The sequence below is a fragment of the Bradyrhizobium sp. SZCCHNRI3043 genome (assembly GCF_032377735.1).
Lineage (GTDB): Bacteria > Pseudomonadota > Alphaproteobacteria > Rhizobiales > Xanthobacteraceae > Bradyrhizobium.
On sequence record NZ_JAUHID010000007.1, the window covers coordinates 168,509 to 225,639 of the forward strand.

Here is a 57,131-nt window from a genome sequence, read left to right on the forward strand (position 1 = left end):
CTCCCCTCCCCCTTGCGGGGAGGGGTCGGGGGTGGGGGTCCACACGATGACTCCCGCTGAGTCCACCGACCTGCGTGCTCCATCGCGACCGCGAGAACGCAGGACGGACGCTATCCCCTCTGCAGACTACGCTCGTGATAAAAAGGCCGGCGCGGCGAGGGATGTCTCCAGGACTGTGAGACCTTTTCCTGAGACCCCCACCCCCGACCCCTCCCCGCAAGGGGGAGGGGAGCGCACCGTCGATGCGGTGCTATCGAGACTCATCAGGCAGCCCGCAATCGTCAAGCCGCCGCCTTCTTCGGCGGGAAGCGGCCGTAGAAGGTTTCGCCCTTGGCGGCCATCTCTTCCAGCAGCTTCGGCGGGGCGAAGCGCGAGCCGTACTTCTCTGTGAACTTGTGGCACAGCTCGACGAACTTCTTCGTGCCCATGAAGTCGATGTAGGACAGCGTGCCGCCGGTGAACGGCGCGAAGCCGAAACCGAGGATGGAGCCGACATCGGCCTCGCGCACGTCGGTGATGACGTGGTCCTCGACGGTGCGCGCAGCCTCCACCGCCTGCACCACCAGGAAGCGCTGCTTCAGCTCCTCGACGTCTAGCGTGTCGGGATCGAGATGCTTGGGCTGCAGCTTGGCGAGATCCGGCCACAGGCTCTTCTGACCCTTGCCCTTCTCGGGATAGTCGTAAAAGCCTTTGGCGTTCTTGCGGCCGAAGCGACCCTGCTTCTCGACCAGCTCGACCATCAGCTTCTTGTGGTCCTGGTTGATCGCGTTGGGTCCGAGATCGTGCTCGGTCGCCTTCATGATCTTGAGGCCGAGATCGAGCGCGACCTCGTCCGACAGCGACAGCGGGCCAACCGGCATGCCGGCCATCTTGGCCGCGTTCTCGATCATCGCCGGCGGCACGCCTTCGAGGAACATCTCGTTGCCCTCGGCGATGTAGCGCATCACGCAGCGGTTGGCGAAGAAGCCGCGGGAGTCGTTGACCACGATGGGCGTCTTGCCGATGGTGCGGACATAGTCGAGCGCGGTCGCCAGCGCGACGTCGCCGGTGGCCTTGCCCATGATGATCTCGACCAGCATCATCTTCTCGACCGGCGAGAAGAAGTGGATGCCGATGAAGCGGCCCTGGTCCTTGAACTCCTCGGCCAGCGAGGTGATCGGCAAGGTCGAGGTGTTGGAGGCGAAGATCGCGCCGTCCTTCAGATGCTGCTGCGCCTTGGCGTAGGTCTCGGCCTTGACCTTGCGGTCCTCGAACACGGCCTCGATGACCAGGTCGCAATCCTTCAGCGCGGCGTAGTCGGCGGTCGCGGTGATGCGGCCCATGATCGCCTCCGCCTCGCCCGGCTTGGCGCGGCCCTTCTTGACCAGACCATCGACCACGCTCTGGGCATGCGCCTTGCCCTTGTCGGCGCTCTCCTGGTCGCGGTCGATCAGCACGACCTCGAGGCCACCGCGCGCCGAGACGTAGCCGACGGATGCGCCCATGAAGCCGGCGCCGATCACGGCGATCTTCTTCAGCTTGCTTGGCGGCACGTCGGCCGGACGACGCGCGCCCTTGTTCAACTCCTGCATCGACAGGAACAGGCTGCGGATCATCGCTGCGGCTTCCTTGGAGCGCAGGATGTGGGCGAAGTAGCGCGACTCGACGCGCAGCGCGGCGTCGATCGGCAACTGCAGGCCCTCATAGACGCAGCTCATGATCGCGCGCGCGGCCGGATAGTTGTCGTAGGTCTCGCGGCGGTAGATGGCGTTGCCGGCCGGGAACATCATCATGCCGTTCTTCGAGAACACCGGGCCGCCCGGCAGCTTGAAGCCCTTCTCGTCCCACGGCTGAACGGCCTTGCCGCCGCCCTTGATCCAGTCCTTGGCGGCCTTGATGAGGTCAGCCGCCGGAACGATGGCGTCGACCAGCTTCAAGGCCTTGGCCTTGTCGAGCGTCAGCGCCTCGCCCTTCAACAGCAGGTTCATCGCGTCCTGCGGCTGCACGATGCGCGGCACGCGCTGGGTGCCGCCGGCGCCGGGGAACAGGCCGACCTTGATCTCGGGCAGGCCGAGACGGGTCTTCGGGTTCTCGGCCGCGACGCGGTGATGGCAGGCCAAGGTCAGCTCGAAGCCGCCGCCGAGCGCGAGGCCGTTGATCGCGGCGACCCACGGTTTGCCCGACGTTTCCATAGCCCGGTAGATCTGCGAGAAGCGCCGGCTGTTGTCGAACAGCATCTGGTTGGCGGCTTCCTCGCCCTTGCCCTTCAGCACCTCGGCATAGGAGCGGTTCATGCCCTCGAGCATGGACAGGTCGGCGCCGGCGCAGAACGCCTCCTTGGCCGAGGTGATGACGACGCCCTTGATGGCGGCGTCAGCAGTGGTCTCCTTGACGATGGTCTCGAGTTCGATCGCCGAGGTCTCGTCCAGCACGTTCATCGAACGTCCCGGGATGTCCCAGGTGATCAGCGCAATGCCGTCGGCATCGGTTTCGAGCTTGAAGTTCTTGAAGGCCATGTGGTGCTCCCTCGTGCCTGCAGCCGGTCGGCGCGGCGTTGTCCTGAAATCGTAGGGTGGGCAAAGGCGCCCTTGCGCCGTGCCCACCGACGGTGTCGATGACGAAAGACGGTGGGCACGCTTCGCTTTGCCCACCCTACGTCTTGAGATCGATCACACCCGCTCGATGATGGTCGCGGTGCCCATGCCGCCACCGATGCACAGCGTGACCAGGGCGGTGGCCTTGCCGGTACGCTCGAGCTCGTCGAGCACGGTGCCCAGGATCATCGCGCCAGTGGCGCCGAGCGGATGGCCGAGCGCGATGGCGCCGCCATTGACGTTGATCCTGTCCTTGTCGATCTCGAACGCCTGCATGTAGCGCAGCACGACCGAGGCGAACGCCTCGTTGAGCTCGAACAGGTCGATGTCCGAGGTCTTCATGCCGGAGCGCTCGAACAGCTTCTCGGTGACGTCGACCGGGCCGGTCAGCATCATCGCCGGCTCCGAGCCGATATTGGCGAAGGCGCGGATTTTCGCGCGCGGCTTCATGCCATACTTCGCCCCGGCCTCCTTGCTGCCGAGCAGCACCGCACCGGCGCCGTCGACGATGCCCGAGGAGTTGCCGGCGTGATGCACGTAGTTGACGCGCTCGATCTCCGGATGCGACTGGATCGCCACCGCATCGAAGCCGCCCATCTGCGCCATCGCCGCGAATGACGGCTGCAGCTGCGCCAGCGACTGCATCGTCGTCGACGGGCGCATGTGCTCGTCCTTGGCGAGGATGGTCAGGCCGTTGATGTCCTTGACCGGAACGACCGATTTGCTGAAACGGCCCTCCTCCCAGGACTTGGCGGCGCGCTGCTGGCTCTGCACGGCGTAGGCGTCGACATCGTCGCGCGAGAAGCCGTACTTCGTCGCGATCAGATCGGCGGAGACACCCTGCGGCATGAAGTAGGCCGGCACCGCCATCGACGGGTCCATCGGCCAGGCGCCGCCGGAGGCGCCGATGCCGACGCGGCTCATCGACTCCGCGCCGCCGCCGATGACCAGCTCATGCTGGCCGCTCATGATCTGCGCGGCGGCGAAATTCACGGCGTCGAGGCCGGAGGCGCAGAAGCGGCTGATCTGAATGCCCGGGACGGCGTCGCCGAGACCCGCATTCAGCGCGGCGAAACGTGCGATGTCCGAGCCGGCCTCGCCGACCGGATCGACCACGCCGAGCACGACGTCATCGACCGCGTCCTCGGGAATGTTGTTGCGGTCCTTGAGCGCCTTCAAAGGCACCGTGGCGAGCGCGAGCGCGGTCACCTCATGCAGGCTGCCATCGGATTTGCCGCGGCCGCGGGGGGTACGCACGTGGTCGTAGATAAAGGCCTCAGGCATCACGCCCTCCTCATCTGATCGGATTCGTTGTTGTTGGTGTTCGACGGTAGCCGGCGCGCGAGCGGCGCACTGGCTCCCGCCACAGCATCAGAAGGCTTCCGCCGGCAGCTCCATCACGGTCGCACAGCCGGCCTGCAGGCGGGCGAGATGCGCGGCCGTCTCAGGGATCACGCGCTCCATGAAGAAGCGGCCCGTGATCAGCTTCGTGGTCAGATAGGTCGAGCTGTCGCCGGCCGCAATCTTGTCCTGCGCGACCTTGGCCATCTTCGCCCACATGTAGCCGAAGGTGACCAGCGCGAAGAGATGCATGTAGTCGGTCGCGGCGGCGCCGGCATTGTCCGGCTTGGTCATCGCGTTCTGCATCAGCCAGGTCGTGGCCTGCTGCAGATGGCCGAGCGCGGTCGACAACGGAGCGACGAACGGCTTCATCGCATCATTGCCGCCCTGCTCCTTGGCGAAGGAGCCGACCTCGGCGAAGAACGCCATCACGGCGCGGCCGCCGTCGCGCGGCAGCTTGCGGCCGACGAGATCCAGCGCCTGGATGCCGTTGGCGCCTTCGTAGATCATCGCGATGCGGGCATCGCGCACGAACTGCTCCATGCCGTGCTCGGCGATGTAGCCGTGACCGCCATACATCTGCTGCGCCTGAACGGCGTTGGCGAAGCCCATGTCGGTCATGTAGCCCTTCATGACCGGGGTCATCAGGCCCATGTGATCGTCGGCCGCCTGACGGTCCTTCGGGTCAGCTGAGCGGTGCGCGACGTCGCTCTTCAGCGAGGTCCAGACGACCATGGCGCGGGCGGCCTCGTTGAAGGCGCGGATCGACAGCAAGGTGCGGCGCACGTCGGGATGCACGATGATCGGATCGGCGGCCTTGTCGGGCGCCTTGGGCCCAGTCAGCGAGCGGCCCTGGATGCGCTCGCGCGCATAGGCGACCGCGTTCTGATAGGCGACCTCGGACTGCGCGAGCCCCTGCACGGCGACGCCGAGCCGGGCCTCGTTCATCATCACGAACATGCCCTGCATGCCCTTGTTCTCTTCGCCGATCAGCCAGCCGCTGGCGTTGTCGTAGTTCATCACACAGGTCGAGTTGCCGTGGATGCCCATCTTGTGCTCGATCGATCCGCAGGTCACTCCGTTGCGCGCGCCGACGGTGCCGTCCGGATTGACCATGAATTTCGGCACCACGAACAGCGACACGCCCTTGATGCCGGCGGGCGCGCCCTCGATGCGGGCGAGCACGAGATGGATGATGTTGGAGGCCAAGTCGTGCTCGCCGGCCGAGATGAAGATCTTGGTGCCGGAGATCTTGAAGCTACCGTCGGGCTGGCGCACCGCCTTGGTGCGCAAGAGACCGAGATCGGTGCCGCAATGCGGCTCGGTGAGGTTCATGGTGCCGGTCCACTCGCCCGCCACCATCTTCGGCACGTAGGTCTTCTTCTGCTCCTCATTGCCATGCACGATCAGCGCGGCGGTGGCGCCCATGGTGAGGCCGCCATACATCGAGAACGCCATGTTGGCAGAGCACTGGAATTCGTTGACGGTCTGGCTCAATGTCACCGGCAGGCCCTGCCCGCCATATTCGGTCGGCGCCGACAGGCCAAGCCAGCCGCCCTCGACGATCTGCTTGTAGGCCTCCTTGAAGCCCTTCGGCGTGGTCACGCTGCCGTCGTCATGGCGCTTGCAGCCTTCGAGATCGCCCACGCGATTCAGGGGGTGCAGCACCTCTTCGGCGAGCTTGGCGGCCTCGCCGAGGATCGCCTCGCGGACATCGGCCGAGGCATCGGAGAAGCCCGGCAGATTGTCGTAGCGGTCGATCTGGAACACGTCGTTGAGCAGGAAGGTGACATCTTCCACGGGGGCTTTGTAGATCGGCATCGGCGTCTCCGGCAGGAAGGCTGAAGTTTCAGACTGAAATTGTGCGGACGCGGCAGGCAATGCTGGCCGCGGACTGTAGCGACTTCTAAGAGCTTGCGGCAGCCATTCGTTTGCGGCTGTCGGTCACATCACGACGGCTTGCTCATCGCGGCCAGCTGTTCGCCCATCAGGCGGTGCAGCAGGTTGATGGCCTTGAGCGGCCGCACCATGACCTTGAAATGGGTAATGCGGCCGGCGTCATCGAAGGTGATGATGTCGACGCCGTTGAGCTTGATGCCCTCGATCTCATTCTCGAATTCGAGCACGGCGCCCGTGGCGTTACGCCACTCCCCGACATACTTGAATCCGGGACCGCCTAAGACTTTCTCAGCACTCGCGAGATATTTGAAGGTGATGTCGCGGCCGCGCTGCGGCGTATGCACGACGGGACTCTCGAACACGGCGTCCGGGTGCAGCAGCTCCCGCAGCGCGCCGAGATCGTGAGACCTCATATAGCCGTACCATCCATCGAGGCCGGTCATTGTCATTGGGCGTCTCCTCAGGGCGGAACAGGCCAGCACCACAACCACCCCATATGCACATTGACGCATATGCGCCAATGTGCATAATGTCAAGCGTGGAGCGGGGCAGAACACGATCAGAAAAACGGGAGCAGTTTCCGGCCATGGCCCTCGGCGACGCCATCCTCGCCTGCCTCACCGAACATCCGATGACGGGCTACGAGCTCGCCAAGACGTTCGATTCCTCGATCGGCTTCTTCTGGAAGACGGACCACCAGCAGATCTACCGCGAGCTGTCGCGGCTGCGCGACCGCGGCTACATCCAGGGTCGCGAGGTGGTGCAGACCGGCAAGCCCAACAAGCTGGTCTACACATTGACCGCGGAGGGCCGCGCGGCGTTTCGCAGCTGGGCGGCGCGGCCGAGCACGCCGGCCTCGACGAAGGACGATCTTCTCGTCCGGCTCTATGCACTGGGCGCCGCCGACATCGGGCCGATCCGGGCCGACCTGATGGCGCGGCTCGAGCATCATCGCGACCGCGCCGAGCGCTACGATCGCATCCTCAAGAAGCATTATGCGGACGGCAACGTGGCCCCGGCCGATATGGGCAAGCTCCTCAACCTGCGTCTCGGCCTGCGCCACGAACGCATGGTGGCCGAATGGTGCGAGGAAGCGATCACCGCGCTCTCGACGATATCCGGCGCCAGCAGCGCACGATCGCTCGATCCATCATCGCGTGAAAATGCCGGCTGATACCCGCCGTTCGATAGGGCAAAACTTCTGACCGCGCCGGCGGTAAACTTAACGCGTTATTTACCGTAAAAGTCAAAAGTCGGGACCTGGAGCAGACGATCTGCGCGGACCCGTTCATGTTCATGTCCGGGACGCGTGGAGAGGCTGGAGGCGCTTGGTGGAGCGCTGGAAGCGGAACCGGACGAGACATGAATTCGCGCGTACCGTGGAGTAATGAAGGCATCGACCCGTCCGTCCGTGAAAGGGCCGAGGCCGCGGCGCAACGCGCCGGCATGACGCTGAACGACTGGATCAACTCCACGCTCGGCGCATCTACCCCGCCCGACTTCCGTGGCAGCCACGCGCCGCGCAGCACGCCGACCGCCAGCCGCGATGCCCGCGAGGTGACCGACATCCACCAGCGGCTCGACTCCATCGCACGGCAGATCGAGCAGATGTCGCGCCCCGTCGCGCGCAAGGATGCGCCACGCGACGAGCAGGGCGTCGCGCGTCAGCTGAACGATGCGATCTCGCGGCTCGACGCCCGCCTGTCACAGATCTCGACGCCGCTGCGCAAGCCGGACACCGAAGACCGCTATCGTGGTCCTGACGGCGTCGAGCGCGCCGCTGCGCAGCTCTACCGGCCCGCCCAGCCGCTCAGCGCGGGTTCGTTCGACGTGGCCGTCGCTGAAATCAGCGCCCGCCAGAGCGAGCTCGACAATGCGCGCCCGCTGCCGCCGCACCAGGCGCCGCCGACCGCGCCTGCCATGGCATCCGCAGCAGCGCCGTTGATGACCCCGATCAGCGCGCCGCTGACGCCGCCGCAACCGGCCGCCCCCACGCCCGATTTCTCGCTGCTCGAACGCCATCTGCTGAAGATCACGAGCCAGATCGAGGCGCTGCATCGCCCCGAGGACGGCATCGAGCAGTCGATCGCCGGATTCCGCAACGAGCTCTCCGAGATCCGTCACGCCATCACCGAGGCGATGCCGCGCCGGGCGATCGAGTCGATCGAGAACGAGATTCGCTCGCTGTCGCGCCGCATCGACGAGAACCGCAACACCGGCGTCGACGGCCAGGCACTGGCCGGGATCGAGCGCGCGCTGACCGACATCCGCGAGGTCGTCGGCTCGCTGAAGCCTGCCGAGCAGCTCGCCGTCTATGACGAGGCGATCCGCAATCTCGGCGCCAAGCTCGACCTGATCCTGCGCGCCAATGACGACCCCGGCACCGTGCAGCAGCTCGAAAGCGCCATCGCGGCGCTGCGTGCGATCGTCGCCAATGTCGCCTCCAACGACGCCCTGGAACGGCTGTCGGACGATCTTCGGCAGCTGTCGTCGAAGGTCGACCAGGTCACGCAGGCGCGCGACAATCACGAGTCGTTCCATGATTCCTTTGCGGCGCTCGAACAGCGCATCGCCGCGCTGACCTCGACGCTGGAGAGCCGCGAGCCGCCGCCGGCAGCGCGCGACAACACCGCCCAGATCGAGGACGCGCTGCGCGGCCTGTCCGACCGCATCGACCGCCTGCAGGTCGGCAACGACGGCTCATCGGCGATCACCCATCTCGAACAGCGGATCAGCTATCTGCTGGAGCGGCTCGAGGCCGCCAACGACCCGCGCGGCGGCAACATGACCCGCGTCGAGGACGGCCTGCAGGACATCCTGCGCTATCTCGAACGGCAGCAGGCGACATTCGCAGCGCTGGCGGAGAGCCGGTCGCAGCGCGAAACGTCGCAGGACGGCGGCCTGATCGACATGGTCAAGCGCGAGCTGTCCGACATCCGCTTCAGCCAGACCGAGACCGACCGCAACACCCAGGACTCGCTCGAGGCCGTCCACAACACGCTGGGGCACGTCGTCGACCGCCTCGCCATGATCGAAGGCGACCTGCGCAATGTGCGCGCCACCGCGGGCCCGCCGGCCGCGCTGCCGCCGCTGGCACCGCCAATCGAGTCGCCGATGCCGGCTGCACGCGCGCCGGCGCCCCAGGCCCATGCCGAGCCGGCCAGGCCAGAGCCTGCCTACCGGCCGGAGCTGCCCAATCCGGCGGCCGAGCAGCCAGCGGGACAGATTGTCGCTCCGGCCGCGGGTCAACAGGCGTTCGCGGCCGCCTCGCGCGACTTCCACGCCGCTCAGGCGCCGGCGGCTGCCATGCCGCCGCCGATTCCGCCGAAGGCAATCGCCGACATCCTGGAGCCGCACGCGGCACAGGCGCCCCGCGCGACCATCATCGTCCCCGAGCTGCCACCGGATCATCCGCTTGAACCGGGCACCCGTCCGCCTGGCCGGACCGCATCGCCCGCCGAGCGGATCGCCGCGTCCGAGGATGCGCTGAGCGAGCTTCCCGCCGGCAAGCGGGAGCCGGTGTCGACGTCGAGCTTCATCGCGGCTGCGCGCCGCGCGGCGCAGGCCGCGGCGGCTGCACAGCCCGTTGACGCCAAGAAGGCGAAGAAGGACAAGCCGAAGGAGAAGGCCAAGGAGCCGCCCAAGGACGTCGTCAAGGAAGTCGCCAGCGACGTCGCCAAGCCCAAGGCCAAACCCAAGGACAAGCCGACGTTCGCTCTCACCGCTGAGGGTGACGAGGAGGTCTCGACCATCGGGTCGAAGATCCGTTCGCTGCTGGTCGGTGCCAGCGTCGTGGTGATCGTGCTCGGCACCTTCAAATTTGCGATGTCGCTGCTCGACAGCGGCAGCACGCCGCCGCCGATCTCGCCGATGGAAACCCAGGGCGAGGCGCCCCGGGCGCAGATGCCGTCGGCCTCGCCGGGCCTGTCGCCGCGGCCGACGACGCCCGACCAGAGCGTGCCGTCGTTGACGTCGCCGACGCCGATCGACCGTCAGTCCTACAACCGGGCCATGCCGAGCGAAGCGGAGACGATCGCGATGCTCGCGATCCCGCAGGACGTCGAAAAGCCGGCCACGGTACCCGCTGCCGTCCCCACTGATGTCACCGGCACGATCCCAACCGCCGCCAACGGCCAGAAGCTCGGTCTGGTGCAGGTGCCCGCCTCCGAGAAGCTGCCCGATGCCATCGGCGGACTGGCGCTGCGCAACGCCGCTCTGAAGGGTGATCCGACCGCCGCCTACGAGGTCGGCGTGCGCTTTGCCGAGGGCAAGGGTGTCGCGGCGAACTATGAGGAAGCCGCGAAGTGGTATGACCGCGCGGCACAGGCGGGGCTGATCCCGGCGGTCTTCCGTCTCGGCACCTTCTACGAGAAGGGTCTCGGCGTGAAGAAGGACGCCGACATCGCCCGCCGCTACTACGTCGTCGCCGCCGAGCGCGGCAGCGCCAAGGCGATGCACAATCTCGCCGTGCTGGATGCCGACGGCGGCGGCAAGGGCGCGAACTACAAGAGCGCCTCGCAATGGTTCCGCAAGGCCGCCGAGCGCGGCGTCGCCGACAGCCAGTTCAACCTCGGCATTCTCTATGCCCGTGGCATCGGCGTCGAACAGAACCTCGCCGAGTCCTACAAATGGTTCACCCTGGCCGCAGCGCAGGGTGACGTCGATGCCGGGCGCAAGCGCGACGATGTCGCCAAGCGGCTCGATGTCCAGTCGCTCGCCGCGGCCAAGCTCGCGATCCAGACCTTCACGGTCGAACCGCAGCCCGACGACGCCGTGAATGTGCCGGCACCCGCCGGCGGCTGGGATGGCACGCAGGCGATCGCCAAGGCAGCCGCGGCCAAGGCGGCGCTGGCGAAGCGCGCGGCTGCGACGGCGCTGCGCTGACGAGGGGCATTTCTCTGGGCAGGCTGACGAGCGCTCGCGCGCGGCCTGCAAAATCCTCCCGGCTTGCGACCGCGCCGCCATAGTGTCGCGCGGTCGATCGATATAGGTTGTCGCGGCGGATCATCACGAGCGCCGCGAGGGAGCATCGACGCGTGTCAGCGGGGAACGAACAACACGACGGCGCGCGCTTCCTGCAGTCGCCGACGGGCCCCCGCGTGCCGCCGCGGACCACGGCGAACGTCGCCCCCGCTCCGCCTCCTCGCCAACCAATCCGGCAAGTGACCGACGGCTATCCTGCGGCGTTCCGATGGCGTCGGCTGGCTTCCGTCATTTTCTTCGTTGCAATCCTACTCGGCGGGGGCATTCGCGCCTACCGCGACCTGTCGCGACCCGACGCCTGGTCGTTCTGGAAGGATCAATACATCTCGCCGAGTCTGTCGGCGGCGCTGGTCGCCGACCCCGCGCTTGCCGGGCTGGGCGACAGGCGCACCGTGCTCGCCGTCAGCGGCCCCATCGGACCCGCGGCGGCCGGCTGGCTGCGCGAGCGGATCAGCGAGGCCCATTTCAAGCCGGGCGACCTGATCCTGCTGTCCTCGCCCGGCGGCAACCTCGACCAGGGAGTGCTGATGGGCGAGATCATCCGCGCTCACGGACTCGCCACCGCCGTCGGCGTGGCCGACAATTCCGGCCGCATCCGTCCGGGCTTCTGCGCCAGCGCCTGCGTGTTCGCCTTTGCCGGCGGGCAGACCCGCTATGACCTCGATGGCTCGGCGCTCGGCGTGCACCGCTTCACGTCGGAGGCCCGTGGCGCCGACGCGGTCGCCGACACCCAGCGCGTGACCGGCGCCATCCTCGGCTATATGACACGCATGGGCGTATCGTCGCAGGTCATCGAGGCGATGTCGCAGACCCGCGAGATCCGCTGGCTCGATCCGAGCGATGCCGAGGCCATGAGGCTGGTGACCGCGCCGCTCAAGGCCCTTTGACGGAGCGCCCAGACCCCCACGCTCGGCGCCGGTGGATGTCACTTTGGGCGGGAATGACTGATCCCTTCGCTCCCATTTTCGGTTATGCAGGAGCCCGGCGTCCTGCTTTGCATGCGCGGGATGCTCGCTCGAAGGTTCGCAGAGGCCGCGCCGATGCAGATTTATCTTCCGATCGCCGACATCCCGGTCAACATCTTCCTGTTGCTGGCGATGGGCGCGGCCGTCGGCTTCGTCTCCGGCATGTTCGGCATCGGCGGCGGGTTCCTGATGACGCCGCTCCTGATCTTCGTCGGCATCACGCCCGCGGTCGCGGTCGCCTCGGTCTCCAGCCATATCGCCGCCTCCTCGTTCTCCGGCGCGCTGTCCTATTGGCGGCGGCGCGCGATCGATCCCTCGCTGGCCTCGGTGTTGATGATCGGCGGCGCGCTCGGCACCGGGCTCGGCGTCGCCACCTTCACCCTGTTGCGTTCGCTCGGCCAGCTCGATCTGATGATCGCGCTGTCCTATGTCGCCCTGCTGACGAGCGTCGGCGGCACCATGTTCTGGGAAGGCCTGCGCGCGATGATGCGCGCGCGCCAGGGCGCGGTCGCGACCGTGCGGCGTCCGGGCAGCCATGTCTGGATCCACGGCCTGCCGCTGAAGATGCGCTTCAAGCGCTCGAAGATCTATGTCTCCGTCATTCCGGTGATCGCCATCGGCCTCATCATCGGCTTCCTCGGCGCCGTGATGGGCATCGGCGGCGGCTTCATTCTGGTGCCCCTGCTGATCTACCTGCTGCGCGTGCCGACCTCGACCGTCATCGGCACCTCGATGGTCCTGACGCTCGCGACCATGATGATCGCGACCATGCTGCACGCGATGAGCAATCATCTGGTCGACGCCGTGCTGGCGCTGATCCTGATGGTCGGCGGCGTCACCGGCGCGCAGTTCGGGGCCCGCGCCGGCCAGATGATCCGCGGCGAGCAGCTGCGGCTGCTGCTCGGCCTGCTGATCCTCGCCGTCGGCATCCGGTTCGCGATCGAGCTCGTGATCAAGCCCGACGACCTGTTCACGATCCGCGAGACCGAGATCAGCAGATGACGCCGCTCCGCCTCGCCAGCCTCACCTTCATGCTGCTGCTTGCCGGCGCCGCATCGGCGCGCGCCGAGCGGCTGATTGTCTCGGTCTCCAACCATCGCGTGACGGTGACGCCGAACTATTCCGGGGAGGAGCTGGTGCTGTTCGGCTCGGTCGAGAAGGACGTCCAGACCCCACCAGGCCGCACCGCCTATGACCTCGTCGTCACCGTCCGCGGGCCGCGCGCCGACATGGTGACGCGGCGCAAGGAGCGCAAGTTCGGCATCTGGATCAACACCGACTCGCGCCAGTTCCTCAAAGTGCCCGGCTATCTGGCGCTGTTCGCCAACCGCCCGTTCGACACGATGGCCGCGCCCGAGGTGCTGCGCCGGCAGCAGCTCGGACTCAACAACGTATTGTTGACCCAGCGCGTCGGTCCCGACTATGCCGACGTGGTCCCGAACGACGCGTTCCGCAGCGCCTTCGTGCGACTGCAGTCGCAGCACGGCCTGTATCGCGAGGACACGTCCGCAGTGACCCTCCTGACGCCGACCCTGTTCCGTACCGGCATCCCTCTGCCCGCTGCGGTGCCGATCGGCACCTATGAGGTCGAGATCAAGCTGCTCGCCGACGGCGCGCTGGTCACCAAGACCGAGACCGCGTTCGAGATCGTCAAGGTCGGCTTCGAGCAGTTCGTCGCGAACTCAGCGCGGCAGAACGGCTTCGTCTATGGTCTCGTCACCGCCGCGATGGCACTGATGACGGGATGGATGGCCTCGATCGTGTTCCGTCGGGATTGATCTTTTCCGCCTCATTGCGAGGAGCTGGGCGACGAGGCGATCACCGTCCTCACACCGGGCTCCAGAAGCTTCAGCCGCGCACCGAACCCGAGCGCATCGAAGGTCTTGCGCAGATCCTGCGCGTCCTGGCGGAAATGGGCCCAGCCGTCCGTGTGAACCGGAACGATGGCGGCCTCGGCAAACACGCGCGCGGTCTCGACCGTGTCGTTGGTATCCATGGTGAGATGGAACGGCCCGCGTGTCTGCGCCGCTCCGGCAAAGGGCATCACGACGCTAGGCTTGAAACGCCGCGCCACCTCCGCCACGCCGTCATAGAACACCGTGTCGCCACTGACATAGACGGGCGCGCCGTGCTGCGGGATCAGGACGAAGCCGATCACATCGCCCGCGAGCGGCTCGATGCCGGCGGGACCATGGCGCGCCGGCGTCGCCGCGACCGTCAATGTCCTGCCGCCCTTGCTGAGCTGCGTCGTCTGCCACGGCGCCAATCCTTCCGCCGGCGCACCGAGCCTGCCTGCGCCGACTTCCGTCGTGAGCACGCGCGGTGCACGTGTCAGGAAGGCGCGGCCGCCGTGGTCGAGATTGTCGGAATGCTGGTCATGGCTCAGCAGCACCGCATCGACCTCGCCGATCGCCTCCGCGGTCATCGCCGGTCCAGTGAGCTTCTCCAGCACGACATGCGGCAATTCATAGCGGCCGGGAGCATCGAATGTGGGATCGGTCAGCAGGCGGAAGCCATCGATTTCGATCAGGGCGGTCGGGCCGCCGATCAGGGTGATCGCAACGCTCATGATGATGCTCCAACGGTTCGGGCCGGCGCCCGCGTGACCAGATAGATCCCGAGCGCGACGGGAACGACGCCGAGCAGGTCCTGCAGCGCCACGTGCTCGCCGAGCACCAGGAAGGCGAAGATCATCGCCAGCGGCGGCATCACGAAATGATAGGCGCTGGCGGCGGTCGCGCCGCAGACTTTCAAGAGATGGAACCAGAGCACGTAGGCCAGGATCGAGCCGCCGAGCACCAGGAAGGCGAACGCGCCGATCAGTTGCGCATTCGGCACGATCTCGTCCACGTTCGACACGATGAGCGCGACCGGCCACAGCACCAGCCCGGCCGAGAGGTTCTGGATGCCGTTGCCGATCCACAGGCTGCCCTTCGGGGCGAGCTGCTTGAACAGGATGGTGCCGGTCACGATCGAGGCCAGCGCCACCAGCGTATAGAGAATACCTTCGAGCTGGTCGGTCCCGACGGACATGCGGTGCCAGACGATCATGGCGACGCCGATGGTGCCGAGCGCAAGGCCTGAGATCTTGCGCAGGGTCAGCGGCTCGCCCAGCAGCAGCGCCGCGAACACCGCCGTGAACACGGGATTGGCCGAGACGATCAGGCCGCCGAGCCCCGCCGACACCGTCTGCAGCCCGGTGTAGCCGAGGCCGAGATAGAGCGCGTTGTTGGCGATGCCGATGATCGCGAACACGGCCGCATCGCGCCAGCTCATGCGCAGCTCGCCCCGGACCGCCGACACCACGAGAATGAGGACGCCGGCGAGCGAGAACCGCGCCGCGAGCAGCAGCAGCGGCGGACAATAGGTCACGCCGACCTTGCCGGCGACGAAGGCGAAGCTCCACAGCAAGCAGAACAGGCCGATTTCGAGCGGCAGCAGGTTCGACTTCATCGGGGTCACGGCAACCGAGGAAACGGACGACATCAGAGCTCTCCTTCGTCGCCGGTATAGGGCTGTTCTTTTCCATTTGGAAATTAAATGATAGACTGGCATTCAGTGGTTTTCCGAATGGAGGTCCCGCGTGCTCGATCTGGACCTGTTGCGCAGCTTCGTCTCGGTGGTCGAGGCCGGCGGCTTCACCCGCGCCGGCGAGCGCGTCCACCGCACGCAGTCGACGATCAGCCAGCAGATCCGGCGGCTCGAGGAGGATCTGGGCCAGACGCTGCTCAACCGTGACGGCCGCGAGGTCACGCCGACCGAGGCCGGCGAGCGGCTGCTGTCCTATGCCCGCCGCCTGCTGGCACTCGCCGAGGAGGCCCGCGATGTCGTGGCGCGGCCCGGACCCGACGGCGCGGTGAAGCTCGGCATCCCCGAGGATTTCGCGGCCTACCGGCTCGCCAAGCTGCTCGCCGCGTTCTCGCGCGCCCACCCCGATCTGCGGCTCGACGTGCGCGCCGACCAGAGCCTCAACCTGAAGCGCGACATCGAGCGCGGCGATCTCGATCTGGCGCTGCTCAAGCGCGGCGTCGACGACACCAGGGCAGCGATCGCGGCGTGGCCGGAGCAGGTCTATTGGGTGACCAGCAAGGCCCATCCCGTCGACATCGACGCCCGCTCGCTGCCGCTGATCGGCTTCCCGCTCGGCTGCCTCTATCGGACCCGGGCGATCCATGCGCTGGAGAGCAGAGGGCGCGCCTGGCACATGGCCTACACATCGTCGAGCCTCGCCGGCATTCAGGCCGCGGTCGCGGCCGGGATGGGGCTGAGCATCCTCTCCGAGATATCGGTGCAGTCGGAGCACCGCGTGCTGACGGCGCGCGAGGGCTTTGCGCCGATCGAGCGCACGGAGGTTGCGCTGGTCGCCTCGCCCGACGCGAGCCCGGCGACGTTGCGCCTGGCCGACCGGCTGGCCGAGTTCTGCGAGAAGGTACAGGCGAAGGCGGCGTAGCAGCGAGACGTCCGCGACTCCTGCGACCATGGCGCCACGAGCAAAGTGCATTCCCTCCCCCGCTTGCGGGGGAGGGCTAGGGAGGGGGCCGCTCCGACGGCGGTGCGCTTGGCGCCCCCTCTCCAACTCTCCCCCGCAAGCGGGGGAGAGGGCGCAGCGGTGCGCGCAGCGGGCATGATCAGTCCAGCGTCGAATGATCCGTTCGACCTCTGATCACTGATCCAACTAATGAATTTCCATCATCCGACTAATAGCACCGCGCCGCGGCGATGCTGTGCAGGCGCCTATCTCCCAGCACATGCGCGATGAAGGCGCGCTTCGGAAACAGCTTGGCGAAGGCCGCGTCGCGCACGCTCAGGCCGCCGGCATAGGCGCCGAACGCCGGCATCACGGCGCGCTCGCCGTCGGAGACGAAGCAGCGTCGCTCCAAAGTGCGCGCCCGCGTCGCCACCCGCGCTTTGGGGTGCAGATGGCCGGCGATCTCTCCACGCGCGCCGGTCGGCTCGTGACGGAAGCTGATCGCGCCGACCGTGATCTCGTTGACCACCTCGCCGCCGATGCCGCACGGGGCCGGATCGTGGTTGCCCGTGATCCAGATCCAGTCGCGGCCGACCTGGAGGTTGGCGATGCAGGCGCGATCGTCACCGGTCAGGCGCGTATGCGCGTCGCGATCGTGAAAGCTGTCACCGAGCGCGATCACGGCGCGCGGATTGTAGTTCGCGACCACGGCGGCCAGCCGGTGCAAGGTCGCGGCGGTGTCGAACGGCGGCAGCAGCGTGCCGCGTGACGCGTAGCTCGAGCCTTTTTCCAGATGCAGGTCGGAAACGATGAGCAGGCGCTGCTCGTCCCATACCAGCGCGCCGGAGAGATCGACGCGCAGCGCGGTGCCGGCGACGTCCATCATTCCCGATGCGCAGACAGTCCCCCGCAAAGCCGCCTCGCTTCTCGATCTACCCCATCGCTTCCTTCACGAGTTCCTCGGCAGCTTCCGCCAGGAGCTCGTCAGCGGCCTCGCCATAGACGGATTCGCGGCCGATTTCCAGCATCACCGGCACCGCCAGCGGCGAGACGCGATCGAGTTCCCGATGGGTGATTCGTCCCTCGATGCGCTGGAGCATATCACCGAGCCGCTTCAGATCGAGCAGGCCGGTGGCGGCATCGGCGCGCGCGGCGCGCAACAGCATGTGATCGGGCTGATGCCGGCGCAGCACGTCGTAAACCAGATCGGTCGAGAACAGCACTTGGCGGCGGGTCTTCTCTTCGGTCGTCGAACGCCGCGCGATCAGGCCGGAGATGATCGCACAGGACCGGAACGTGCGTTTCATCAGCGCCGATTCGGCCAGCCACGCTTCGAGGTCGTCGCCCAGCATGTCCGGATCGAACAAGGCGGCGAGATCGAGCCGGCCTTGGCTGACCATCAACGACATGTCGCCCAGCCCCCACACCGCGAGCGCATATTCATTGGCGACGAAGCCGAGCGGCCGGACGCGCGCCCGCTCCAGCCTTCGCGTCAACAGCATGCCCAGCGTCTGATGCGCGAGCCGGCCCTCGAACGGATAGCAGACGAGATAATGCTTGTCGGAGCGCGGGAAGGTCTCGACCAGGAGCTCGCGGCGCGCTGGCACGCGCGACACGTCCTTCTGCAGCAACAGCCAGTCGCGCACCTGCTCCGGCAAGGCCGACCATGCGCGGCGATCATCCAGCAAGCCGCGGACGCGATCGGCGAGATAGGTCGACAGCGGAAACTTGCCGCCCATGTAGGACGGCACCTTGGGATCGGCATCGTTGGCGCGCGACACATACACCTGGTCCTCGGCCAGCGCCTCATAGCGCACGATCTCGCCACTGAACACGAACGTGTCGCCGAGCGTGAGCCCTTCGATGAACGCCTCCTCGATCTCGCCCAGCAGCCTGCCGCCGCGCGCGATCGCGCCGGTCGAACCGGCGCCGCCGCCGCGCGAGCGCACCAGCCGCACCTTCAGCATCGCTTCTTCCACGATGGTGCCGACGTTCAGGCGATAGCTCTGCCGCACCTTGGGATTGGCGACGCGCCAGCGTCCTTTTGCATCCTGCTTGATGCGCGCGAAGCGCTCATAGGTCTTCAGCGCGTAGCCGCCGGTGGCGACGAAATCGACGACATCGTCGAAATCCGCGCGCGACAGCGATGCATAGGGGGCCGCAGTGGTGACCTCCACATAGAGCTCGTCGCTGAGAAACGGCTCGGCGCAGGCGCAGCCGAGCACGTGCTGCGCCAGCACGTCGAGCGCGCCGGTGCGCAAGGGCGGCGTGTCCTGCGCATTGTCGGCGATGGCATCGATCGCGACCGAGCATTCCAGCACCTCGAAGCGGTTGGCCGGCACCAGCACCGCCCGCGAAGCCTCGTCGAGCCGGTGATTGGCACGGCCGATGCGCTGCATCAGCCGCGAACAGCCCTTGGGCGCGCCGACATTGATGACGAGATCGACGTCGCCCCAGTCGACGCCGAGATCGAGCGAGGAGGTGCAGACGACGCCGCGCAGCCTGCCTGCCGACATCGCATCCTCGACCTTGCGGCGCTGCGCCACGTCGAGCGAGCCGTGATGCAGGGCGATGGCGAGATTGTCGTCGTTGATGCGCCAGAACTCCTGGAACAGCATCTCGGCCTGGCTGCGGGTGTTGACGAACACGAGCGTGGTCTTGTTTCGCTTGATCAGCTCGTACATCTCGGCCAGCGCATGGCGCGCGCTGTGGCCGGCCCACGGCAGCCGCTCCTGCGTGTCGAGCATCTCGACCACCGGCGGCGCGGCGCCGCCGGCGACCACGACATCGGCCGCGGCTATGCCACCGCTCGGCTGCGGCACCAGGAAGCGCGCGAGCTGCTCGGGCTCGGCGACGGTCGCCGACAGGCCGATCATGCGCATGTCCGGCGCAAGCCGCCACAGCCGCGCCAGCGCGAGCGACAGCAGATCGCCGCGCTTGGAGGTCACCAGTGCATGCAGCTCGTCGAGCACCACGCGCTTCAGTGAGGAAAACAGAAACGGCGCATCGTCGGACGACAGCAACAGCGCCATCTGCTCGGGCGTCGTCAGCAAAATGTCCGGCGGATAGCGGCGCTGGCGCTGCCGACGCGACACCGGCGTATCGCCGGTGCGGGTCTCGACCTTGATCGGCAGGCCCATCTCCGAGATCGGCGCCTCGAGGTTGCGGGCGATGTCGACCGCGAGCGCCTTCAGCGGGGAGATATAGAGCGTGTGCAGGCCGGCGGGTCGCGGGATGCGGTTCGCCGTCTGCTTGCTCTTTTCCGTGTTCGCGAGTTCGACCAGTGCATTCGGCTCGGTGCCGGGTGCCACCATCGACACCGCCGCCGGAGGCCCCCCTCCCCGCCCCTCCCCCACAAGGGGGGAGGGAGTGGAGAGAGCGGATGGCTTGGCAAGAACAGAACGATGCTTCGGCGCGACGGCGGAGCCGAGCTCCACCAGGGTCGGCAGGAACCCGGCGAGCGTCTTGCCGGCGCCGGTCGGGGCGATCAGCAGCGCCGAGCGTTGCGCGCGAGCCTTCTCCAGCAGCGCCAGCTGATGCGCGCGCGGCGCCCAGCCGCGCGCCGCGAACCATTCGGTGAAATGGTCGGGCAAGGCGGCGCTGTCGTCAGGCGGGACTGGTGAGACGCGGGGCGGCACCGGGGGAAGGTAGGCAGTCGCCCGCGGTTCGTCGAGGGGCGGATAGGCGCCTTAGCCTTCACGGCTGCCGTGCCAGCCTATCCTGAAGCGCCAGCGCCTCGCCACGCTCCGCCGTCGTCCCCGCGAACGCAGGGACCCATACCGCGGCATCGGTGAGACGCATACTGCCAGTCATCGTCCCAACAAAGCCGGTGGTTATGGATCCCTGCGCCGCGTGCGCAATTGCGCACTAGGCAGGGACGACAGCGGAGTTTGAGGCTGCATCCCTCGCCACATCGTCATTGCGAGGAGCGAAGCGACGAAGCGATCTAGACTGCGTCCGCGGAGGAACTCTGGATTGCGTCGCTTCGCTCGCAATGACGAATGAGACCGCTGCCCCCTACTCCGTCATCGGCTTCTCGGAGATGCTCCAGTCCTTGCCGTCGAAGATCGAGATGTAGAGCGTCTTCATCGGCGTGTAGTCGTCCGGCGTGTAGGCATAGTTGACGCCGTCGAGGAAGAACGGCGAGTGGAAGCCGGCGAGTGTCGTGGCGTGCTTCAGCACGTTCTCGCGCGTCAGCGTATCGCCGCAGCGGCGCAGGATCTCGCCCATCGACACCGCCTGGCCGTAGCCGGCATAGGCGATGGTGTTGTCGGGATCGATGCTGGGCAGGTACTTGGCGCGCAGCGCCTCGAAGCCCTTCACGTCCGGATCGTCCTTCCACTGCGGCACGCCGGCGTCCTTGGAATAGCGGATCGCGACGATGCCCTTGGCATTCTCGAGGCCGGCGGCGGACAGGATCGAACGGCCGGTCGAGCCCGCCGACAGCAGCTGCAGCGGCTTCCAGCCGAGCTCGGCCACCTTGCGGATCGACTGCGACGAGGCCTTTCCCGTGCTGATGTTGTAGAACACGTCGGCGCCGGACTTCGACAAATTGATCAGCTGCGAGTCCACCGTCGGCTCGGTGAGATCATAGGTCTGCTCCATGATCACCTGCGCCTTGCCGCCGGCGTCGGCCAGCACCTTCTTGAACGGTCCCAGGAAGTCGCGGCCGAAATCGTCGTTCTGATAGAGGATGCCGATCTTGGCTTCCGGCTTCACGATCAGCACGTGCTTGGCGAGAATGCGCGCCTCGGTCGGATAGAGCGGCAGCCCCGCCATGGTCCATTTGTAGTTCTTCGGATCATTCCACTTCGAGGCGCCGGTGTTGAGCAGCAGCTGCGGCACGCCCTTGGAATTGAGGTATTTGTGCACGGCGGTCTGCGGCGCAGTGCCGAGCGAGCCGTACAGCGCCAGCACTTCGTCCTGCTCGACCAGCCGCCGCGTCGCTTCGACGCATTTCGGTGCGCTATAGGCATCGTCCATGGTCAAGAACTTGACCTTGCGCCCGTTGATGCCGCCCTGCTCGTTGAGCATCTGGAAATAGGCTTCACCCACCCGGCCGAGCACGCCGTACAGCGAACCGGGACCGGAATGCGGAATGGTCTGACCGATCTTGATCTCGGTGTCGCTGGCGCCGGCATCATATTTCTTCTCGGCAGCCCAGACATGGGGCGACGCGATGGATGAAGCGCCGATGGTCGCAAGCGCGGTGGCGCAGAAATCGCGCCGCGTCAGATGTTTTTTCATTTTTGTCTCTCCCTAGACTGCCGACATTTTTTGGCATCGGGAGAGCTGCGGCAAGAGCGAAGTTGCCGCATTGGACGCCGCGTGCAGCGCATTCAATAGCGTGTAGACTCAAGTCCCGACGGCGACCACGGCCAGCCCGCGCACCGGCAGCTGCTCCTCGGTGCGTGGCGACGCCGGCTCGAGATGGGCCAGCTTCAATCCCGCGGCCGCGATCACGCCACGGACATATTCCGCTCCATGGGCATAACGCAGCCCCTTCCCCATGATCACACCGTCGCCGTCATGGGTCTCAACGGTAAAGGTCAGCAGCCCGCCCGGCGCCAGCACACGTTGCGCCTCGCGCAACACCGGGCCGAGGTCGCCGACATAGACCATCGCATCGGCTGCGAGAATGAGATCAGCAGACGCAACGTCCTGGCGCTGCAGCCCTGCGGTCATGTCGTCGACCTCGAGCCCGGCATAGAGCCCGGTGGCGCGCGCCTCCGCGATCATGCCGGCCGACAGGTCGATGCCGATGAAGCTGTCGACGTTGCTGGCGAACGCCGCCGCACCCAGCCCGGTGCCGCAGCCGAGATCGATCGCGCGCTTGAAATAGGCCAGCTTGCGCTCGGCCGCGCGCACCGCGATCACCGCCTTGAACAGGATCGCGGGCGCGCGGTAGTGCAGCCGCTCGATCAGCTCGGTCTCGAAACGCGGCGCGTACTGGTCGAACAGCGACTGCACATAGGCCTTCGGCATGTCCGAGAGCGGCGCGGCGCCGAGCTGCATCAGACGCACAGCGGCACCGTGGCGGTCATCCGGATCGGCGACGCAGGCGTTCCGGAAGGCAGAGATTGCCTTGTCGGTTTCACCGAGCGCGATCCTGATCTTGCCGAGTTCGAACCAGGCCGAGGCGAAGCTGGGGGCGACCTCGATGGCCTGCTCCATCACCTCGGCGGCCGCGACCAGGTCGCCCTTCAATTGCAGGTCGCGGGCGAACTCGTAGCGGCGGTCGGCGATCAGATCGCCGGAGGACAGGAACAGGCGGTTGGGCATGGGAACCATCGTCGTCAATGCGGGCTTCTCATCGAGGAGATGGATGCGCGGGTCAAGCCCGCGCATGACGAGATGGAAACTGGCACGACCTGAAAACGCGTCTTGCGTGACCTATATGACCGGCATGCGCCCGCAAGACATCCTGCTGCCCGTTCCCTCCGGCCTGTGCTGCAAGGCCGGCGGCTTTCACATCGATCCCGTGCGCCCGGTCGAGCGGGCGCTGATCACCCACGGCCATTCCGATCATGCCCGTGCCGGCCACGGCGCCGTGCTGGCGACGCAGGAGACGCTCGACATCATGCGGCTGCGCTATGGCGAGAATTTTGCGGGCTCGATCCAGGCGATCGGCTATGGCGAGGAGATCAGGCTCGGCGACGTCACCGCGAGCTTTCATCCCGCCGGTCACGTGCTCGGCTCGGCGCAGATCAAGGTGTCCTGTGGCGGGACCTGCATCGTCGCATCCGGCGACTACAAGGATGCGCGCGATCCGACCTGCGCGCCGTTCGAGCTGGTACAATGCGACGTCTTCATCACCGAGGCGACGTTCGGCCTACCTGTGTTCCGTCACGGCGACGCAGCGCTGGAAGTGAACAAGCTGCTGGCCTCGGTGGCGCTGTTTCCCGACCGCGCGCATCTGGTCGGCGCGTATTCCCTCGGCAAGGCGCAGCGCGTGATCGCGCTGATCCGCGAGGCCGGCTATGAGCAGCCGATCTACCTGCATGGCGCGATGGAGAGGATCACGCGCTACTATCGGGACAAGGGAATCGCGCTGGGCGAGCTGAGGCCTGTGAAGGGCGTCAAGAAGGCCGAGCTCGCCGGCACGATCACGCTGGCGCCGCCGAGCGCGACCTCCGACCTGTGGACGCGGCGCTTTCCCGATCCCGTCACGGCCTTCGCCTCGGGCTGGATGCGGGTGCGCGCCCGCGCCCGGCAACGCGGCGTCGAGCTGCCGCTGGTGATCTCGGACCATGCCGACTGGGACGGGCTGACCGCCACCATCGCGGCGACCGGCGCAAGCGAGGTGTGGGTCACCCACGGCCAGGAGGACGCGCTGGTGCATTGGTGCCGGAGCAAGGGCCTGGCGGCCCGGCCGCTCGACCTGGTCGGCTATGGCGACGAGGAGGAGAGCGAGGTGGTGGCGACGGAGGACGCGGAGGCATGAACCGCTTCGCCGAGCTGCTCGACCGCCTCGCCTATGAGCCGGGCCGCAACAACAAGCTGCGCCTGCTGACGTCGTACTTCCGCGAGGTCGAGGATCCCGATCGCGGCTACGCGCTGGGCGCGCTGACGGGCGCGCTGTCGTTCAAGCACGCCAAGCCGGCGCTGATCCGCGAAATAATCGCCGCGCGCACCGATCCGGTGCTGTTCGCGCTATCGTATGATTATGTGGGGGATCTCTCGGAGACCGTCGCGCTGATGTGGCCGAAGGACAGGGCGCATCATCAGCAGCTCGTTCCTGGGTACCCCCCTCCCCACCCCTCCCCCACAAGGGGGGAGGGAGCGCTGGCGCGTTCGGAGTTGCTGTCTCGGGCTGCATCGAGCATCGCTCCCCCTTCACGTTTCCCGTCCCCCACAACCGCTCTCTCCATTCCCTCCCCCCTTGTGGGGGAGGGTCAGGGAGGGGGGGACCCCACGGGCGGTCTCACGAGGGACCCCGCACCCGGCCACAACAACCCGCCACCGCCGACGCTGACCGAGGTCGTCACCACCCTGCGCACCCTCGGCAAGACCGAGATGCCGCGGCAACTCGCGCAATGGCTGGATGAGCTCGACGAGACCGGGCGCTGGGCGCTGTTGAAGCTGGTCACCGGGGGCTTGCGCATCGGCATCTCCGCGCGGCTTGCCAAGACCGCAGCGGCCGCGCTCGGCGACAAGGACCCGCACGAGGTCGAGCTGATCTGGCCGGGGCTCGCGCCGCCCTATCTCGACCTGTTCGCCTGGCTCGAGGGCCGCGGCGACAGGCCGATCAACCGCGATCCCGCGCCGTTCCGCCCTGTGATGCTGGCGCATGCGGTCGAGGACGACGACTTCGCCGGCATGAACGCGGCCGACTACATCGCGGAATGGAAATGGGACGGCATCCGCGTGCAGGCGGTGAGCGGCCGCGAGGCGGATGGCCGCATCGTCACGCGGCTGTATTCGCGCAGCGGCGAGGACATCACGGGAAGCTTTCCGGACCTGCTGCCGTCGCTGCATCTGCCTGGCGCGCTCGACGGCGAGCTGCTGGTGGTGCGCGATCAGCGCGTACAGAGCTTCAACGTGCTGCAGCAGCGGCTGAATCGCAAGACGGTGTCGCCGAAGCTGATGAAGGAGTACCCGATCCACCTGCGGGCCTACGACCTGCTCGGCGATGAGGACAATGACCTGCGCGAGCTGCCGTTCGCCGAGCGCCGCGCGAAGCTGGAGGCGTTCATCAAGCGCCTGGACGATCCGCGCGTCGACCTGTCACCGACCATTGCGTTCGCGACCTGGGATGCGTTGAAGGCCGCGCGCGCCAATCCCGCCTCGGCCGGGGCCGGCGACGATGCCGAAGCGGTGGAAGGCGTGATGCTGAAGCGGCGCGACGCGCTGTATCTGCCGGGGCGTCCCAAGGGGCAGTGGTGGAAGTGGAAGCACGATCCGCACATCATCGACGCCGTGCTGATGTATGCGCAGCGCGGCCACGGCAAGCGCTCGTCCTATTACTCCGACTACACGTTCGGCGTCTGGACGGCGGGAGACGGCGGCGATCAGCTGGTGCCCGTCGGCAAGGCCTATTTCGGCTTCACCGACGAGGAGCTGCTGCAGATCGACCGCTTCGTCCGCCGCAACACCGCGGAGAAGTTCGGTCCCGTCCGCCACGTCGTGCACGAGCCCGGGCAGGGGCTCGTGCTCGAAGTGGCGTTCGAGGGCCTGCAGCGCTCGCCGCGGCACAAATCCGGCATCGCGATGCGCTTTCCGCGCATCAACCGGTTGCGCTGGGACAAGCCACCGCGCGACGCCGACCGGCTGGAGACGCTGGAGCGCATGCTGAAGAGCGAGACCCCGGCGTGACAGCGCGGGAACATTAAATGCCAGTAACCAGCTTGCGGCGGCGAGCCGGGTTCCCCACCTGCCCTGCCGTGCTTTATAATCGGGCTCGCGAATCCGACGAACCCGCCTGGAGACGATGACATGTCGAACGACATCAGGGACTATCCGGCCCGCGCCCGCAGCTCGGATGGCCTGTATCGCTTTCTCGGCGGCTCGCCGCTGTCGGTGGCGTTCCGGCTGGTCCTGCTGTCGATCCTGGTCGGCGTGGTGCTGTCGGCGATCGGCTTCGATCCCTTGAACATCCTGCACAGCATCCGGCTGCTGTTCATCCGGCTGTACGAGCTCGGCTTCGACGCCTTCAACTGGCTGTGGCGCTACTTCCTGCTCGGCGCCGTGATCGTGATCCCGATCTGGTTCCTGTCGCGGCTGTTCGCCCCGCGCGGCCGGTAGAGAGACGCAGCCGATGCAGCTCCGCTTCGTCGGCTGCGGTGACGCGTTCGGCTCGGGCGGCAGGTCCAACACCTGCTTCCATCTGACCGGCTTGCGCACCAATCTCCTGATCGACTGCGGCGCCTCGTCGTTACCGGCGCTGAAGCGGCTCGGCATCGCCTGCAACGATATCGAACTGATCCTGATCACGCATTTCCATGGCGATCATTTCGCCGGCCTGCCGTTCCTGCTGCTCGATGCGCAGTTTTCGCGCCGGACGCAGCCGCTGGTGATCGTCGGCCCGGCCGGCATCGAGGCGCGGCTGACGCAGGTGATGGAAGCGCTGTTCGAGCATTCGTCGCGCACGCCGCGGAAATTCGAACTGTCGGTGATCGAGCTCGCGCCTGAGCAGCCAACGCGCTTCGGCGCGGTCTGCGTGACGCCGTTTCCAGTCGTCCACGGCAATTCGGGCGGACCGTTTCTCGGCTACCGGATCGAGGCCGAGGGAAAGATCGTCGCCTACACCGCCGATACCGAGTGGACCGACAGCCTGATCCCGCTCGGCCGCGACGCCGACCTGTTGATCGCCGAGGCCTACACCTACGACAAGGCGGTGAAGAACCATCTCAGCCTCGCGGCGCTGGAGGCGCATCTCGGCGAGATCGGGCCGAAGCGGCTGGTGCTCACCCATATGAGCGACGACATGCTGGGCCGGCTGGACCGCATCGGCCATGTGGCCGCGCATGACGGCATGAGCATCGACCTCTAGCTGAGAGACGCGAAAGGCCGCTAAGACCAGGAGAGACGCGCGTGCCGCGCGCTTTGCCAATCCGCGAGACGTTCTTGACCGCTTCAGCGAAAATCACAACAGCGCAGGTGTTCGACATCGCGGGTCCCGCGATGATCGCCAACCTGACCACGCCGCTGATCGGCATCGTCTCGACCACGGCGATCGGCCGGCTCGGCGAAGCGGCCATGCTCGGCGGCGTCGCCATGGCCTCGGTGATCTTCGATTGCCTGTTCTGGCTGTTCGCCTTCCTCCGCGCCAGCACACTCGCCTTCACCGCGCAATCGCTCGGCGCCGGCGAGAGCGACGAGATCCTGATGGTCCTGATCCGCGGCCTGGCGCTGGCCGCGCTGATCGGCGTCACCCTGATCGCGCTGCAACTGCCGCTGGGCGCGATCATCTTCGACATCATGGGCGGCAGCGACGCCGTGTTGAGCGCGGCCCGCAGCTATTTCATCGTCCGGATATGGTCGGCGCCGCTGGCGCTCGCCAACTACGTGCTGCTCGGCTGGCTCGTCGGACTGGCCCGCGCACGGCTGGCGCTGGCCGTTCAGGTCGCGATCAACCTGATCAACATGGCCGCGACCATCCTGTTCGTCCAGATGCTGCAGGCCGGTATCGCCGGCGCGGCGATTGCCGCCGTGATCGCTGAGACGGTCGGTGTCGCGATCGGCCTGGTGCTGGCGCGCCGCTTGGTCAAAGCCGACGCCCGGATATCGCGCGCTGCGCTGCTCGACCGCGCCAAGCTGATGCACATGATGGCGGTGAACCGCGACATCATGATCCGCACCGCGGCGATGATCGTCGCCTTCCTGTTCTTCACCTCACAAGGCGCGCGTGCCGGCGACACGACGCTGGCGGCCAACGCGGTGCTGAACAATTTCCTGCTGGTGGCCGCGTTTTTCCTCGACGGGCTCGCCAACGCCGCCGAGCAGCTCTGCGGCTATGCGTTCGGCGCGCGCAACCGCGACGCCTTTTCCGGCGCCACAAGGCTGGTGCTCGCCTGGGGCTTCGGCTTCGCGCTCGCCGTCGCCGCGATCTTCGCGCTGTTCGGTCCGGTGCTGATCGACGTGATGACGGCAAACGATGCGGTGCGCCGCGCGGCGCGCGACTATCTGCCGTTCGTGGTGGCCTCGCCGCTGCTGTCGGTGTTCGCCTTCGCGTTCGATGGCGTCTATATCGGCGCCACCTGGGCGCGCGACATGCGCAATCTCATGGTGGCGGCGCTGATCGTCTTCCTCGGCATCTGGCTGGCGCTGCGCGGCTTCGGCAATACGGGCCTGTGGATCGCGATGCTCGGCTTCTACGCCGCCCGCGGCGGCTTCCAGGCCGCGCGCTATCCGGCGCTGCTGCGGGCGTCATTCGGGAAGAGCCCGACTCGACCGACAATGTGAGCTGTCATCGTCCGCGAAGGCGGGGATGAAGCCGTGCGTGAATGATGCGACAGCTCGGCTGCAACTAAACCGGCCAATCCTCGGCCGTGATCGTCGCGGCGTCGGCGCCGACGATCTCCGCCAGGGAGTCACGTCCCGTGCGCAGCAGCGTCGAGGTCAGGTCGGCTTTGATGCTCTCGACCAGGCCGAGGCCCTTGTAGACCAGCGAGGAATACAACTGGATCAGGCTGGCCCCGGCGCGGATCTTGGTGAGCGCGGCGCCGCCCGTGTCGATGCCGCCGACGCCGATCAACGGGAACGCGCCCTCGACGCGCACGAAGGTCTCGGCCACCATCCGGGTCGACAGCCGGAACAGCGGCCGCCCGGACAGGCCGCCCTGCTCCTTGGCGCGCAACTGCTCGCGCAGCGAGCTGGGCCGAGCGAGCGTCGTGTTCGACACGATCATGCCGTCGACGCCGCGCGAGCGCGCGACATGGACGACGTCATCGAGTTCGGCGAGGCTGAGATCCGGCGCGATCTTGAGCAGCACCGGGGTGTCGCCGGCCTTGCGGCGGATACGGTCGCGCGCCTCCAGCACCTTGGATAGCAGCTCGTCGAGCTGAGAAGCCTGCTGCAGGTTGCGCAGGCCCGGCGTGTTGGGCGAGGAGATGTTGACGGTGAAGTAGCTCGCCACCGGCGCGAAGGTCTCGATCAGCCGGACGTAATCGGCGACGCGGTCGGCCGAATCCTTGTTGGCCCCGACATTGACGCCGACGATGCCGCCCTGATGGGCGCGGCCGGCAAGCCGCCGCAACACGATTTCGGCGCCGTCATTGTTGAAGCCCATGCGGTTGATCACCGCCTCGTCGCGCTCCAGCCGAAACAGCCGCGGGCGCGGATTTCCGCTCTGCGGCCGCGGCGTGACCGAACCGATCTCGACGAAGCCGAAGCCGAGCCGCAGCAGCGCGTCCGGCACCTCGGCGTTCTTGTCGAAGCCGGCGGCCATGCCGACCGGATTCGGGAAGTTGAGCCCGAAGGCGCGCACCGCGAGCTTCGCATCGTCCGGTCGCGGCTTGATCGCCGGCAAGAGCTTCAGGCCCTGGATGGCGAGCCGGTGCGCATCCTCGGCGTCGAGCCAGCGGAGCAGCGGCAGCGAGAGCTGGTCGAAAGCGCGGATCACGGCTTCAGGTCCGGAATGTCGTGGCCGCCATCGGCACGGCTGTGCAACTGGTGAACGGCGGTCACGGCGCCGAGATCGAGTTCGCCATACAGATGCGGGAACAGCTCGTCGTTGCGCGAGCGCTCCCAGCGCAAGCCTCCACCCAGTGCATCCGCCTCGACCTCGACCAGGAACAGCGCGCTCTGCCCGAAAAAGTGCTTCCGGGCCGTCTCCGGCACCTGGGGGGCGGTCGAAAAATGGATGAACCCGTCGCGCAGATCGTCGGCGCTACCGCGGTACACGCCCAGCCGCTCCGCCTCGCGCCAGGCCGAAGCTGAGCAGATTTTGTAGATTTTGGGCACCTTCGCGCGGTCCTGGCTCGAGCTTGAGTTTGCTGATGTTTTCGGAGCGGTCGACCGTATCGGCAGGGGGCGGCGAACTCAAGCATCGTTTGCCCGGGACAGCCCGGCGGCCGCCCCGCTCAGGCTGCACCCGAGTGACTGCGAGTTCGCGAGGACGCAGCCGGTTCCTCAGCAAGGGTTAACCTGATTCGGTTTTCCTGTTGCGCGCGATTCGCAACCGATCATGCCCACGCTTGAACCTTTTGGAGATTGCCATGGACCGCCGCCACGTCTTGAAGGCTCTTGCGGGGCTCGCCCTCTGCCCCGCCTGCGCGACCCCGGGCTTCGCCGCCGAGGGCGCCCCGCATTGGAGCTATGAGGGCGCGACCGGACCGGCCAATTGGGGGGATCTCGATGCGGCCAACAAGGTCTGCGGCGTCGGCACCCAGCAATCGCCCATCGACATCGAGCACTCGACCCGGGCCCAACTGCCCAACTTCAAGCTGAGCTGGGCCAGGACCGCCGACACCATCGTCAACAATGGTCACACCATCCAGCTCAACTTTGCCGACGGCAGCAGCACCCTGAAGCTCGACGGCACCACCTACAAGCTGCTGCAGGTGCATTTCCATCGCCCGAGCGAGCATCAGATCGGTGGCAAGAACTATCCGATGGAGGCGCATTTCGTCCACCGCGCCGCGTCGGGCGGGCTCGCCGTGGTCGGCGTTCTCATGACCACCGGCCGGCCCAATCCCGCCTTCGCGCAGATCGTGGCGACGATGCCGGACAAGGAGGGTCCCGCGGTCAAGGCCGATCCGCGCATCAACCCCAACATGATGCTGCCGGCACGCCGCTCCTATTATCGCTATGCCGGCTCGCTGACGACGCCGCCCTGCTCAGAGGTGGTCGAATGGCTGCTGCTGAGCGAGCCGGTCTCGGTCGCGGAAGCGGACGTCGCGAAATTCGCCAAGCTGTATCCGATGAACGCGCGCCCGGTGCAGAAGCTCGACCGCCGCTTCGTGCTGCACGGGGTGTAGTTCGAATGGCCGCTTCGGACTGACGCGGTCGCCGAGTTCTCCGCTGTCGTCCCGGCGAACGCCGGGACCCAACCGCGGAATCTCAGTTGTCTTGCGAGGTGGCGGATATCCGTCACCTCACCTCGGCTCGTGGCTATGGGTCCCGGCCCAAGGCCGGGACGACACCGGTTTATGCCGTGACCAGCGCGGCACTCACGCGCTCCGCGCTAGCGCGCCGTCGATCATCGCCACCGCATTGTTCACGCCGTAGACCGCGACGAAGGAGCCGAAACGGGGGCCCTTCTCCTGGCCGAGCAGCACCTGGTAGAGCATGTTGAACCAGTCCAGCGACACGCCGGGGCGGCCATCCTTGCCTTTCTTGGCGTGGTCGAGGAACGGCTCGCGGCGGCCGATCTCGTAGACCACGTTCTGGATGTCCTCGGCCGTGGCCTCCGCCGGAAGATTGGACAGCGCATCGCGCAGATCCTGCAGCGCCACGCGCTCGCCCTCGGTCGGCTCGCGGAAGGTCTTGGTCGGCGCGACGAAGTCGCGATAGTAGTTGATGGCGTAGCCGACCATCGCGTCGAGCTTGGGATGCGTCTGCGGCGTCACGCCGGGCCGGTAGCGGCCGATGAAGCCCCACAGCGTCTCGGCATTCTCCGCGTTCGACGACGACACCAAGGTCAGCAGCAGTTGGAAGGTGACGGGCATGTCGGCCTTCGGCGGCTTTCCGGAATGAATGTGCCAGACCGGATTGCCGAGCTGCTGCTTGGCATCCTGCTTCCGAAAACCATCGAGGAACTGCTGGTAGTCGTCGACGTTGCGCGGGATGACGTCGAAATACAGCCGCTTCGCCGCCTTCGGCTCGCGATACATGAACAGCGACAGCGATTCCGGCGAGGCGTAGCGCAGCCATTCGTCGATGGTCAGCCCGTTGCCCTTCGACTTCGAGATCTTCTGGCCCTTCTCGTCGAGGAACAGCTCGTAATTGAAGCCCTCAGGCGGGGTGCCGCCGAGCGCCGCGCAGATCTTGCCCGACAGCTTCACCGAATCGATCAGGTCCTTGCCGGCCATTTCATAGTCGACGCCCAGCGCATGCCAGCGCATCGCCCAGTCCGGCTTCCATTGCAGCTTGCAATGGCCGCCGGTCACCGGAACGGTCATGCGCTCCTTGGTCTCCGGATCGTCGTAGGAGATGGTGCCGGCCTTGGCGTCGTGCTCGACGATCGGCACGTACAGCACGAGGCCGGTGCGCGGGCAGATCGGCAGGAACGGCGAGTAGCTCGCCGCGCGCTCCTCGCGCAAGCTCGGCAGCATGATCGCCATCACCTTCTCGAGCCGCTCCAGCATGCGCAGCAGAGCCGCGTCGAACTTGCCGGAGGTGTAGTAGTCGGTCGCGGAGGCGAACTCGTAGTCGAAGCCGAACCGGTCGAGGAAGGCGCGCAGCCGCGCATTGTTGTGAGCGGCGAACGACGGATATTCGTTGGAGAACGGATCCGGGATGCGCGACAGCGGCTTGCCCAGATGCGTGGCCAGCATGTCCTTGTTCGGCACGTTGTCCGGCACCTTGCGCAGGCCGTCCATGTCGTCCGAGAACGCGATCAGGCGGGTCTTGATCTTGTCCTCGGTGAGCACGCGGAAGGCGTGGCGGACCATGGTGGTGCGCGCTACCTCGCCGAAGGTGCCGATATGCGGCAGGCCGGACGGGCCGTAGCCGGTCTCGAACAGCACCTCGTCCTTGGGGTTCTTCTTCAGCCGGTTGACGATCGCTTTCGCCTGCTCGAACGGCCAGGCGTTGGATTGTTCGGCGAGCGCGCGCAAGTCGCTTGGGCTGGTTGGGACGAGATCGATCGTGGACATCGTGAAAAAGACTTCTCCGAAGACGTCAGTGCAAAACAGCGGTCATGATACCCGTCATTCCGGGGCGATGCGAAGCATCGAACCCGGAATCTCGAGGTTCCGGGTTCGCGTCTTCGACGCGCCCGGAACGACGGCAAGCGCTAGAACGGGCTGATCGAGAAGTAGCGCAGCCACAGGTCGGTGTAGCGGCCTTTTTCCCACACCCGGAACAGCGCCCAGTTCAGCGCCTGGCGCAAGAGGTCGTTGCCCTTGCGCACGGCGATGCCGACGCCCTCGCCGAAATAGCGGCTTTCGACGAAAGGTCCACCGGAAAAGGCGCAGCAATCGCCGGAATCGGTGCCATTGACCCAGAACGCCAGCGAGATGCCGTCGCCGAAGATCAGGTCGACCTCGGCCCGGCGCAGCGCCTGCCGCAGCGCCTCGTCGTTCGGATAGGTCTTGATCTCGGCGTCGGTGAACATCGCCTTGAGGTAGGCCTCGTGCGCGGTGCCGGCGACGGCGCCGATCTTCTTGCCCTCGAGAAATTCGGGGCGGATCTCGGTCATGACGGCATCGCGGCGGGACACGAAGCGAGCGGGCGCCCGGTAATATGGATCGGAGAAGTCGGCCCGCGCCCGCATCTGCGGCGTCACCGCGATCGAGGCGATGATCGCATCGCCCCGGTTCGAGGACAGCGCATCGAGCAGGGTTTCGAACCGGCGCATCTGGACGGTGCAGGTGACCTTGATCTCGTCGCAGATCGCCCGTGCCAGATCGACGTTGAAGCCGGCCGGATTGCCGTCCGGACCGGTGAAGTTGAACGGCGGATAATCGGTCTCGGTCAGGAAACGAATCACGGTGAGGCGCGACAAATCGGGCCGGTCGGGCCGGCGTCGCGGGTCCCAGAAGCCGGGGACGGCCTGCGGCGCCGCCTCGACGGCGGGCCGCACGGGCGCCTGGGCGCGCGCCTCCGAGCCGGCTGCGGCGAGACCGAAGCAGAGCAGCGCGCTGGCGATGGCGGCGCGGGCCGCAGGCGCGGATTTCACGGGCTTTGATAAGACGGTCTGCATCAGCGGTCCCGATGGTCAGCGCCTTATAGACCATCCCGGCGCAAATTCGAGGCTGGATTCGGCCCGGAGGCGGCTGCCCGGCTGGAGCGTCAACGCGCTCAGAGGTATTTCTTGAGATCCGCCGCCGCTTCCTCGGGCGTCCGCTTCAGGTTGAACGGCGCGACGAACCGGCCGTTGCGGTCCATCAGATACACCAAAGCGGTGTGGTCCATGGTGTAATCACCGTCCTTCAGCGGGACCTTCTTGGCATAGACCCGGTACTCGGTGAGAACCTTCGCCAGGACCTCGGGATCGCCGGTCAGACCCTTCAGATGCGGGTCGAAGCTGGAGAGGTAGTCCTTCATCGCGGCCGGATTGTCGCGCTCGGGGTCGACCGAGACGAAATAGGCGTTGACGCCGTCGGCGTCCTTGCCCATCGCGCGCAGCACCTCGGAGATCTCGAACAGCGAGGTCGGACAGACGTCCGGGCAATGGGTGAAGCCGAAGAAGATCAGGGTCGGACGGCCTTCAAGGCTCTTCTCGGTGACGACGGCCCCGCTCTGGTCGGTCAGCTGGAACGGTCCGCCGATCGCGGCCGGCGCCGCGATGTTTCGGCCGCCGCCCATGATGAGGAACATCAGCGACAGCCCGACCACGAGGCTGGCGGCAAAGGCTCCGACGATCACCAGGGGGCGGGTGGCATTGGATGGCATTGCGCGCTCCTTCATTGTCTCTCAGAAGCAGGCCTGCCAGCCGGCCGCGATCGTCTCGAAGAACACCGCGGTCCCGTACTGCACCCACATCGTCACGGCGCCGGCGACGAGCCCGATCGCCGCAACCCCAGCCACGATGGCCGAAGCGGAGGCCGAACGCCGGTCACCCGACGCGGACGGTATCTCTTGCGGCGCTGAAAGAGGCTGCATAATGACGTACTCATCGGGCGAGTGCTGGCCCGAGCGGCCCGCCCCTCGCGCTTCAGATAAGCCCCGCGGCCGGTCCAGGCAAGCGCCGCGGACGGGCAGCCGCTCACCCGAAACGGCCGGTGGCCGGCGTCATCAATGGGAGGCGGAGGCCTTGGCCGCGGCCGGCGAGATGGCCGGCGCATTGGGCGCGACATGCGAGGAGGCCGGAGAGGATGCCTGGGCATCCATATAGCAGGGCTTGTACATTGCCTGCAGCTCCTTGCCCTTCAGGAAGATCATCCGGGGCGTCAGGCCGCCGCGCTGGGTGATCCAGCGGCGGATCGGCGACGGGTACATCGAGTACAGCATCTGGGTCGCCTCGGGGTTGGTGACGGCGCGGCCGTTGGCGCCGAAATCCCAGGCGGCGTGGAATCCGAGATTGGCATGCGAGGTGACGCAGATCTTCTCGTGGGGGATCGCCCCGAGCACGATGGTGCAGGCCGAGGCGCAAAGCCCGTCGATGATCACATACTCACCGGAGGATCGCAGGCCCTGGTACTTGTCGACATAGGTTCCGATCCGGCCACCGCGGTCATCGGCGATCCGGACCACGGCCTGGCTGGCGCCGACCCCCGACAGCAACAGAACGACCGCAAGCAACCCCGTCCAGAATTTCATGTCGAGCCCCAGTTCAACCCGGCGAAACCGATCTGACCGACTTTGGTACGCGTCTTGTGATGCGCTTCTTCTGATGCTTGGACTGCGGCGGGACCTTGCGACCACGAGCCCATCCGCAGAACCGGAACGCGAAAGCCAAATCCAAATCGCAAATACAGCGTGTTTCGAGATCGTGTTTTTGTCCAGGACAGCGCGGTGACGAAAACCAAATTCACCGCGAGTGTTGCAAGCCCGCTGCACCAATGAGTCGCTACCACCGAAAATGGCCGAACGCTGGTTCCGGACATGGCGATGGCGCCACGAGCAAGGCAGAGGCCCGGCATGATTCGCCCATCGGCGCGGCAGCGGCGTCACGGCGGCACAAACGACACTCCGGAAAAGCCCGGTGGCCGAGCTTCCGCGCGACACACGCCCCGTTGCCCAGTGACGGCGGGACGCTCACCCCTCTCATCGCCGGCCCAGGGGCGCTCGTGCGATCACGATCGTGGGTGCGGGCTCCCGCCAGCCCTGGCTGGCATGGCCGAAATCCGGAGATGCGACCAATGCAATCACAAGTTTGGACCGTGCCGAGCCCCGCCCCGCAAGCGGGCGCGGCAGGATCACTCCCAGCACCGCGCCGTCTGATCGCGAGATGGAGCGAGGTCCGGCCGATATCGCGCTGGCAGCCGGGAGGACGATCTGCCTCCCGACGCCCTCGGCCCCCGTGAAGTTAACTAATTATCGGGCAACCGAATCCGCGCTCCAAACGTGACCAGCGGCGCATCGGCGGCGCTGAGCTGGATCTGCCGCTCCGGCACCTCCTGATAGCTGCCGTCTTCAATCTTTCTTAATTCATATTGCCAGACCGTTAACGTCTCGCCGCGCGCGAGCGCATCGCGGATGCGGCTGGCGCCGCGTCCCGGCAGCTTGACGAGGTCGTCGCGCATCATGCCGATCATCGTCGGGCGCTCGCCGCGATGCAGCTCGAAGAACACCATGCGATTGGGCTTGTCCTGCGGCTTGAGCACGGTATCCGCCGTGAACAGCACCAGACAGATTGCGACGGCAATCCACTTCCAAGTGTCGGACATCATGAGACGCATTCCCCGCACCGCCTCCGCGCGTGGAGTAGTCCTCGCGCAAACAGGCGGCAACTTACAGTTCTGTCATTCCGGATGAGATGACGTTCGACGTAATCGATTCGCTGCGCGCCGGGCGCGATGATGGGCTCCTCATCGTTCACAACATGGAGAGCACCGATGACCAACCCAACCGAGATCGCCGAGAGCTACATCGCGCTGTGGAACGAACGCGATGCCGCGCAGCGTGGTGCATTGCTTGCACGTCACTGGACCGCGGATGCGCTCTATGTCGACCCGCTGATGCGCGGCGAAGGACGCGATGCGGTGGATGGCCTGGTCGCGGGCGTGCAGCAGCGCTTTCCCGACTTCCGCTTTCGCCTGATCGGCTCCGCGGACGGCCACGGTCATCATCTCCGCTTTTCCTGGGAGCTCGGCCCCGAGAAGGCGGAAGCCCCGATCCAGGGCACGGATTTCGTCGAGCTGGCCGACGGCCGCATCCAGCGCGTCACCGGGTTTCTCGACAAGGTCCCGCAGGGCGCCTGACGGACGTCCCGTTCCGCCCCGGCTTCCGCAGTGCGGTCGGCCTGCCGCGATGGCCGGGCTCCCATGCGCAGACGCACGACCTGTCTCGTGGTGATTGCGCTACGTCAACGTCGGATCCGGTCCGCCGCTGCAGAGCTTCTGCTTCGCGACGAGTTCAGGATCGCCGGAGACGGGCGTGCAGCAGTCAAATCCCATCGATGATCACGCCATGGCGGCCGGCACGCTGGCCGCCATCACCACCTTGCCCGAACTCTGGCGCTGGCGCGTCGAACGGAGCCCGGACAAGCAGGCCTACCGACATTTCGACGCAGGAAGCGGCCGATGGGCGAGCTTCCGCTGGCGCGAGATCGATCTCGTCGTCGACCGCTGGCGGCGGGCGCTTGCGGCCGACGGCTTCGCCCAAGGTGAGCGTGTCGCCATCCTGATGCCGAACGGAATCGCGCATCTCGCCATTGACCAGGCCGCGCTCTCGCTCGGCCTGGTGCCGGTACCGATGCATGCCGTCGATAACGCCGACAGCATCGCCTACATCCTCGCCGATTCCGGTGCCCGGCTGCTGCTGGTCGATTCGGACACACGCTGGGATGAGATCGCAGCGGTCCGCGAGGCCCTGCCCGACCTGCGGCGGATCGTCTGCGCCGACCGGCGAACGACCCAGCCGACCGGCGATCCGCGCCTCGTCGATCTGGAGGCGTGGTTGAACGCAGCCGGCAACGCCACGCTTCCCGGCCCCCGGGTCGCCATCGCGCCGCACGACCTCGCCGCCATCGTCTACACCTCGGGCACGACGGGCCGGCCAAAAGGCGTGATGCTGTCGCACGACAACGTCGTTTCCAACCTCAAGGCCATCCATCAGCGGCTGGCGGCCGATACCGACGACGTATTCCTGTCGTTCCTGCCGCTGTCGCACACGTTCGAGCGCACCGCGGGCTACTACTACCCGATCGCCATCGGCGCCTGCGTCGCCTATGCGCGCTCGGTGAAGCAGCTGTCCGAAGATCTGGTGGAGGTCCGTCCGACCATCCTGATCTCCGTGCCGCGCATCTATGAGCGGATCTACTCGGTCATCATGCATCACCGCGCGATCGCAAACCCGCTCGAACGGGCGCTGCTCGACCTGACCACCACGATCGGCGGCCGGCGCTTCGATGCGCAGCATGGGCGCGGGACGAGACTCTCGGCGTTCGACCGTATCGCGTGGCCGCTGCTGCAACGCCTGGTCGCCGCCAAGATACTGGCTCGATTCGGCGGACGGCTGCACGTCGCCGTGAGCGGCGGCGCGCCGATCGCCGAGCCGGTGGTGCGGCTGTTCCTGGCGCTCGGGCTCGAGGTGCTGCAGGGCTACGGCATGACCGAGACATCGCCCGTCGTCAGCGTCAACACGCCTGACGACAACGACCCTCGCACCGTCGGCCGCGCCCTGCCGGGCATCGAGGTGCGCATCGGCGACAATGACGAGTTGATGGTGCGCGGCCCGAACGTGATGCTCGGCTATTGGCACCGGCCGGAGGAGACAGCCCGCACCAAGGAAGCCGACGGCTGGCTGCACACCGGCGACCAGGCCCGCATCGACGGCGGACGCATCACCATCACCGGTCGGATCAAGGACATCCTCGTCACCTCGACCGGCGAGAAGATCGCGCCCGCCGATCTGGAGACCGCGATCCTGACCGATCCGCTGTTCGAGCAGGCCATCGTGATCGGCGAGAACCGGCCGTTCCTGACCGCGATCGTCGTGCTCAACGCCAACGGCTGGGCTGAGCAGCAGGCGAGGCTCGCGGCGCACGGCCAGCGCGGCACCGAGGCCGAAGCGGCCTCTCTGCTGCGCCACATTGCGCGAGCCGCGAAGGCCTATCCGTCCTACGCGACGCCGAAGGCGGTGCATTGGACCTTGGAGCCGTGGACCGTGCAGGAAGGCCTGATCACGCCGACGTTGAAGAACAAGCGTCCGGCGATCGAGCGGAGCTTCGCGAAGGAGATCGAGGCGATCTATGCAAAACGCGCGGCAGCTTTGCGGCCATCGGCTACCGTACGAAGCTGATTTTGCAGAGCGTAGCAGCAGGACATTGCGGCATTGGAGCGGGCGAAGGGAATCGAACCCTCGTATGCAGCTTGGGAAGCTGCCGTTCTACCATTGAACTACGCCCGCGTTCGCCAATGCTTAGCCGAGACCATGCGTTTCGCCAAGCGGCTTGTTGCCGCGACACCGCCAGGCCCAAGGGTTGGGGGAGGCAACAGTTCTGCACCGGCCTGATCTCCGGATCGTGATCGGCCGCGACCGCCGGCTCCGGAACGGATCGGGCCGGTCGCGCTTTTGCCCGTTGGAGGCGGCGCCCCTCGCTGCTTCGCCGCGCCGTCAAGGTCCTGGGAGCTCACATCATGCAGAGCCACAGCCCCGCGTCTCAGACCGCAACCTCGAAAGCCCTCGCCATCATGTCGGGCCCGTCGGCGCTCGACCTTTACACCCTCGGCTGCGGTCTATTCCTGGCCGTCGCGCCCTGGCTGTTCGGCTTTGTCGGCAGCGCCGGCCGGATCGATGCTGCGTTGGCGGGGGCTGCCGTCGTCGTGCTCTCGCTCGGCGGCCTCCTGGCGTTTGCCGATTGGGAGGAGTGGCTGAAGGTCGCGCTTGGATTGTGGCTGATTGCAGCTCCGTGGCTGCTCGGGTTCGTGCATACGTCGGCGATGCATGTCAGCATCACGATCGGGATCGCCGTGACCTTCCTGAGCCTGCTCGAACTGTGGCTTGCGCATGATCCTGATTTTGCTGGCGATAGACCTACATTGGTGAGCCAGCCGTAGCGCCTCTGGTCGATCGCACCTCGCCTGCGCGCTGCGCCGCATTTCGTGATCGCGATGCCGATGACAGAGATCGCAGGCAGCGATCGCAACGGGACGCTTGACAACCATCACCCAAATCAGGGCAAACCCGCCCCGGTCACGCCGCGCTGTTAACACTTTGTAAACAAAGTTGATGCGGGCGATCGTGACGATGATATGATGTGGCGTGGGGTTGGGGTGGCGTCATGGGGCGTGGGTATACGATCTTTGATACGGCCCTCGGCCGTTGCGGCATTGCGTGGAGCGATGCCGGAATCACCGGCGTACAACTGCCGGAAGCACGGGAAATCGAGACGCGGCGGCGCCTGTTTCGCCAATTTCCCGAAGCGCGGGAGCAACGCCCGTGTTCGAATATTGAACTCGCCATCGAAGGCATCACCGCCATGCTGCGAGGGCAGGAGGTCGACTTCTCCGATGTCGTGCTCGATCTCGGCGGCGTGACACCATTCAACCAGCGCGTCTATGATTGCATTCGTGCCATTCCGCGCGGCGAGACGCGCAGCGCCGACGCGATCGCAGACGAACTGCACGTTCCCAAGGCGCTGAATTCGATCGCGCAGGCGCTGAGCAAGAATGCGCTCGTGCTGATCGTTCCCTGTCACCGCGTGCGCGACATCGGCAACGGCCTCGACAAGCCGTCGCCCAACAGCGGCGTCATCTCCAAGCGGCGGCTGCTGTCGCTCGAAGGCGCACGGCCTCATGCGGGCCTGACGTTGTTCGACGCGTTTCTCGCGGTCGACCGGCCGCGCGCGTCGTAAGCGGGCGCCTCGCTGCGCGCGATATTATCTCGGACGCAGCCCTCCTCTTTCATCCGCAATGCGCTAGATTTGCAGGATGACCGCCACCATCCTGTTCGAAAGCCGTGACGTCACCGTCTCCGAGTTCCGCTGTGCGGCGGTTCCGGGCGAGCGTCCCTATGTCGAGCAGTATTCCGGCTACTCGCTGTCCTATGTGCGCAAGGGGAGCTTCGGCTGTCGGCACCGCGGCCGCTTCTTCGAGCTGGTCACCGGCTCGCTGCTGGTGGGCCATCCCGGCGATGAGTTCATGTGCACGCACGATCACGTCTGCGGCGACGAATGCCTGTCATTCTTCTTCGATCATGCGCTCATCGACGAGATCGGCGGCAACAGGCAGGCTTGGCGGGTTGGCGCGATGCCGCCGCTGCCGGAGCTCATGGTCCTCGGTGAGCTCGCGGAGGCCGTCGCCGCGCGCGAGCAGGACCTCGGTCTGGACGAGGTTGGCCAGATCATCGCCAGCCGCTTCGTCGCGACCGCCACGGGCCAGCAGGAACGGGCGGCGACGCCAAGCCTTCGCGATCGCCGGCGCGCGGTCGAGAGCGCATTGTGGATCGACGACAATGCGGCGCGCGACATCGATCTGGCGGCTGCGGCTGGTGAGGCCGGCGTCAGCCCGTTCCATTTCCTGCGGCTGTTCGCGGCCACGATCGGCGTGACGCCGCATCAATATCTGATCCGCTCCCGCTTGCGGCACGCGGCGCGGCGTCTCAGCGAGGAGGATACGCCGGTCACCACCATCGCCTACGATTCGGGTTTTGCCGATCTGTCGAATTTCACCCGCACCTTCGCGCGCGCTGCCGGCGTGTCGCCGGCGAAGTTTCGCAAGGCGTCGCGCGGCGAGCGCAAGATTCTCCAAGACCATCTGAGCCGCCATTGATTGGATGATCCAGCGCGTGCGGCAGCCGCACGCGAATCATGGAGATCATCGATGTACGATCATATCGGCCTCAAGGTCGGCAATCTGGACGCGAGCGTCCGCTTCTACACATCGGCGCTGGCGCCGCTCGGCCACATCCTCTGCTCCAAGGACGAGGCGTCGGCGGGCATCGGCCCGAAGGGGGAGCCGGCCCTGTGGCTGTATCTCGACAAGGGCGCCAGTAAAGGCGCCGCCCATATCGCGTTCCGCGCCCGGGACCACGCGGCGGTCGCCAGATTCCACAGCGAGGGGCTGAAGGCCGGCGGCAGCGACAATGGCGCCGCCGGGCCGCGCGCGGACTACAGTCCGACCTACTACGCCGCCTTCCTGATCGATCCCGACGGCAACAACATCGAAGCCGTGTGTCCGTGAGGTCCCGGCCATGGCATCGATTCAGAAGGACACCCCGATCGCAGCCTCCGCGGCCGCCGTCTGGGACGCCGTGCGCGACTTCGGCGCCGTTCATACCCGGCTGGCGCCCGGCTTCGTCGTCGATTGCCAGCTCGACGGCGACGTCCGAATCGTGACCTTCGCCAACGGCAATGTGGTGCGCGAACGCCTCGTCAGTTGCGACGAGGCGCAGCAGCGTCTGGTCTACACGATCGAGAGCGAGCGCGTGACGCATCACAACGCGTCCGTGCAGATCATCCCCGACGGCGAGCAGCGCTGCCGGATGCTCTGGATCACCGACGTGCTGCCAGACGCCATCGCGCCCTATATCGAGCAGCAGATGGAGTTCGGCGCGCGCGCGATGCAGGACGCCCTGGGCAGGCTGCGTCCCTAGACGAGCCGCGCAGCCGTTCAGCCGACACGTGGAGACGGCGGGATCTGTGAACCCGACCCGAGCTCGACCGCCAGCACGGCCGGGCGCAGCTCCAGCACCGCGGCCGGCTTCGGACCCCAGCGGGTGAGCATGACGCTGGCGAGCGTCAGCACCCCGAGCAGGACCATCGAGGACGCCGCCAGCATGAAGAAGTCACCCTCGGTCGCGGCACGGCTCAGCAGATAGCTGCCACCCGCAGCGATGAAGACGAGCCGCACCGTCTGCGCCAGCACCGGACCGAGCACCCTGGCGGCGCCCTGCGAGGAGAAATACATCGAGATCGCCAGGCCGATGAAGGCATACATCGGCGCTGCGACCTGAAGATAGTGCCGGCCGGCGCTGCGCGCGCTCTCGTCCTGGGTGAAGATGTCGACCCACAATTGCGGGACGATCGCGATCAGCGTCGACAGCGCACCCACCGACGCGAAAGAGACCAGTCCCGCCGTCCAGGCGATCCGGCGGGCGCGCGCGATTCTCTCCGCACCGATCGCCATGCCGACCATCGGCACCGAGGCCATGCCGACGGAGAACGCGACAGTGGTCACCATGAATTCGAGCCGTGCGCCGATGCCGTAGCCGGCCAGCACGGCGGTGCCGAACGATGCCAGCATGTGCGTGAAGATCGCGATCGACAGCACGGATTGCAGCGGCGAGAAGCAGGCGATGGCGCCGACCTTGAGGATGTCGGCGAACATCGCACGGCTGATCTTGAGGCCCCGCAGCTTCGGCCGGACGCGCGCGCGGCCGGAGAACAGATACCAGCCCATCACCGAGATGCTGACGCAGAACGCCAGCAGCGCGCCGGCGGCGACGCCGCGCATGCCGAGCCCGAGGACCAGGCTGAGCGTGCCGCCCAATACGATCTGCAGCAGCGCCGAACTGAGGATCATGAACGACGGCAGCTTCATGTTGCCGGTGCCGCGCAGGATGCCGGCCATCGAGTTCATCAGCCAGGGCAGGATGGCGCCGCCGAAGAAGATCTGCAGATAGGCCGTGGCATGGCTCAGCACCGCGCCGCGGCCGCCGAGCACCTCCAGCAAAGCGGGACCGAACACCAGCATGCCGACCATGAAGGTCGCGCCGAACAACAGCGCAATCAGCAGCGCGTGCGTGGCGAGGGTCGAGGCCCGTTCGGTGTCGCCGGCGCCGAGCGCCCGCGCGATCGCCGAGGCCACGCCGCCGCCCATGGCGCCGCCGGACATCGTCATGGTCAGGATCACCAGCGGGAACACCAGTGCCATCGCCGCCAGCGCCTCGATACCGAGCCGGCCGATATAGGAGGTCTCCGCGATGACGACGCAGGTGCCGGCCGAGTTCGCGATGATGTTCGGCCAGGCCAGCGACAGCAGGGTGCGCAGAATGGGTCCGTCGACGAGCGCATTCCGAACCGGCTTCGCGATGGGCGGCAACGTACGCCCCTCGCCGACCGGACTGTCGGCCAAGCCGATCTCGGACATGCTCGCTCCCCGTTTGGCCGCGCCATCTGGCGGGACCTTTGTCGTTCCTCCTAGCACACCGCCGGGCCGCGCCCCGTGCAGCGGGCGCATTGGGGGTGCGCGGTCAGCGCGCAGCCGGGCCTAGAGGCGGAAGTGCTTGGAGAGCTTCAGGCCCTGGGCCTGGTAGTTGGAGCCGATGCGGCTGCCATACATCGCGTTCGGCCGGGCCAGCATCTTCTCATAGACGAGGCGGCCGACGATCTGACCGTGCTCGAGGATGAACGGCACCTCGCGCGAGCGCACCTCAAGCACCGCGCGCGAGCCCTGCCCGCCGGCGCCGGCATAGCCGAAGCCGGGATCGAAGAAGCCGGCATAGTGGACACGGAATTCGCCCACGAGCGGATCGAACGGCACCATCTCGGCGGCGTAGTCCGGCGGCACCTGCACGGCCTCCTTCGAAGCCAGGATGTAGAACTCGCCGGGATCGAGAATGAGGCTGCCGTCGGGGCGCGCCTTGATCGGCTCCCAGAACTCCTCCACGGCATAGCCGGCGCGGCGGTCGACGTCGACGACGCCGGTATGGCGCTTGGCGCGATAGCCCACATAGCCGTTGGCATTGCTGCCGGACAGGTCGACGGAAAGAGCGACGCCGCCGACGAGATCCGCATCATCGCGATCCACCAGCCGCTCGGCCTGATGCAGCGCGATCAGTTCGTCCTCCGACAGAACCGCGTCGCGGTAGCGGAAGCGGACCTGGGACAGGCGCGAGCCTTCGCGCAGCAAAACGGGAAACGTCTTCGGGCTGATCTCGGCGTAGAGCGGACCGTGATAGCCGGCTCCGATCATGTCGAATCGTCGCGTGCCGTCGGCGATCACGCGGGTGAACACGTCGAGCCGCCCGGTCGAGCTCTTCGGATTGGCGGCCGCGACGATGTCCTTCGGCAGCGCGAGACTCTCCAAGAGCGGCACGATGTAGACGCAGTTGGTCTCCAGCACTGCGCCGTCGGCGAGCGCGAATTCGTGCAGCTTCAACTCGTCGATACGCTCGGCGACCGTCGCGCCCGGCCCGGGCAGAAAGCTTGCCCGCACGCGATAGGCGATGTCGCCGAGCCGCAGGTCCAGGCTCGCCGGCTGGATCTGGCTTTCGACAAAATCGTATGCGGGGATGATCAGGCCAGCCTCCGCCATCGCCACGATCATGCGATCGGGGAGGATGCCGTGGGCGTCGGGGCTGAGCGAAAACGGCAAGACCTGATCCTTTGCAGGCGCCGGAACGGCGGCTTATCGAGCCTATATAGGGTCTTTTTACCGGTTATCCGATGGCTGGCTTGACGGAAAGGCCGGTTGCGACTATGAGCACGACTTATCCCGTGGTGATTTGAGCCGGCCGGCTTGCAGCCACGTTAAATAAGTCGCTAAACAGGCCGGGGACGATTGTGATCCCGGCCGTGAGGAGTTTTCCCAGGCCGGTTTTTTTGTGCCCATCGCTGGAGGCGGTGGTCACGATGGAGGTCACATGTCGAAGTCCCCCGCGAAGGCCCCGGCGTCGTTCGCCCGCTATCGTCCTGAAACCCGTCTGGTGCATTCCGGCACCTTGCGTTCCGAATTCGGCGAGACCGCCGAGGCGCTCTATCTGACGCAAGGCTTCGTCTACGCCACCGCCGAGGAGTGCGAGGCGCGCTTCAAGGGCGAGGATCCCGGCTTCATCTATTCGCGCTTCTCCAACCCGACCACGGCGATGTTCGAGCGCCGCATGATCGAGCTCGAGGGCGCCGAGGCCTGCCGCTCGGCCGCAACCGGCATGGCCGCAGTCACCACGGCGATCCTCGCTCCCCTCCGTGCCGGCGATCACGTCGTCGCCGCCAAGGCGCTGTTCGGCTCGTGCCGCTACGTCGTCGAAGATCTCTTGCCGCGCTACGGCATCGAATCGACCCTGGTCGATGGGCTCGACCTCGAGCAATGGCAGAAGGCGGTCAGGCCGAACACCAAGTCGTTCTTCCTGGAGAGCCCGACCAATCCGACGCTCGACGTGATGGACATTCCCGCGATCGCCGCGATCGCGCACGCCCATGGCGCGCGGCTGATCGTCGACAACGTGTTCGCGACCCCGATCTGGCAGAGCCCGCTCGCGCTCGGCGCCGACGTCGTGGTGTACTCCGCGACCAAGCACATCGATGGCCAGGGCCGCTGCCTCGGCGGCGTGATCCTGTCGTCGGAGGCGTTCATCGCCGAGCACATCCACAATTTCATGCGCCAGACCGGTCCGTCGATCTCGCCGTTCAACGCCTGGGTCCTGCTCAAGGGCCTGGAGACCTTGGCGGTGCGCGTGCGCGCGCAGACCGAGACGGCGGCGAAGGTGGCCGACTTTCTCGCGGCGCATCCGAAGATCTCGCGGCTGATCTATCCCGGTCGCGAGGACCATCCGCAGGCGGCGACCGTGCGCAAGCAGATGCGCGCCGGCTCGACGCTGGTCGGCTTCGAGGTGAAGGGCGGCAAGGCCGGCGCCTTCCGCACGCTCAACGGCTTGAAGCTCGCGCGCATCTCCAACAATCTCGGCGACGCCAAGACGCTGGTCACGCATCCGGCGACGACGACGCATCAGCGGCTGACGCCGGAGGCACGCGCCGAGCTCGGCATCAGCGAGGGCTTCATCCGCTTCTCCGCCGGGCTCGAGCATGCCGACGATCTGATCGAGGATCTCGACGCAGCCTTGGCGGCGGCGTAGCGAATGGCGAATAGAGAGTAGCGAATAGAATGATCTCATTCCCTATTCGCTACTCGCTATTCCCTACTCGCCCTCGTCACATCGGCCGATAGGTCAGCACATTGGCCGGCGTGTTGATGCCGAGCTTGACCTGGCCGACCGAGCGGATGATGTCGTCGCCGAGCAGCTGGGCGAAGCAGGCGTAGCCCCAATCGCTCATGTGCAGACCGTCCGAGATCACGAACTCGTTGATCGGGATCGCCTGCCGCTCGTGCCAGTCGCGCATCACCTCGAAACGCGGGAAGATGCCGGCGTGATGCAGCTCGGCGATACGCCCGAGCAGCTTGTTCATGCGGCTGGCGTTCTCCGAGCGCTCGTTGACGCGCGGCGAATATTGCAGGTCGACCAGCACGACATCGGAGGCCGCCGCCTGGATCTTGGCGACGCCGTCATCGACCAGCTTGGCGGTCTCGGCGGGATCGAGATCGCGCAGCACCGCATTGGTGCCGACCTGCCAGATCACGAGATCCGGATGCCGGTCGATTACCGACGTCTCCAGCCGCTTCATCATCTCCGGCGCATCCTCGCCGCCGACGCCGGCATTGATGACGCTGATGTCGACCATCGGATATTGCCGGCGCAGCTGCGCGGCGAGCCGATTCGGATAGGTGTAGTCCGGCGCGCTCGCGCCATAGCCCTGCGTCGACGACGAGCCGAAGGCGACGATGACGACCGGCAGGCCGGAGGCGAGCTTGTTGGCGACGTGCGGCAGCGAAATGAAATTCTTCTTGGCGACGCCCTTCGGCGTCAGGCACGGCACGCGGTTGAAGATGTCGGTGGCCGACTTCGCGACCTGCTTGACCTTGTCGATCGCCCGCTCGGTGATGCTGCGCGACGGCGGCGCCGCCACGACGGCCTGCCCGGCTGCAGCCGGCGGCTGTGCATCGGTCATGGCCGGCGCGGTCGTCGCCGCAGGCGGCGAGGTTGTGGCCGCCGGGCGCGCCACGGCGATCGGCCCGGGCACCTGATCGCTCGCCTGCGCCACCGTGACGTGACCGATGCTCGGTCGCCCGCTGATCAGCGGAGCCTTTGGATCGGAGCTCTCCACATCGGAAAGCGCGGCGGGCGCAGCCGGCGCTGCGCTCTGCGCCCGTAGCTTCTGCGGGCTCAGCGCGAGGGCGATGGCAATGACCGCAACGGCCGAAAGCTTCTCCCATGTCCCGGAGACGCGGTGACACTCATTCGACGTCATGAACGACATAACCCTAGTTCTGCTGCGCCGGCCCGATATGCGCCGCGTCGATGATGAACTTCGACAGCGCCCGGCCGAGGCAGTCATGAACCTGCTTGGCCAGCTCGACTCCGTGCGTCGGATTGAACAGGTCGAAATCGCCCTGCTCGTTCCATTGCCGCATGATGGCAAACCGATCGAACAGCGGAATGTCCCGGTGCTGCGCCACCACACGCATGTTGTCGACATAGGGCGGCACGGAGATCAATGTCTCCGTCCGCGGACTGTATTGCAGGTTCATCAAGACGACGTCAGCTCCCGCTTTCTGCAGCGTCGCCACACCGTCGTCGACCGCCTGCCGGAACTCATCAGGATCGATCGACCGCATGGCGTCGACCGTGCCGGTCTGCCAGATGACCAAATTAGGCTTTTTTCCTTCCACCAGTTTAACGAGATTGCCCGCGACCTCCTCGGCCGTCTTCTTGGGCTGCAGCTCGATGCTGAGATTGACGGCGACGGTTGGCAGCTTGTCCTTCAACGCAGCCTGCAGACGGGCGGGGTAGGCATTGGCGTCGGAGGTGCTGACAATGGAGGATGACCTGCTTCCGACGACGAGAATATCCAGCGTGCGGCCGTTCTTGACGGCGTCTGCAACCTTCGGAAGCGGGCTCTCGGTGGTCAGCAGGTAGGCCGGCACCTCGCAGTTCTGCGGCGCCTCTTCCGCGCGCGCAGAGGCCGCCAGCGAAACAGCCAGCACTGCGATACCAAACCTTAACCACGAGACGGACTTCATCAGCCCCCTCCCGCCAGATCGGCGTTGCTGCGCGCACCTTTTCGCGTCGCGCCCTTATCGGCCTCACGCTTGTACCACGAAATCAACGACGCCACCCCCCACATGATGAGGATGCCGCAAAGGCTGATCACCGCGTGCATCATGGCGCCGCCGGACACTTCGGCAAGGACGAAGTGGCCCGCAAACGCCAGAAACACGCCGAGACAGAAGATCTCGAGCGAGTGTTGCCCACAGACAATCAGCGGACGCAGCCACGGCGACTTCAAGAGCGGCCAATCCTTGCGCAAATAGTGCACGGTGAGTGCTGCGAGTGCGAGAAAATGAGCGAAACGCAACACGTCAAGGTCGGTCTTGTCGATCGGATACATCCACTGCTCGATTCGGCGCGGCATCAGATGGCCGAGCTGCGGAATGTACCAGGTCAGGGTCACACAGAAGGCCGCGACCAGATAGGCGACGCAGAGCCCGAGCGTGATCGGCGAGTTGATGATGCGCGACATGCGCCGCGCGCCGCCGAGCGCGCACCAGGCGCCGAACACGAACAGCAATTGCCAGGCGAACGGATTGAAGGCCCAGAAGCCGTTGGGATAGGCCGTCAGATAGAGATCGAGCTCCCAGGTCACGGCATAGAGGATGACGGATAGGCCTAGCGTCACGTCGGGCCGCCAACGCATCAGCCACAGGATCAACGGCAGGAACAACATCAGCACGATGTAGAGCGGCAGCACGTCCATATTGACGGGGCGGAAGCGCAGGATCAGCGCCTGCACGATGGTCACGTCCGGCTGCTTGAGAAAATCCATGATTCCCATCTCTTCGGTGTAGAGCGGGTTCTCGAAGCTGGTCGCGACGTAGGAGATCTCGGCGAGGAAGATCGTGAACAGGAAGACGTGGGCGACGTAGATCTGCCAGACGCGGCGCAGGATGCGCGCGGTTGCGACGATGAAACCGGCATCCTGCATCGCCCGGCCGTAGACGAACGCCGCCGTGTAGCCTGAGATGAAGATGAAGATCTCGGTGGCGTCGGAGAAGCCGTAGTTGCGGAGCGTGAACCACGTCAGCAGGTTCGGCGGCAGATGGTCGATGAAGATCAGCCATAGCGCCAGCCCGCGAAACAGGTCGAGCCGCAGTTCGCGCTCGCCGACCGCCGGGAAGGTGATCGCAGGGACGGCGGTGATGGCGGGTGCAGCGCTGACGGCCGGCGCAGCCGCGACGGCAGATGCAGATGCAACCGCAGGTGCAGCCGCGCTCGCCGCAGCGGCAGTCTCCGTGGCCGGCGCGGGTGCGGCGCTGGCTGCGGGGGCGGACGGTCCGGCAAGGCGATCGACAATCGACGTCATCAGGCACCGCGTCAAAGCTGCCAGCCCTCGAGGCCCGGCAGGGGAAATGTAGGGCTGCGCAGTTTTCGCGCAAGCGATGAAGGACTTATCAGCTGGGCCGTGCCCAGTTTTTCGACCTTGGCGGACGGCTGGTGGCGATCGCACGACGCAGGACAGGGCGATCACCGCCAGGGTGCTGCCGGCCGCGCCCGATCCGAGCCCAAGGAACGGATCGCGCATACGGGCGACAGAGTCCGCGATTCTGGTGCCATAATGCGGAACTGTGTTGAAAGCACGATGGCGTCCCGATTGGTTCCGGCGCTGGTTTCCGCTACAATGCCACCATGTATCGCGCCGTGACTCGCCACATCGAAGTGACCGTCGAACCGAACTTCCTGCCTGAGAAGTCGTCGGTGGCCGATGGCCGCTGGTTCTGGTCCTATACCGTCGTCATCACCAACAGCGGGGAGGAGACGGTGCGGCTGCGCAGCCGGCATTGGATCATCACCGATGGGATCGGCCGGCAGCAGGAGGTCCGCGGCGAGGGCGTGGTCGGCGAGCAGCCGGTGCTCGCGCCAGGCGAGCGCTTCGAATACACCTCCGGCGTCCCGCTCACCACCGCGTCCGGCTTCATGGCCGGCTCGTACCAGATGGAGAGCGAGAGCGGTGAGCACTTCGACATCGCCGTGCCGGCCTTCTCGCTCGACAGCCCCGACGGCAAGCGGGTGTTGAATTAGCTGAGAAGGCATGCAGTTCGACTGCCCCCAGTCGTCCGCTCGCTGTCTCTTGTGCTGCTCTCGACGTTCAACACCTTGTCCTTGCGGCTCGCCTCGCCTGCCGATGTTTGGCCCGCTGTCGTCCCGGCAAGCTTCCGACAACGCGCCAGCGGACGACGTGCAATACGATGGATCCTGTACTCACGCCGCACGTCATCGCTCTCGCGACGCACCTCGCGTCCGAGCTTTGCCCATTCATCCGCCCTCTGCAAATAGAGGGCGCAGGGAAGGCCAGGCCTCGGCTGAGGCCTGCGGCCCGCCTGCAGAAAAAAATGCAGGCGGCAGGTACCACAGGTTCAGCCGGAACGACCCGGCCCTCCCTGCGCGACTGGTTTTAACGGCTGCTTCGCGTTCTCCCTGGCGCGCCGGGCTTTCTGGCCGCCATCCCCACGCGAAGCGAAGCCTCAACGTGAGTTGATATCAGCATCGGGATATCAGGACCGCGCGACTTGACCGTGCGTGGATCGCCGTTCGTCCGCGCAGACTGAACTGCGCTGCGGCAACACACGCCCATCGCCTCCCACTGCCAACGGTCCGTGACGGTCGCGAAACGCCCCTCATGCGGCAACAGGATGCGCGGAAATGTGCCAGTGATTTGCCCGACGGCACAAGTTGTTTGTTGCTGCGACCAATCAACGCGACGGGCAAGGATGTGGCGTCGATCAGCGAGAAAACCGATTTTCAACAACGAACTAATCGAAATCGCCGGCGCACACGAACTCCCGACATTCTCTCCGACGCCGCGCGACGCAGCCTATCGAGCGTCATCGCGAGGAGCGAAGCGACGACGCGCTCGCGATGACGTACGGAGGGCTGTCGCTCGACCACGATCGCTACGATGCGCGGAGCGAGCGCAACAGAGTCAATTCTCCGTCACGCCGGCTTCATGCGGCGTGAACTGATAGACCGAGGAGCAGAACTCGCAGGTGACGACGACCTTGTCGTCCTGCACCATGTCGGCGCGGTCCTGGGGCGAGAAGCTCTTCAGCATGTTGGCGACCGCATCGCGCGAGCAGGAGCAGCGCGCCTGCAGCGGCACGGTGTCGAACACGCGGACGCCGCGCTCGTGAAACAGACGATACAGCAGCCGCTCGCCGGACAGCGCCGGGTCGATCAGCTCGATATCCTCGACCGTCGCGACAAGCGATTGGCCCTCGATCCAGGCCTCGTCTTCCTCGACCGCATGCAGCTCGGTGCCCTCGGGCGCATCGCCGGGATGCAGATCGGCCTGGCGCAGGCGCTCGGGCGCCTGGGGCAGGAACTGCGTCAGCAGGCCGCCGGCGCGCCAGCGGTGCTTGCCGCCGCTCCACTCCTCGCCGACGGCGAGGCGCACACGGGTCGGGATCTGCTCGGAGCGCAGGAAGTATTCATGCGCGGCCTCCTCCAGACTGCCGCCGGTAAGCGCGACGAGGCCCTGGTAGCGGCTCATGTCGGCGCCCTGATCGATGGTCATTGCCAGATGGCCCTTGCCGAGCAGGCCGCCGGAGTCCTTGGCCGAATCCTTCAGCTCTTGCAGTCGCGCCTCGTCATAGCGTGCGTAAGCGCGCAGCCGGTCGGGCGCCTGGAAGTCGACCACCAGGAATGACACCGGCCCGTCGGTCTGGGTCTGCAGGATGAAGCGGCCGTCGAATTTCAGCGAGGAGCCGAGCAAGGTCGTCAGCACGATGGCCTCGCCGAGCAGCTTGCCCACGGGCGCGGGATAGGCGTGCTTGGTGAGGATATCGTCGAGCGCGGGACCCATGCGGGTCAGTCGCCCGCGCAGATCGAGCGCCGCGACCTCGAACGGCAGCACGGCGTCGTCGACCGGCACCGCCGAGGGCGCGCGGCTGGTATCGAGGTTGATGTCGGTTTCGGGGGAATTGGTTGTCATGGGGCGTATTTGGGGATGAAGCGGGGAAAGTGAAGGGGGATGGAACTAGCGTATACCGCGGGCTCCGTATACCTTCTCGTGGGAGAGGATTAGGTCGCATCGCAGGGTGGGGGTGGTGACGCAAGCACCGCATCATCGACCAACGGCCAAGCGCATCCGCGGCTTCGCGAAAGCAATGCGTCGGGAGCCAACTGATGCCGAAGCTGCTATGTGGCGGCTGCTGCGCGACCGCCGCCTGTCGCAGTTCAAGTTTCGACGACAAGTGCCGTTCCGGGACTACATCCTCGATTTCGTCTGCTTCGAGCAGCGCCTGGTCATCGAGATCGATGGCAGTCAGCATGCCGACGCGGTGCGTGATCGGACGAGAGAGGAAGTGCTCGCAAGAGAGGGGTTTAGAGTTGCGAGGTACTGGAACAACGAGGTGCTCCTTCAACGCTCGGCCGTTCTCGAGGACATTCTCGTAAAGCTGAGCGAACCGAGAGAGACCCTTCACCCAGTATGACCGCGCCGCCGGTCGATCATGCCACCACAAGGGAGAAGGTGCACCGAGCTTGCCGCGCGGATTCAAACAAACCTTGAACTAATCAACCGGCGAACGCGATCGAAAGATCAGCCCCTCACGGGATTGATGAATGCGCCCTCTCCCCTTGTGGGAGAGGGCTACACCGACGGAAGCAGCGAACTCACTTGGGTGAGGGGTTGGTGCCACACACTCAAGCCTGAGCCCGGGGCAACCCCTCACCCGGTTTCCATGCTCCGCATGGAAACCACCCTCTCCCACAAGGGGAGAGGGTGCACCGAATACGTAGCTCAAACTTTCTCGTTATCAAGTCCCTAAGCTCGCTCGCCGAAGCACCAGGCCAAGATGCCCTTCTGCGCGTGCAGGCGGTTCTCGGCTTCGTCGAAGACCACCGACTGCGGGCCGTCGATCACCTCGTCGGTGACCTCCTCGCCGCGATGGGCCGGCAGGCAGTGCATGAACAGCGCCTCCGGCTTGGCGAGCGACATCAGCTTGGAATTGACCTGATAGGGCTTGAGCAAATTGTGGCGGTGCTCGCCATCCTTGTCGCCCATCGACACCCAGGTGTCGGTGACGACGCAGTCGGCACCGGCGACAGCGACCTCCGGATCGTGGCCGAGATGGATGTCGGCCCGGGTGGCGCGGATGAAATCCTTCATCGGCTTGCCCGGCGACAACTGCGGCGGGGTGGCGACGTTGAGCCGGAACTTGAAGCGCTCGGCGGCATGCGCCCAGGAGGCCAGCACGTTGTTGTCGTCGCCGGTCCAGGCCACGGTGCGGCCCTCGATGGAGCCACGATGCTCCTCGAAGGTCATCACGTCGGCCATCACCTGGCAGGGATGCGAGCGCCGGGTCAGACCATTGATCACGGGCACGGTGGCATGCGCGGCAAGCTCGAGCAGCGCCTCGTGGCTGAGGATGCGGATCATGATGGCGTCGACATAGCGCGACAGCACGCGCGCGGTGTCGGCGATGGTCTCGCCGCGGCCGAGCTGCATCTCGGTGCCGGTCAGCATGATCGCCTCGCCGCCGAGCTGGCGCATGCCGACGTCGAACGACACGCGGGTGCGTGTCGACGGCTTGTCGAAGATCATCGCCAGCACCTTGCCCTCGAGCGGCTTCTTCGCCGGCTCGCGCGCCTTCAAGGTCTTCTTCATCGCGCTGGACAGCGCCAGCACGTTGCGCAACTCCTCCACCGGCATCTCGGTGAGATCGAGGAAATGACGCGGCGTGTTGCCCATGGTCTTGCTCATGATGCGGCCGCCTGCTTGGCAGGCCCGCCCGACAGCGCCGCGCAGGCGCGATCGAGCATCTCGACCGATTGTTCGATTTCGGATTCGTTGACGATCAGCGGCGGCAGGAAGCGTACGACGTTGTCGCCGGCCCCCACCGTGAGCAGCTTCTGATCGCGCAGCGCCGCGACCAGATCGCCCGACGGCACCACCGCCTTGACGCCGATCAGCAGGCCCTCGCCTCGGATCTCGGAGATGACATCGGGATGACGATCGAGAACGGCACCGAGCTTCTGCTTCAACAGCAGCGACATCTTGCGGACGTGATCGAAGAAGCCGGGCGCCAGCATCACGTCGAGCACGGCGTTGGCCGCGGCGACCGCCAGCGGATTGCCGCCGAAGGTCGAGCCATGCGAGCCCGGCGTCATGCCCGACGCGGCCTCGGCCGTGGCGAGCACGGCGCCGATCGGAAAGCCGCCGCCGAGCGCCTTCGCCAGCGACATCACGTCCGGCGTGACGCCGAGCCAGCGATGCGCGAACAGATCGCCGGTGCGGCCCATGCCGGTCTGGACCTCGTCGATGACCAGCAACAAACCGTTGTCGTCGCAGAGCTGGCGCAGCGCCTTGTAGAACGGCAGCGGCGCGGTGCGCACGCCGCCCTCGCCCTGCACCGGCTCGACCAGGATACCGGCGGTGTGCGGACCGATCGCCTTCTTCACTGCTTCGATGTCGCCGAACGGAACCTGATCGAAGCCGTCCATCGGCGGACCGAAGCCGTCGAGATATTTGGCCGAACCTGTCGCGGCGAGCGTGGCGAGCGTGCGGCCGTGGAACGCGCCTTCGAACGTAATGATACGATAGCGTTCGGAATGTCCCTTGGCGGCGTGATATTTGCGCGTGATCTTGATCGCGCCTTCCATCGCCTCCGCGCCCGAATTGGCGAAGAATACGTAGTCGGCAAAGCTCTGCTCGCACAGCCGCGCGGCGAGGCGCTCGCCATCCGGGCTCTTGAACAGGTTCGACATGTGCCAGAGCTTGGCCGCCTGCTCCTGCAGCGCCTTGACCAGATGCGGATGCACATGGCCGAGCGAATTGACTGCGACGCCCGAGGTAAAATCGAGATAACGGTCGCCATTGGTCGCGATCAGCCACGCGCCTTCGCCGCGCTCGAACGAAAGATCGACCCGGGCGAATACGGGGAGGAGATGCGTAGCGGCAACACTGGTCATGGCGGATCACATGAGCTGACGGGCCGGCCGAGACACGCGCCACGCGGCGCCATCGCGCATCAGGGACCCCACCCTGGAAAACAAAATGTGCCGCCTTTTCAAGGCGGCACGTGCATCTATTGTATGCGGGCAGCGGTGGGAGTCAACTACGCGTCAGCTGATGCATGGGGGGCCGGCCCGTGAGATTCCGGACGCCTGACACAGCTCGAGACGTGCCACAGGGAACCACGGAATGTGTGGACTGCGGCCGCCGACTCTTGCGCGGGAGTCACGCCATATTGTAGCGTTTTCAACGTCGAGTACGACATCTCGTGCGGCAGTTCTGATCCCTCTCGAAGTTCTCTGAGTTTGCGTAACGTCCGGGTGCCTTGCGCGCGCCCGGCGAGGGACAAGGGATTCTGCCGCCAGGGATTTTCTTGAGACAGCATCGCAGCGCCGTCCCGGAATTGGCCGGCGCAACGCGAAGGGAAAGGTTCGATGACCGTATTGACCTGGTCCGACGATCGCGTCGAGCAACTGAAAAAACTCTGGGAAGCCGGACTGTCGGCCAGCCAGATCGCCGCGGAACTCGGAAACGTGACGCGCAACGCCGTGATTGGCAAGGTGCACCGGCTGGGCCTGTCCGGCCGCGCCAAGAGCCCGGCCACCGCGGCACCGCGCCAGCGCAAGGCGGCCCGCCCGGCACAGCCGATGATGCGGGTGGCGCGCCCGGTGGCGCGCGGCAACACAGCGCTCGCGCAGGTTTTCGAGGTTGAGGCGGAGCCCGATCCGGTTGCATTCGACAACGTCGTGCCGATGAACCAGCGGCTGTCGCTGCTGGAGCTCAACGAGGCGACCTGCCACTGGCCGGTCGGCGATCCCTCGAGCGCGGATTTCTTCTTCTGCGGCGGCAAGGCGCTTTCCGGCCTGCCCTATTGTGCGCAGCATTCGCGCGTCGCCTATCAGCCCGCGGCCGACCGCCGCCGCCAGCCGGCGAAGTCGACCACGCGCTGAGCGGCCGGCGACCACGGCGGGCGATGAGGTGCTCCGCATCGCCTCGCGATGTCCGGCCTCTGTTCACAACGATCGATGACGTGCGCCCGGCCTGCGCCGGGCCGCAAGATGCGCCCGCCCGTCAGGCGCGTGCTGCGGGCCTGGACTGCGGAAAGCAGGCCGTGAAGGCGGCGCCGTTGCGCGGCACGCTCTCGATCAGAAGCCGGCCGCGATGGCGGTTGAGGATGTGCTTCACCAGAGAGAGGCCGAGCCCGGTGCCACCCTGCGCGCGGCTGTCGCCGACATCGACGCGATAGAAGCGCTCGGTCAGCCGCGGCAGATGCTCGGGCGCGATGCCGGGGCCGAAATCGCGCACCTTGACCCGGATCTCCGGCGCGTTCTCGGCGGAGACGGCCTGCTCCAGCGAGACGATCACGCGGCCGCCCGAGGCGCCGTATTTCAGCGCGTTCTCGATCAGGTTCTCGAACACGCGCAGCAGCTCCTCGCGGTCGCCGGCGATCGTCACCGGCGCCTCCGGCAGGTTGGTCTCGATCACCACCTGGCGCTCGCGCGCCAGCGACTCCAGCCCGTCGGTGACCTGGCGGATGATGGGGACGACGTCGACCATGGCGTGGGGCTGGACATGCGCCGACAGCTCGACCCGCGACAGCGACAGGAGATCGTCGATCAGCCGCGCCATGCGCGTCGCCTGGATGTGCATGATGCCGAGGAAGCGCTCGCGCGCCTTCGGATCGTCCTTGGCCGGCCCCTGCAGCGTGTCGATGAAGCCCGAGAGCGCCGCCAGCGGCGTGCGCAGCTCGTGGCTGGCATTGGCGACGAAATCGGCGCGCATCTCCTCGACCCGGCGCAGCGGGGTCAGATCGTGGAACGTCATCAGCATGCATTTGTCGGTGCCGCCGAACGCCGTCGGCACCGGCACCGGCGTGATGATCAGCTCCATCCAGCGATCGACCG

51 protein-coding genes, 1 tRNA gene and 1 riboswitch (1 of these 53 cut by a window edge) are annotated in these 57,131 nt (G+C 66.4%); of the genes, 23 read left to right on the forward strand and 29 right to left on the reverse strand.

All coding sequences use genetic code 11. The annotated features are described in order from the left end of the window. Window positions 1-281: 281 nt before the first annotated feature. The 4 genes from QX124_RS17075 to QX124_RS17090 all read right to left on the reverse strand — a co-directional run bounded on the left by QX124_RS17075 (window position 282) and on the right by QX124_RS17090 (window position 6,262). Window positions 282-2,495, reverse strand: coding sequence for a 3-hydroxyacyl-CoA dehydrogenase NAD-binding domain-containing protein (locus QX124_RS17075; RefSeq protein WP_315735850.1), 2,214 nt, complete (start codon window positions 2,493-2,495; stop codon window positions 282-284). A gap of 153 nt (window positions 2,496-2,648) precedes the next feature. Further along, window positions 2,649-3,857: an acetyl-CoA C-acetyltransferase gene (locus tag QX124_RS17080; protein WP_315797768.1), complete on the reverse strand. Its 1,209-nt coding sequence runs from the start codon at window positions 3,855-3,857 to the stop codon at window positions 2,649-2,651. Between the two features lie 87 nt (window positions 3,858-3,944). Continuing rightward, a complete protein-coding gene (locus QX124_RS17085; protein ID WP_315797769.1) occupies window positions 3,945-5,735 on the reverse strand; it encodes an acyl-CoA dehydrogenase C-terminal domain-containing protein in 1,791 nt (596 codons plus the stop codon). Between the two features lie 128 nt (window positions 5,736-5,863). Beyond that, entirely contained in the window at window positions 5,864-6,262 is a 399-nt protein-coding gene (locus tag QX124_RS17090; RefSeq protein ID WP_315735843.1) for a nuclear transport factor 2 family protein, read from the reverse strand. 137 nt (window positions 6,263-6,399) lie between these two features. Here QX124_RS17090 and QX124_RS17095 point away from each other — a divergent pair, with 137 nt between their 5' ends. From QX124_RS17095 to QX124_RS17115, 5 genes are all read left to right on the forward strand, one after another. Next, window positions 6,400-6,987, forward strand: a complete 588-nt coding sequence (locus QX124_RS17095) for a PadR family transcriptional regulator (protein WP_315757610.1) — start codon at window positions 6,400-6,402, stop codon at window positions 6,985-6,987. Between the two features lie 188 nt (window positions 6,988-7,175). After that, window positions 7,176-10,697 (forward strand): hypothetical protein, encoded by a 3,522-nt coding sequence (locus tag QX124_RS17100; protein WP_315797770.1) that lies wholly within the window; start codon window positions 7,176-7,178, stop codon window positions 10,695-10,697. Window positions 10,698-10,849: 152 nt separating this feature from the next. Beyond that, window positions 10,850-11,683 (forward strand): hypothetical protein, encoded by an 834-nt coding sequence (locus tag QX124_RS17105; protein ID WP_315797771.1) that lies wholly within the window; start codon window positions 10,850-10,852, stop codon window positions 11,681-11,683. A gap of 153 nt (window positions 11,684-11,836) precedes the next feature. Further along, the gene (locus QX124_RS17110; protein WP_315735837.1) at window positions 11,837-12,763 is read left to right on the forward strand and encodes a sulfite exporter TauE/SafE family protein; all 927 of its coding nucleotides are present in this window, start codon (window positions 11,837-11,839) and stop codon (window positions 12,761-12,763) included. After that, window positions 12,760-13,539: a TIGR02186 family protein gene (locus QX124_RS17115; RefSeq protein WP_315735834.1), complete on the forward strand. Its 780-nt coding sequence runs from the start codon at window positions 12,760-12,762 to the stop codon at window positions 13,537-13,539. The genes QX124_RS17110 and QX124_RS17115 overlap by 4 nt, the downstream gene beginning before the upstream one ends. An 11-nt stretch (window positions 13,540-13,550) precedes the next feature. Here QX124_RS17115 and QX124_RS17120 read toward each other — a convergent pair whose 3' ends face one another. Together QX124_RS17120 and QX124_RS17125 are read right to left on the reverse strand one after the other, a co-directional pair. Further along, window positions 13,551-14,330 carry an MBL fold metallo-hydrolase gene (locus QX124_RS17120; protein ID WP_315797772.1) on the reverse strand — a complete coding sequence of 260 codons (780 nt, stop codon included), beginning with the start codon at window positions 14,328-14,330 and terminating at the stop codon, window positions 13,551-13,553. After that, window positions 14,327-15,247, reverse strand: a complete 921-nt coding sequence (locus QX124_RS17125; RefSeq protein WP_315797773.1) for a DMT family transporter — start codon at window positions 15,245-15,247, stop codon at window positions 14,327-14,329. Before QX124_RS17125 ends, QX124_RS17120 begins: the two co-directional genes overlap by 4 nt. Window positions 15,248-15,344: 97 nt before the next feature. On the opposite strand from QX124_RS17125, the gene QX124_RS17130 reads away from it, so the two are divergent. Then, on the forward strand, window positions 15,345-16,211 hold the full coding sequence (locus QX124_RS17130) for a LysR family transcriptional regulator (RefSeq protein WP_315797774.1): 867 nt from the start codon (window positions 15,345-15,347) through the stop codon (window positions 16,209-16,211). A gap of 247 nt (window positions 16,212-16,458) precedes the next feature. On the opposite strand, the gene pdeM is transcribed toward QX124_RS17130, so the two are convergent. The 4 genes from pdeM to QX124_RS17150 all read right to left on the reverse strand — a co-directional run bounded on the left by pdeM (window position 16,459) and on the right by QX124_RS17150 (window position 22,511). Beyond that, entirely contained in the window at window positions 16,459-17,112 is a 654-nt protein-coding gene (gene pdeM / locus QX124_RS17135; protein ID WP_315797831.1) for a ligase-associated DNA damage response endonuclease PdeM, read from the reverse strand. A 49-nt stretch (window positions 17,113-17,161) separates the two neighbouring features. Next, complete coding sequence (locus QX124_RS17140; RefSeq protein ID WP_315797775.1) at window positions 17,162-19,867, reverse strand: ligase-associated DNA damage response DEXH box helicase; 2,706 nt, start codon at window positions 19,865-19,867, stop codon at window positions 17,162-17,164. 379 nt (window positions 19,868-20,246) lie between these two features. Continuing rightward, window positions 20,247-21,476 (reverse strand): ABC transporter substrate-binding protein, encoded by a 1,230-nt coding sequence (locus tag QX124_RS17145; RefSeq protein ID WP_315797776.1) that lies wholly within the window; start codon window positions 21,474-21,476, stop codon window positions 20,247-20,249. Between the two features lie 108 nt (window positions 21,477-21,584). Next, window positions 21,585-22,511 (reverse strand): methyltransferase domain-containing protein, encoded by a 927-nt coding sequence (locus QX124_RS17150; protein ID WP_315797777.1) that lies wholly within the window; start codon window positions 22,509-22,511, stop codon window positions 21,585-21,587. 115 nt (window positions 22,512-22,626) lie between these two features. On the opposite strand from QX124_RS17150, the gene QX124_RS17155 reads away from it, so the two are divergent. The 5 genes from QX124_RS17155 to QX124_RS17175 all read left to right on the forward strand — a co-directional run bounded on the left by QX124_RS17155 (window position 22,627) and on the right by QX124_RS17175 (window position 28,133). Next, window positions 22,627-23,673: a ligase-associated DNA damage response exonuclease gene (locus tag QX124_RS17155; RefSeq protein WP_315778391.1), complete on the forward strand. Its 1,047-nt coding sequence runs from the start codon at window positions 22,627-22,629 to the stop codon at window positions 23,671-23,673. Beyond that, a complete protein-coding gene (locus QX124_RS17160) occupies window positions 23,670-25,544 on the forward strand; it encodes an ATP-dependent DNA ligase (RefSeq protein WP_315797778.1) in 1,875 nt (624 codons plus the stop codon). Before QX124_RS17155 ends, QX124_RS17160 begins: the two co-directional genes overlap by 4 nt. 120 nt (window positions 25,545-25,664) lie before the next feature. Further along, window positions 25,665-25,973, forward strand: coding sequence for a DUF6460 domain-containing protein (locus QX124_RS17165; protein WP_315735819.1), 309 nt, complete (start codon window positions 25,665-25,667; stop codon window positions 25,971-25,973). A gap of 13 nt (window positions 25,974-25,986) precedes the next feature. Next, window positions 25,987-26,721 carry an MBL fold metallo-hydrolase gene (locus QX124_RS17170; protein WP_315797779.1) on the forward strand — a complete coding sequence of 245 codons (735 nt, stop codon included), beginning with the start codon at window positions 25,987-25,989 and terminating at the stop codon, window positions 26,719-26,721. Window positions 26,722-26,828: 107 nt separating this feature from the next. Then, window positions 26,829-28,133, forward strand: coding sequence for an MATE family efflux transporter (locus tag QX124_RS17175; protein WP_315784846.1), 1,305 nt, complete (start codon window positions 26,829-26,831; stop codon window positions 28,131-28,133). A gap of 64 nt (window positions 28,134-28,197) precedes the next feature. Here QX124_RS17175 and QX124_RS17180 read toward each other — a convergent pair whose 3' ends face one another. Continuing rightward, on the reverse strand, window positions 28,198-29,292 hold the full coding sequence (locus QX124_RS17180) for a quinone-dependent dihydroorotate dehydrogenase (protein ID WP_315735815.1): 1,095 nt from the start codon (window positions 29,290-29,292) through the stop codon (window positions 28,198-28,200). After that, window positions 29,289-29,633 carry a DUF952 domain-containing protein gene (locus QX124_RS17185; protein WP_315778374.1) on the reverse strand — a complete coding sequence of 115 codons (345 nt, stop codon included), beginning with the start codon at window positions 29,631-29,633 and terminating at the stop codon, window positions 29,289-29,291. Before QX124_RS17185 ends, QX124_RS17180 begins: the two co-directional genes overlap by 4 nt. A gap of 254 nt (window positions 29,634-29,887) precedes the next feature. Between QX124_RS17185 and QX124_RS17190 the strand changes: the two genes are divergently transcribed. Continuing rightward, complete coding sequence (locus QX124_RS17190) at window positions 29,888-30,649, forward strand: carbonic anhydrase family protein (RefSeq protein WP_315784809.1); 762 nt, start codon at window positions 29,888-29,890, stop codon at window positions 30,647-30,649. A gap of 192 nt (window positions 30,650-30,841) precedes the next feature. Here the strand turns inward: QX124_RS17190 and QX124_RS17195 are convergent, their stop codons facing one another. The 7 genes from QX124_RS17195 to QX124_RS17225 all read right to left on the reverse strand — a co-directional run bounded on the left by QX124_RS17195 (window position 30,842) and on the right by QX124_RS17225 (window position 36,169). Continuing rightward, window positions 30,842-32,488, reverse strand: a complete 1,647-nt coding sequence (locus QX124_RS17195) for a lysine--tRNA ligase (RefSeq protein ID WP_315797780.1) — start codon at window positions 32,486-32,488, stop codon at window positions 30,842-30,844. A 140-nt stretch (window positions 32,489-32,628) separates the two neighbouring features. Further along, window positions 32,629-33,537 (reverse strand): transporter substrate-binding domain-containing protein, encoded by a 909-nt coding sequence (locus tag QX124_RS17200; RefSeq protein ID WP_315797781.1) that lies wholly within the window; start codon window positions 33,535-33,537, stop codon window positions 32,629-32,631. A 98-nt stretch (window positions 33,538-33,635) separates the two neighbouring features. Next, window positions 33,636-34,229 carry an SCO family protein gene (locus QX124_RS17205; RefSeq protein ID WP_315735806.1) on the reverse strand — a complete coding sequence of 198 codons (594 nt, stop codon included), beginning with the start codon at window positions 34,227-34,229 and terminating at the stop codon, window positions 33,636-33,638. 21 nt (window positions 34,230-34,250) lie between these two features. Next, window positions 34,251-34,439, reverse strand: coding sequence for a hypothetical protein (locus QX124_RS17210; RefSeq protein ID WP_315735804.1), 189 nt, complete (start codon window positions 34,437-34,439; stop codon window positions 34,251-34,253). Window positions 34,440-34,571: 132 nt separating this feature from the next. Then, the gene (locus QX124_RS17215; RefSeq protein WP_315735802.1) at window positions 34,572-35,096 is read right to left on the reverse strand and encodes a hypothetical protein; all 525 of its coding nucleotides are present in this window, start codon (window positions 35,094-35,096) and stop codon (window positions 34,572-34,574) included. Beyond that, window positions 35,093-35,383 (reverse strand): hypothetical protein, encoded by a 291-nt coding sequence (locus QX124_RS17220; protein ID WP_315797782.1) that lies wholly within the window; start codon window positions 35,381-35,383, stop codon window positions 35,093-35,095. Before QX124_RS17220 ends, QX124_RS17215 begins: the two co-directional genes overlap by 4 nt. A gap of 426 nt (window positions 35,384-35,809) precedes the next feature. Further along, window positions 35,810-36,169, reverse strand: coding sequence for a hypothetical protein (locus QX124_RS17225; protein WP_315735798.1), 360 nt, complete (start codon window positions 36,167-36,169; stop codon window positions 35,810-35,812). A gap of 165 nt (window positions 36,170-36,334) precedes the next feature. Here QX124_RS17225 and QX124_RS17230 point away from each other — a divergent pair, with 165 nt between their 5' ends. Then, window positions 36,335-36,700 carry a nuclear transport factor 2 family protein gene (locus QX124_RS17230; RefSeq protein ID WP_315797783.1) on the forward strand — a complete coding sequence of 122 codons (366 nt, stop codon included), beginning with the start codon at window positions 36,335-36,337 and terminating at the stop codon, window positions 36,698-36,700. 175 nt (window positions 36,701-36,875) lie between these two features. After that, entirely contained in the window at window positions 36,876-38,741 is a 1,866-nt protein-coding gene (locus QX124_RS17235) for an AMP-dependent synthetase/ligase (RefSeq protein WP_315797784.1), read from the forward strand. Window positions 38,742-38,775: 34 nt separating this feature from the next. Here QX124_RS17235 and QX124_RS17240 read toward each other — a convergent pair. Beyond that, window positions 38,776-38,849: transfer RNA gene (locus tag QX124_RS17240), tRNA-Gly, on the reverse strand. Window positions 38,850-39,079: 230 nt separating this feature from the next. On the opposite strand from QX124_RS17240, the gene QX124_RS17245 reads away from it, so the two are divergent. The 5 genes from QX124_RS17245 to QX124_RS17265 all read left to right on the forward strand — a co-directional run bounded on the left by QX124_RS17245 (window position 39,080) and on the right by QX124_RS17265 (window position 42,035). After that, complete coding sequence (locus QX124_RS17245; RefSeq protein WP_315784822.1) at window positions 39,080-39,499, forward strand: SPW repeat protein; 420 nt, start codon at window positions 39,080-39,082, stop codon at window positions 39,497-39,499. A 224-nt stretch (window positions 39,500-39,723) separates the two neighbouring features. Further along, window positions 39,724-40,296, forward strand: a complete 573-nt coding sequence (locus tag QX124_RS17250; RefSeq protein ID WP_315757628.1) for a methylated-DNA--[protein]-cysteine S-methyltransferase — start codon at window positions 39,724-39,726, stop codon at window positions 40,294-40,296. Window positions 40,297-40,372: 76 nt separating this feature from the next. Next, window positions 40,373-41,212: an AraC family transcriptional regulator gene (locus tag QX124_RS17255; protein WP_315735788.1), complete on the forward strand. Its 840-nt coding sequence runs from the start codon at window positions 40,373-40,375 to the stop codon at window positions 41,210-41,212. A gap of 51 nt (window positions 41,213-41,263) precedes the next feature. Further along, the gene (locus tag QX124_RS17260) at window positions 41,264-41,623 is read left to right on the forward strand and encodes a VOC family protein (protein WP_315797785.1); all 360 of its coding nucleotides are present in this window, start codon (window positions 41,264-41,266) and stop codon (window positions 41,621-41,623) included. 10 nt (window positions 41,624-41,633) lie between these two features. Further along, window positions 41,634-42,035, forward strand: coding sequence for an SRPBCC family protein (locus QX124_RS17265; RefSeq protein ID WP_315797786.1), 402 nt, complete (start codon window positions 41,634-41,636; stop codon window positions 42,033-42,035). A 17-nt stretch (window positions 42,036-42,052) separates the two neighbouring features. Here the strand turns inward: QX124_RS17265 and QX124_RS17270 are convergent, their stop codons facing one another. Continuing rightward, window positions 42,053-43,531: an MATE family efflux transporter gene (locus QX124_RS17270; RefSeq protein WP_315797787.1), complete on the reverse strand. Its 1,479-nt coding sequence runs from the start codon at window positions 43,529-43,531 to the stop codon at window positions 42,053-42,055. A gap of 120 nt (window positions 43,532-43,651) precedes the next feature. Then, the gene (locus QX124_RS17275) at window positions 43,652-44,758 is read right to left on the reverse strand and encodes a 2'-deoxycytidine 5'-triphosphate deaminase (protein WP_315735780.1); all 1,107 of its coding nucleotides are present in this window, start codon (window positions 44,756-44,758) and stop codon (window positions 43,652-43,654) included. 112 nt (window positions 44,759-44,870) lie between these two features. Further along, window positions 44,871-44,950, forward strand: a riboswitch (SAM riboswitch). A gap of 76 nt (window positions 44,951-45,026) precedes the next feature. Between QX124_RS17275 and QX124_RS17280 the strand changes: the two genes are divergently transcribed. Then, window positions 45,027-46,235: an O-succinylhomoserine sulfhydrylase gene (locus QX124_RS17280; protein WP_315797788.1), complete on the forward strand. Its 1,209-nt coding sequence runs from the start codon at window positions 45,027-45,029 to the stop codon at window positions 46,233-46,235. A 76-nt stretch (window positions 46,236-46,311) separates the two neighbouring features. On the opposite strand, the gene QX124_RS17285 is transcribed toward QX124_RS17280, so the two are convergent. Genes QX124_RS17285 through QX124_RS17295 form a run of 3 tightly spaced genes read right to left on the reverse strand, consistent with a single transcriptional unit; the run spans window position 46,312 to window position 49,578 of the window. After that, window positions 46,312-47,466 (reverse strand): SGNH/GDSL hydrolase family protein, encoded by a 1,155-nt coding sequence (locus QX124_RS17285; RefSeq protein WP_315797789.1) that lies wholly within the window; start codon window positions 47,464-47,466, stop codon window positions 46,312-46,314. Window positions 47,467-47,479: 13 nt separating this feature from the next. Then, window positions 47,480-48,238: an SGNH/GDSL hydrolase family protein gene (locus QX124_RS17290; RefSeq protein ID WP_315797790.1), complete on the reverse strand. Its 759-nt coding sequence runs from the start codon at window positions 48,236-48,238 to the stop codon at window positions 47,480-47,482. Then, entirely contained in the window at window positions 48,238-49,578 is a 1,341-nt protein-coding gene (locus tag QX124_RS17295) for an OpgC domain-containing protein (RefSeq protein WP_315797791.1), read from the reverse strand. Before QX124_RS17295 ends, QX124_RS17290 begins: the two co-directional genes overlap by 1 nt. 323 nt (window positions 49,579-49,901) lie before the next feature. Between QX124_RS17295 and apaG the strand changes: the two genes are divergently transcribed. Next, window positions 49,902-50,294 carry a Co2+/Mg2+ efflux protein ApaG gene (apaG, locus tag QX124_RS17300; protein ID WP_315735770.1) on the forward strand — a complete coding sequence of 131 codons (393 nt, stop codon included), beginning with the start codon at window positions 49,902-49,904 and terminating at the stop codon, window positions 50,292-50,294. A gap of 901 nt (window positions 50,295-51,195) precedes the next feature. Here the strand turns inward: apaG and QX124_RS17305 are convergent. Further along, complete coding sequence (locus QX124_RS17305; protein WP_315797792.1) at window positions 51,196-52,203, reverse strand: Hsp33 family molecular chaperone; 1,008 nt, start codon at window positions 52,201-52,203, stop codon at window positions 51,196-51,198. Between the two features lie 115 nt (window positions 52,204-52,318). On the opposite strand from QX124_RS17305, the gene QX124_RS17310 reads away from it, so the two are divergent. Next, window positions 52,319-52,705, forward strand: a complete 387-nt coding sequence (locus QX124_RS17310) for an endonuclease domain-containing protein (protein ID WP_315774321.1) — start codon at window positions 52,319-52,321, stop codon at window positions 52,703-52,705. A 332-nt stretch (window positions 52,706-53,037) separates the two neighbouring features. Here the strand turns inward: QX124_RS17310 and argF are convergent, their stop codons facing one another. Then, entirely contained in the window at window positions 53,038-53,964 is a 927-nt protein-coding gene (gene argF / locus QX124_RS17315) for an ornithine carbamoyltransferase (protein WP_315717175.1), read from the reverse strand. Between the two features lie 8 nt (window positions 53,965-53,972). Next, complete coding sequence (locus QX124_RS17320) at window positions 53,973-55,184, reverse strand: aspartate aminotransferase family protein (protein WP_315797793.1); 1,212 nt, start codon at window positions 55,182-55,184, stop codon at window positions 53,973-53,975. A 477-nt stretch (window positions 55,185-55,661) separates the two neighbouring features. On the opposite strand from QX124_RS17320, the gene QX124_RS17325 reads away from it, so the two are divergent. Continuing rightward, window positions 55,662-56,177 (forward strand): GcrA family cell cycle regulator, encoded by a 516-nt coding sequence (locus QX124_RS17325; protein WP_315717142.1) that lies wholly within the window; start codon window positions 55,662-55,664, stop codon window positions 56,175-56,177. A 121-nt stretch (window positions 56,178-56,298) separates the two neighbouring features. Here the strand turns inward: QX124_RS17325 and QX124_RS17330 are convergent, their stop codons facing one another. Next, window positions 56,299-57,131: the 3' portion of an ATP-binding protein gene (locus QX124_RS17330; RefSeq protein ID WP_315797794.1), read on the reverse strand. Its footprint extends 475 nt past the window's final position; the window shows 833 of its 1,308 coding nt (coding positions 476-1,308); its start codon lies beyond the right edge, outside the window; it ends in the stop codon at window positions 56,299-56,301.

Bases quoted from the DNA above. Each gene is read 5' to 3' on its own strand.
- QX124_RS17075 (WP_315735850.1), bottom strand. From the start codon at position 2,495: ATGGCCTTCAAGAACTTCAAGCTCGAAACCGATGCCGACGGCATTGCG.
- QX124_RS17080 (WP_315797768.1), bottom strand. From the start codon at position 3,857: ATGCCTGAGGCCTTTATCTACGACCACGTGCGTACCCCCCGCGGCCGC.
- QX124_RS17085 (WP_315797769.1), bottom strand. From the start codon at position 5,735: ATGCCGATCTACAAAGCCCCCGTGGAAGATGTCACCTTCCTGCTCAAC.
- QX124_RS17090 (WP_315735843.1), bottom strand. From the start codon at position 6,262: ATGACAATGACCGGCCTCGATGGATGGTACGGCTATATGAGGTCTCAC.
- QX124_RS17095 (WP_315757610.1), top strand. From the start codon at position 6,400: ATGGCCCTCGGCGACGCCATCCTCGCCTGCCTCACCGAACATCCGATG.
- QX124_RS17100 (WP_315797770.1), top strand. From the start codon at position 7,176: ATGAATTCGCGCGTACCGTGGAGTAATGAAGGCATCGACCCGTCCGTC.
- QX124_RS17110 (WP_315735837.1), top strand. From the start codon at position 11,837: ATGCAGATTTATCTTCCGATCGCCGACATCCCGGTCAACATCTTCCTG.
- QX124_RS17115 (WP_315735834.1), top strand. From the start codon at position 12,760: ATGACGCCGCTCCGCCTCGCCAGCCTCACCTTCATGCTGCTGCTTGCC.
- QX124_RS17120 (WP_315797772.1), bottom strand. From the start codon at position 14,330: ATGAGCGTTGCGATCACCCTGATCGGCGGCCCGACCGCCCTGATCGAA.
- QX124_RS17125 (WP_315797773.1), bottom strand. From the start codon at position 15,247: ATGTCGTCCGTTTCCTCGGTTGCCGTGACCCCGATGAAGTCGAACCTG.
- pdeM (WP_315797831.1), bottom strand. From the start codon at position 17,112: ATGGACGTCGCCGGCACCGCGCTGCGCGTCGATCTCTCCGGCGCGCTG.
- QX124_RS17145 (WP_315797776.1), bottom strand. From the start codon at position 21,476: ATGAAAAAACATCTGACGCGGCGCGATTTCTGCGCCACCGCGCTTGCG.
- QX124_RS17150 (WP_315797777.1), bottom strand. From the start codon at position 22,511: ATGCCCAACCGCCTGTTCCTGTCCTCCGGCGATCTGATCGCCGACCGC.
- QX124_RS17155 (WP_315778391.1), top strand. From the start codon at position 22,627: ATGACCGGCATGCGCCCGCAAGACATCCTGCTGCCCGTTCCCTCCGGC.
- QX124_RS17160 (WP_315797778.1), top strand. From the start codon at position 23,670: ATGAACCGCTTCGCCGAGCTGCTCGACCGCCTCGCCTATGAGCCGGGC.
- QX124_RS17165 (WP_315735819.1), top strand. From the start codon at position 25,665: ATGTCGAACGACATCAGGGACTATCCGGCCCGCGCCCGCAGCTCGGAT.
- QX124_RS17170 (WP_315797779.1), top strand. From the start codon at position 25,987: ATGCAGCTCCGCTTCGTCGGCTGCGGTGACGCGTTCGGCTCGGGCGGC.
- QX124_RS17190 (WP_315784809.1), top strand. From the start codon at position 29,888: ATGGACCGCCGCCACGTCTTGAAGGCTCTTGCGGGGCTCGCCCTCTGC.
- QX124_RS17195 (WP_315797780.1), bottom strand. From the start codon at position 32,488: ATGTCCACGATCGATCTCGTCCCAACCAGCCCAAGCGACTTGCGCGCG.
- QX124_RS17200 (WP_315797781.1), bottom strand. From the start codon at position 33,537: ATGCAGACCGTCTTATCAAAGCCCGTGAAATCCGCGCCTGCGGCCCGC.
- QX124_RS17205 (WP_315735806.1), bottom strand. From the start codon at position 34,229: ATGCCATCCAATGCCACCCGCCCCCTGGTGATCGTCGGAGCCTTTGCC.
- QX124_RS17210 (WP_315735804.1), bottom strand. From the start codon at position 34,439: ATGCAGCCTCTTTCAGCGCCGCAAGAGATACCGTCCGCGTCGGGTGAC.
- QX124_RS17215 (WP_315735802.1), bottom strand. From the start codon at position 35,096: ATGAAATTCTGGACGGGGTTGCTTGCGGTCGTTCTGTTGCTGTCGGGG.
- QX124_RS17220 (WP_315797782.1), bottom strand. From the start codon at position 35,383: ATGTCCGGAACCAGCGTTCGGCCATTTTCGGTGGTAGCGACTCATTGG.
- QX124_RS17225 (WP_315735798.1), bottom strand. From the start codon at position 36,169: ATGATGTCCGACACTTGGAAGTGGATTGCCGTCGCAATCTGTCTGGTG.
- QX124_RS17230 (WP_315797783.1), top strand. From the start codon at position 36,335: ATGACCAACCCAACCGAGATCGCCGAGAGCTACATCGCGCTGTGGAAC.
- QX124_RS17245 (WP_315784822.1), top strand. From the start codon at position 39,080: ATGCAGAGCCACAGCCCCGCGTCTCAGACCGCAACCTCGAAAGCCCTC.
- QX124_RS17250 (WP_315757628.1), top strand. From the start codon at position 39,724: ATGGGGCGTGGGTATACGATCTTTGATACGGCCCTCGGCCGTTGCGGC.
- QX124_RS17255 (WP_315735788.1), top strand. From the start codon at position 40,373: ATGACCGCCACCATCCTGTTCGAAAGCCGTGACGTCACCGTCTCCGAG.
- QX124_RS17260 (WP_315797785.1), top strand. From the start codon at position 41,264: ATGTACGATCATATCGGCCTCAAGGTCGGCAATCTGGACGCGAGCGTC.
- QX124_RS17265 (WP_315797786.1), top strand. From the start codon at position 41,634: ATGGCATCGATTCAGAAGGACACCCCGATCGCAGCCTCCGCGGCCGCC.
- QX124_RS17270 (WP_315797787.1), bottom strand. From the start codon at position 43,531: ATGTCCGAGATCGGCTTGGCCGACAGTCCGGTCGGCGAGGGGCGTACG.
- QX124_RS17280 (WP_315797788.1), top strand. From the start codon at position 45,027: ATGTCGAAGTCCCCCGCGAAGGCCCCGGCGTCGTTCGCCCGCTATCGT.
- QX124_RS17285 (WP_315797789.1), bottom strand. From the start codon at position 47,466: ATGACGTCGAATGAGTGTCACCGCGTCTCCGGGACATGGGAGAAGCTT.
- QX124_RS17290 (WP_315797790.1), bottom strand. From the start codon at position 48,238: ATGAAGTCCGTCTCGTGGTTAAGGTTTGGTATCGCAGTGCTGGCTGTT.
- QX124_RS17295 (WP_315797791.1), bottom strand. From the start codon at position 49,578: ATGACGTCGATTGTCGATCGCCTTGCCGGACCGTCCGCCCCCGCAGCC.
- apaG (WP_315735770.1), top strand. From the start codon at position 49,902: ATGTATCGCGCCGTGACTCGCCACATCGAAGTGACCGTCGAACCGAAC.
- QX124_RS17305 (WP_315797792.1), bottom strand. From the start codon at position 52,203: ATGACAACCAATTCCCCCGAAACCGACATCAACCTCGATACCAGCCGC.
- argF (WP_315717175.1), bottom strand. From the start codon at position 53,964: ATGGGCAACACGCCGCGTCATTTCCTCGATCTCACCGAGATGCCGGTG.
- QX124_RS17320 (WP_315797793.1), bottom strand. From the start codon at position 55,184: ATGACCAGTGTTGCCGCTACGCATCTCCTCCCCGTATTCGCCCGGGTC.
- QX124_RS17325 (WP_315717142.1), top strand. From the start codon at position 55,662: ATGACCGTATTGACCTGGTCCGACGATCGCGTCGAGCAACTGAAAAAA.